A 57671-nucleotide genomic window follows, 5' to 3' on the forward strand; every position below is an offset into this window, starting at 1 on the left:
CAATACCAATTTGACCAAGTCATGAGCGGTGCCTACCTGATAGGTTTTTGCCGATTTGGTATCAAACTGATGCACTTGCTTTTTAATCAAACCGGATGATGTTTCCAGCGAGAGCAACATGCCAAATTCAGACTCTAGCTCTTCTTGAATCTCAGCCAGCTCTTCACGACACACTACGATTTGATGTTCAACTTCTTGTTGGTCAAAAGCATGTTTCAACGCAAAGTCGCGGATAACGCGGCGCACAATATCGCGAGAATCGGGGCTATTCCAAAGACAATCTTGCAGCAGCAGTAAATCAAGCGGGTTGATTGAGTCGCGGCCATTAAAAAACGCACTCGCTTTGAGCAACTTCACCGCTTTTTTCCAACGGCGGTCTGAAACGTACATATCAATACTTGCCGCAGCGGGCTGGTTTTCAACGGCATGCTCTAGCATGTTTTTCAGCTCAAATAACTTTTCAAACACGTCATCTGTCAACAGTAAATCGTCAAGTTGTCGCTGCCATGAGTGATACTCTTCATCGGTAATCGCAAGCCCTTCAGGGATGCGCGCTTCTTGTGGCGTACCGACAGTTAGCATCGATTTGAAATTCTGCTTATTTTGAATACGGTTGACAAACACACGCACTAACATGCGATCGTACAAGGCGTCTAAACCACTCTCTTCATCCGGTAATTCGTTCGATGCCGAAACCAGAAGACGCATTGGTACACGTTCAATATCGCTCCCATTTTTGAAGGTCTTTTCATTCACAACCGTTAATAAGGTGTTCAAAATGGCGGGGCCTGCTTTCCAAATTTCATCAAGAAAAACCACTTGTGCGGTAGGAAGATAACCTTTGGTTAGGCGAACATAGCGCCCATTATCTTTTAATTCTTGAATGCTTAATGGACCAAATACCTCTTCTGGTGTTGAGAAACGCGTCATGAGGTATTCAAAATAACTGCTGTTATCGAAGGCTTGGATCAGACGTTTCGCAATCAAACTTTTTGCAATGCCAGGAGGGCCGAGTAGGAAAACACTTTCCCCCGCTAAAGCAGCCAGTAGACAAAGTTTGATGGTGTCTTCACGCTCATAAACACCATCCGATAAAGCCTTAGCAAGCTTATTTATGCGCTCTGAAAGTAGCGCTTTTTGCGCATGAGATGCAGGAGTAAAATTGATCACTTAAGCGCTCCAAATGGTTTGTATACATAACTTTATACGACTGTTATTGTTTTGTTACAAATAGATTTTAGTATAAGCGCCCACTTATAGCAGATCTCTTTTCTGTGAAATTCTTCGAAATCAATGTTTGCATATATGAGACTGACATCACTGATTGTGCAAGCAATATTGATACTTAGGTTATCGTTTTACTTTGTCTTAGCCACAGATTCTCGGTAAGGTTGAACCCTTATCACCATATCAGTCATTGGCTAGCCACAATTAAAGAAGAGTTTGCATGAGCAAAACCATACATACATGGAAAACCATTTCATTAGTGCAAGAGGATGTCACCCTTCCTACAGGCAAAAGCATTGAGCACACCACCATCGTCCATCCGGGCGCGGCCGTGATTTTGCCGATCACAGAACAAGGCGATATTATTCTGATTAATCAGTTTCGCCCCTCACTCAAAAAGTGGTTGTTAGAGCTCCCAGCAGGCACTTTAGAAAAGGAGGAGCTTCCAGCCGAATGCGCGCACCGTGAGCTTGAAGAAGAGACAGGGTACAGCGCAAGTGAGCTGATCACTTTAGGGCAAGTCACACCATTAGCTGGATTTTGTGACGAAATACAGCACCTGTTTGTCGCTAAACAGTTGAGCAAAACTGCACGATTATCATGCGACGATGATGAAGTCATTGAGGTGGTGACGCTTTCGATCCAGGAATTGGAGCAAAAAATCATCACTGGGCAAATCACAGATTCAAAAACCATTGCCTGCCTAAGTAAGGCGAAGCTGTGTGGTTATCTATAAAATACTTAGCCATCAATAAAGAGCTTATTTATCAATAAAGTACAGGCACAGATAAGCATTGAAGTGAAAAAGCTTCTAGCAAAAATAGAAAAACGCATGAGGAGATTATATGGATTTTCGATCAGATACCGTTACTAAACCCACCGCCGCGATGCGTGAAGCAATGGCTAATGCCGACGTGGGTGATGATGTGTATGGCGATGACCCAACCGTCAACGCCTTAGAAGAGTGGGCCGCGCAGCGACACGGTTTTGAAGCGGCGCTATTTACCACGTCAGGCACACAAGCCAACCTGCTGGGTTTAATGTCACATTGTGAGCGTGGCGATGAGTACCTGTGTGGCCAACAAGCGCACAACTACAAATATGAAGCGGGTGGCGCCGCGGTTCTTGGCTCTATTCAGCCGCAGCCAATCGAAAATAACCCTGATGGCACGTTAGACTTCGATAAACTGCGCGCGGCCATTAAACCTGATGATGCCCACTTTGCTCGCACTCGATTACTTAGCCTTGAAAACACCATCAATGGCAAAGTTCTACCACTCGCCTATTTAGCGCAAGCGCGAACGTTTGTTGATCAACACCATTTGGCACTGCATTTAGATGGCGCGCGCGTATACAACGCCGCTGTAGCGCTGGATGTGGATGTTAAAGAGATTGCGCAATACTTTGACTCAATGACGGTCTGTTTATCTAAAGGGCTTTCAGCTCCTATCGGCTCGCTGCTGTTGGGTTCAAAAACCTACATTGCCAAGGCTCGACGTTTAAGAAAAATGCTCGGTGGCGGCATGCGTCAAGCAGGCATTTTGGCCGCAGCAGGCCATCTTGCATTGACTGAACAAGTCACTCAGCTGAAGACTGATCACGACAATGCCCAATATTTAGCGCGCAAATTAGCGGACTTAAACGGGTTTTCCGTCAATCCAGATTTAGTGCAAACTAACATCGTATTTGCCAAATTAGCTGATTCTATCGATATCCATACAATTACCAATCAGTTGGCGCAAGATGGAATAAAAGTTTCGCCAGGCAATCCGGTACGTTTTGTGACCCATAAAGACGTCTCACGCGATGATATTGATTTTCTAATCAGCAAACTCTCCCTTTATCTCTGATCCAATTAACATTGTGCAGTCATAACCTTATCATCGGTTATGACTGCCAACGCGTTTTTTCCGTGAAACTGCCTCTCAAATCTGGTACAACTGCGCTCGTTAAAAAATGAGACGAGTTAAAAAATGACCAAAAGACAAGGCCGCCGAAGTGCCACTGATGCCCAAAAAACCAAAAGAGACATTCTAGTGGTCGCTGCGGATCTGTTTTGCGAGCTAGGTTATGCACGAGTGTCATTACGAACGATCAGCGAAAAAGCTGGGGTTTCGCACAGTTTGCTGCGTCATCATTTCGGTAGTAAAGAGCAAATATGGCGCAGTATCAGCGATGGTCTCCATCTTTATATGGAGAATTATTTACGTCATATATTAAAAGAGATCCCAGCCAACACCCCCGCCAACGTGCAGTTGTATTTGTTCATTGTACGGCTGCTCGCGCATATGCTGACCGTCAAACAGCCGATTCAACTGATCGCCGATGCGGTAAGGCAAGAAGATGCTCTGTTTGATTATTTTATCGACAGTGCAGGTGAAATTGAGCAGCTCGTCGAACAACTTGCCGAGCAATACAACCGTGAATTTTCAGCCACACCAATAAAGGTGTGGGAGATAAAATGGCAGATGATCATGTACGCGCACGGCGCGGCGAGCCTCACGCCATTTTTAAAAGAAACATGGTCAGATGAAACTCAAGATGTGAACCAATGCTTACTAAAACATTGGCAACTCTTTAATGACTTGATGATCGCCAAGTTCCATATCGACGAAGCTCAGACGCTCTGTCCGAACTCCATCAATGAGTTGCTGTATGATATTGAATGTGACTGGGCCAGATAAAGCGGGCGCTTTATCGCTTACCTCTACCTGCATGGATGTTTAGTTTTGCTTTCATCTTTCTTTTTTCCGCTGAACGGCTAGGTTTACGACTGCTACGCTCAGTCGGTAAGGCTTCCAACAAACTCGGCTCAAACCCTTTTAACCACTCTTGTGGCAGGCGTTGATTGAGTAAGACCTCTATCGCTTCAAGCAGATACTCTTCATCTCGGCTCATCAAAGAGACCGCGAAACCCGTTAGCCCGGCCCGGCCTGTGCGACCAATACGGTGCACGTAATCTTCCGCTTTATAGGGCATGTCGTAGTTAACCACTTGCTCAAGTTGCTGAATGTCAATTCCACGAGCCGCAACATCAGTAGCGATCAACGCTCTAACTTTACCTGATTTAAAATCATCCAATGCTTTTTGGCGCGCCCCTTGGCTTTTATCGCCATTGATCGAGGCCGCTTTGATGCCGTCCAATTTCAGTTCTTTGGCTAGCTCATCGCTACCTTGTTTAGTTTTGGTAAATACCAAGACTTGCTGCCAATTACGTGAACCAATTAGATAAGCTAATAACTCGCTTTTACGTTTTTTATCCACTGGATAAACGATCTGTTTTACAGTATCAGCGGTCGCATTGGCTGGTGAAATTTGCACGCCGACAGGGTCACGCATCATTTTGTGTGCTAATGCTTTGATTTTGTCATCAAAGGTGGCCGAGAAAAACAGCGTTTGGCGTTCATCATTCATGCGTTTCAAAATACGTTGGATATCAGGCAAAAAACCCATATCGAGCATGCGATCGGCTTCATCCAGCACCAACACTTCGGTTTGCGTCAGGATAATGTTGCGCACAAACAGATGGTCAATTAACCGCCCAGGCGTCGCAATTAAAATATCCGCACCGCCACGCAAATTACGTGTTTGCACTTGCATGCTGGTTCCACCATACGCGGTGACAATCTTCAATGTAGTACTTTGTGCATAAGCACTTAAGCTATCAAACACTTGTTGAGCCAGCTCACGAGTCGGAACCAAAACAAGCGCGCGCACAACTTTACTATTGGCTTCTCGCTCGGCTTGGTTATCAAGAAAACGTTGCAAAATAGGTAAACCGAAAGCTGCCGTTTTGCCGGTACCCGTTTGCGCCCCAGCCATGACATCTTTACCAGCCAAAACATGCGGGATAGCTTGAGATTGAACATCCGTCGGTTGTTCAAAACCTAAAGATTGCAGAGCGCTAACTAATGTGGTTGAAAGTCCTAAACGTTGGAATGGGTGCACAGTATCAGACATTGCAGCTTACCTATTGGAAATCAGGGCGCGGATTGTAACAAAGCGCAAGGTAATCGCCTATTCAAAATCAGCGGAAATCAATAGTGTTAGGGAATTGATACACGAAGGGGGAATGTAAGGAGCATAGCCAGCATAGGCTGCTGGCTGGTACTATTCTGCGCTCTGTTCAGAGCATTCATGAGATACAGAGTCATAATCGGATAAATCAAATCCGATCTCCATGGCGTCGAGCCACTCTAAGCACTCATCGTTTTTATATTGGTCACTCATTAATCGACCTCCTTTGATATTGACTGAGACGGGATTATCACGTCGCAAGATCCTTTTTAAATGATTTATATGACAGTTTTTTGAAAGCGAATGGTCAAATTAATCATCACCACAATATCTATCACAGCGAAACGATTTCGACCACTCTTATTTAGCCGCCACCTCGCCATGTAAACAAAAAAATACACTCATGGATTTTTATTTTTACAAAGCTGTTGAAAATGAACTCGAAGTTCTACAATATAGCCCAAAATAAGTGGATTAATGGTCAACACCCCGTTGTATTCATATATATCACTCCCTGAAACACAACATAACGTATAAAGAACTTTACACCATGACTCAATCAAAGATTTTCGGCAGTACTTTGATCATCGCAGGGACCACTATCGGTGCAGGCATGCTAGCTCTACCGCTCGCTTCTGCAGGTATCGGCTTTGGCACATCATTACTGATTATGATCGCCCTCTGGGCATTAATGGCTTTCACTGCATTGTTAATGGTTGAAATCCATCAATATGCAGACAAAGACGCCACCTTACATACATTGGCTAAACAGATCTTAGGGCAAAAAGGAAAGTGGGTAGCGAGCTTTGCTATGCTATTTTTGTTCTATTCGCTTTGTGCAGCTTACATTGCCGGTGGCGGCGCACAATTCACTCATCGCCTGACAGAGTTTGCTGGCATTGAGATCAGCAATCCGCTAGGCACCTTGCTTTTTACTTTACTGGTTGCACTTGTGGTGACGATCGGCACCAGCACGGTTGATAAAGTGAACCGCCTGCTGTTTGCCGGTAAAATGGTCGCGATGATTATAGTGCTCTCATTTCTTGCACCTAATGTTTCTCAGTCATACTTGCTTAGTATGCCACTTGAGCAAGGCTTAATCGTTGCTGCAATTCCCGTCATTTTCACCTCATTCGGTTTCCATGGCAGTATTCCGGCCATTGTGAATTACTTAGATGGCGACACCCCTTCGCTGCGCAAAGCCATCTTAATTGGTTCTGCTATCCCGTTGATTATTTACATTTTTTGGCAGATCGTCACGTTAGGTGTCGTTAGCCAACCTCAGCTGGTTGAGAATTCCGGCCTGAGTGCGCTAATTGTGACATTAGGGCAAACCGTTCATCAATCCAATTTAAGCAGCATTATTGGCGTGTTTGCCGACCTTGCACTTTTGACGTCATTCTTAGGCGTAAGCTTGGGCTTGTTTGAATTCATGGGCGATACGATTAAGAAAAAGAACATTCCATTGCACCGTATGGCTGCCTCCGTCATCACCTATCTGCCACCATTAGTCTTTGCGCTATTTTACCCTCAAGGCTTTATTATGGCGCTCGGTTACGCGGCTATTGCGTTGACTATTTTGGCCATATTCTTACCGATTGTGATGGTGATTAAAGTGCGTTCAAACCAAGTATTCCAACCGCAGGGTGGAACACAATATCAAGTCAGAGGCGGCAAACTGGCTCTGACCATGACAGCAACCATTGGTTTGATGATCGTCACTTCGCAAATCTTTATTAGCCTTGGTGTACTACCCGCTCTGGGTTAACCAATTAAAGTTAAAAGTGGGGAGAGTAATATTACTCTCCCCACTTTTTTTAACTTAAAATAAGATCAAAGTCTCAATCTTGATATTTAAGTCAACATTCATTTCATAAAATTCTGCACGAACACACACATTTAGCCTTAGTATATTTATAAAATTTACTATTACTTTTTTGCATATCGGAGCAGCAATGAAAGAAGTTCAGTTCAGGACGATTGACCGCGTGTTCATTAAAATGTCAATTAATGACAAGATGTGGGTGATCTTCGCTTTATTCCTCACCGCTTTAAGCTTTGTCGCAGGAAATCGCTATGTTGATTCACTGGCCCAGATAGAAGCGCAATCGAAGTTGGCCGTTGAGTACAAACTGCAAGGTCTGCTTGCCAGCGGCGCAGATCCACAAACCCTTTCAGCGGTTGAAACTCGCCATTCTTTAGCCGCAACTAGTTATCAAAAAGGGGTGATTACCGCCACAGCAAAACACAGCGATGGCAAAGTTTACGCACTGACAGAGAATCTCTCTTATCTTGAAAAAGACGCTCAGCGATCGGCACTCTCGACTTTTCTGTTGAGCTATTTGTGGGCAATCCCTTTTGCTATTTTCCTCTATTGGGTCGCTACTTTTATTGGCGGTGCATTGTGGGTGCTATACACAACAACCTTGAAAATTTCAAAAGGTGATTTAACTTCACGATTAGGTTTTCATCCCGGTCGAGATGAGTTTGGTACCATCGGCTGCGCGCTCGATAACGCCATGGACACCTTGACCGAACTGGTAGTTTCAGTAAAACAAAACGCCACCACTCTCGGTGAGACATCCAGCTCTTTTGCCCATGAGATGAAAGAGAGCGAGCAACAAATCAGTAGCCAATACGCTTCCTTGGATTCCGTCGCCACGGCCATGGAAGAGATGACGGCCTCGGCGCAAGAAGTCTCCACCATTTCCCAACAAGCCAATCAGCAAGCCGATCAAGATTCAAAACAAGCGGAAGAGAGCTCACAGCTAGTTCAGCAAGCGATTAATGAAATTTCCCAGTTGTCAAAGTTCATTGAACAAGCCTCTCATTCGGTGTCTACATTGAATGAAAATACGGCGCAGATTAATGATGTGATCACCACCATCAATGCCATTTCGCAACAGACGAACTTATTGGCACTGAACGCTGCAATAGAAGCGGCACGTGCTGGTGAGCAAGGGCGCGGTTTTGCCGTGGTAGCTGATGAAGTTCGCACCTTAGCTAGCCGCACGCAAGCGGCTACTGTTGAAATTCAATCCATGATTGAGAAGCTGCAAACCGAAAGTCAAGATATCGCACGCACTACTGAGCAAACGGTTAGTCAAGCTCAAACCAGTAGTGATTTAGTCGCTAACATCGGCAATAACGTCAATCAAATTGCTGAATCAGCAAAAATGATCAATGACATGAGTATTCAAATTTCAACTTCAGCCGAAGAGCAAAGCGCCGTTGCTAATGATATTGCTGCTGAGCTGAGTGATATTCGTACACAATCCAATGCGATTCGCAGTGTTGCGCAAACCTCATCGCAAGGTGTCGCTAGCCTTGCAAACGCTTCGCGCAACCTTGGTGAAATTTTAAGCCGTTATCGGACTAACTGATCATTGGATTGCTTGAGTAACCAAGTCAGATCAAAATAGCCAGTCATTTGACTGGCTATTTATTTCATTCATCGCAGAGAAGTTGAAGCAAGAGCTTAAGACTCAGGATAACCTTGTGGATTATTTGACTGCCAACGCCACGTATCTTGTGTCATCGCTTCTAGGCTGCGAGTCGCTTTCCAACCTAGATCCGCCATCGCTTTGCTTGGATCTGCCCAACACTCCGCAATATCACCAGCGCGGCGTTCGACCAATTGGTACGGCACGCTTTTACCTGACGCTTGTTCAAACGCTTTCACCATCTCTAGTACACTGTAGCCATTTCCTGTGCCTAGGTTATAAATGTGCAAGCCTGCTTGTTGGCCTACTTTTTCCAGCGCAGCAATATGACCATCGGCTAGGTCCATTACGTGAATATAATCGCGAACCCCTGTGCCGTCTTTAGTTGGGTAATCACTGCCAAAAACAGAGAGAAATGCTCTTCGACCCACGGCCACTTGAGAGACAAAAGGCATTAGGTTGTTCGGAATGCCTTGTGGATCTTCACCTAACTCGCCTGATGGATGTGAACCTACAGGGTTAAAATAGCGCAGCAGTGTAATGCTCCAATCTGGGTTGGCTTTATGGAAATCGGCCAAGCACTCTTCAACCATTAACTTACTACGGCCATAAGGGTTGGTCGCGCTGGTTGGGAAATCTTCGGTAATAGGCACTGAGGCTGGGTCACCGTATACGGTTGCAGATGAACTAAAAACAAGTGCCTTCACGCCAGCTTCACGCATGGCCGCCACCAGTACCAATGTGCCATTAACATTGTTATCGTAATATTCCAATGGTTTTTCTACTGACTCACCGACTGCTTTTAAGCCTGCGAAATGGATCACCGCTTGAATATTTTGCGCTTTCATCACTTCAACCAGTTGTGCTTGGTTGCGTACATCACCATGGACGAACAGCGGCTTCACACCAGACACTTTTTCGATGCGCTCTAAAACCGATGCTTTACTATTGTATAAGTTATCAAAAATTACGGGTGTCATACCGGCGTGGATCATTTGAATGCAGGTATGGCTGCCGATATACCCCATCCCGCCTGTCACTAATACTTTCATTGTTTTTACCTTCTGACATTGGTTGTGCAAGTTTAACGACTTTCAACCTAAACTTCACTTATAAATCAATCTGCTTTAATGTTTGTCTATCAGGCCAATTCGCTCTCTTTCGGCCCGTACTTATCGCCAAACAATGAATCGGATCACTGTATATTGCTTTTGATTACGGCAAGTTACTCAACATGGACACTCAAGGATGATGCAACCTGTGACAAAAAGAACAATCACTCTCAATTGTGACATGGGCGAGAGCTTCGGTGCATGGCAAATGGGTGCTGATGAGTTGGTGATGCCTTGGATTGACATGACCAATATTGCGTGTGGCTTTCATGCCTCTGACCCACACGTGATGAGCCGAACGATTGAGCTGGCGATTCAATTTGATGTAATGATTGGCGCTCACCCGGGTTACCCCGATTTGCAAGGTTTTGGTCGCCGTTCAATGAGTTTTAGCGAAGAAGAGATATGCGAGTTACTGATTTACCAGATTGGCGCACTCAAGGCATTATGTGAGAGCAAAAATGCCGAGATAAGCTACGTCAAACCTCATGGGGCTTTATATAACGATATGATGCGTGACAAATCTGTCTTTCGCGCAGTGGTCGATGCAGTTTCTTGCTTCAATGTGCCCTTGATGATCTTAGCTTCAGGCAATAACCAAGATTACCTTGATATCGCCGATGCTTATGACGTGCCATTGCTGTTTGAAGCCTTTGCCGACCGAACTTATCTCGCTAATGGTATGCTCACTCCAAGAGGCCAAGCCAATGCAGTGCTGACTAATGAAGAGGCGATCATCAATCAAATTAAACAACTGGTTGATTACGGAAAAGTGACCAGTTCGGATGGCTTTGTGATCCCTATCGAAGCCGATACAATTTGCGTGCATGGCGATAACCCGGCGGCGATTGAATTGATAGAGAAAATCCGAATTTGTCTACGAGAGCGTTGAACCATTACTCGTGTATCTCCTAGCAGCCACAACGTCATCACAAGGAGTGTTAAGTGCCATTGAACTACAGCATTGAACCCGTTGCGGAATGCAGTCTCTTACTGCGTTTTAACCATTCGCCATCGGCCGATCTCTCACTCGATATCGGACAAATTGCGCAACAGATCATGGTGCAGTTTTCTGCTTACCTGATGAATGTCACCCCTTCTTACACTACCATTTTGATCGATTACCTTCCTTATCGTATAAGTCAAAGGGAGCTAGAGCAGCAATTGATCACAGCGATCGCGGCCTTATCTTTACCTATGGAAGCCACCCACAATTTGGTTGAGCTTAGCGCTTACTACGATGAAAGTGTCGGCCCAGATTTGAAGCGCTACCATGCGCTTGGTTTATCCACGCAACAAGTTATCGCGCTGCACACTCAAACGGTCTACACCGTTTGTGCCGTCGGTTTTGCACCAGGCTTTGCCTTTATGGCTGAAGTAGATGAACAATTACGCTTACCGCGCCATGCCACCCCACGCCTTAGTGTGGCCAAAGGCAGCGTCGCGATTGCAGAACAGCAAACGGCCGTCTATCCGAACAACTCTCCCGGAGGATGGAATATCATCGCCAATTGCCCCCATGCGCTCTTTTCTCCTCATCAAACAGCGATGACGCCTTTTTCAATTGGAACTAAAGTGAAGTTTACAGCGATGACTCGCGAGGAATTTTTATCATTGGGAGGTGAAATACCTCAATTAGCCGCGCAGTGGGAGCACCATTCATGAGCCCCCTACTACAGGTGATAAAACCCGGTCAACTGAGCTTAATTCAAGATTTTGGCCGCTTTGGTCTCAGTCATATCGGTGTTACTCAATCAGGACCAGTCGATGATTACGCCTACAGTTGGGCCAACCATTTACTGGGTAACCGAGTCAATTTAGCAACGCTTGAAATCACACTTGGTCAGGCGGAATTTCATGTTAAACATCCATGTATGCTGGCAATTGCAGGTGGTGATTTATCGGCCACGTTAGATGGCAAAGTTATTGGTAATTGGCGAAGCTTTAGCGTGCAAGCCGGGCAAACACTGAAATTTGGCCTAGCCAAAAATGGCTTAAGAGCTTATTTGGCCGTGCGCGGAGGGTTCATTGTGCCTCACCATTTAGGTAGTGTTGCCACCGTACCCAAAGAACAGCTTGGTGGGTTAACGCAAAACGGTGTACCACTGCAAGCGGGCGATTCACTGCACTTTAATCCCCACGCTATCGATAACAAACCCGTACACATCACTTTTCGTTATAAGCCTGATTATAATCTGCCACTTAAATTACGCGTCATTGAAGGCTACCAAGCCCTGCAATTTTCATCGCAGCAACTCGATCGCTTTTATCAAACCAGCTTCACTGTCAGTCAGCATGCCGATCGCATGGGCTATCGTCTTAATGGCGATACGGTTACCCCACCCGCGACACCTATTTTATCGGAAGGAATTGCTTTGGGGGCGATTCAAATCCCGCCAGATGGCCAACCGATCATTTTACTCAACGATCGTCAAACCATCGGCGGTTACCCTAAATTAGGGTGTGTGGCTCGCATTGATCTGCCCCGTTTGGCACAAGCAAAACCGGGGCAGAAAATACGTTTTGTCAAAGGTGATATACAAGGCCTGCAAGAGGTTTGGTGCCAATGGGCGCGTTATTTCGGCTACTAACGACTATCACCTTGCTCCTTTAGAAAACCGCAAGGTGTCACCAATCAAACCATACCGACAATTTTTGCCAATGCTTCAGGATAAGCGCGTGCCTTAGCTAACGCGATGGCTTTCTCTTCCACCTGTTCAAGAGCCAAACTCATGCTGATTGGGTGACGAGCTTCTATCGATTGTAGCAAGTCTTCATCGTTAACTAACTGCCAATGCTGAACAATTTTAGTTGCCGCTTCCAACGCGGATGAACCTTTGACCACTTCGATTCGCGCATAATTATGAGCTTCAAACGTAACATCAGCGGCTCGTAATGTGGCATCTTGGCCAGGAATTTGCTGCGCACCAAACAGTGGCTTACCAGCCACTTGTGCTTGAATATACTGTGGGATGAACTGACTCATGTGGTGTATGGCTCGTTCACTGCGCTCTTGTAGTGCGTCCTGTTGCCAGCCGTTCTTAATTTTGCGTTCGAGATAATCAGGCAATACGGGCTGTGATGATCCAGCTTGCGAGGCCACTAACCCATCTTTAAATAACGTGATTCCCTCGGTCATACCATGCAACTGAAATAGACCATCAGCATACGGTGTTAGCTGAGCCATTCCTTGTGGGGTGCCTCTTGGCCCGTGAAAAATCACTTCTGGCCATTGCTGGTCGCATTCTGCCCAACGGGTAACGTAGGCCGCTTTAAATTCCACCAAGCGTTGACGCGGAGCCTTAGCCAAATCATCGACTATTCCCGTTTCATAACCACATGCATTGACTAAATAATCGACATGAATAACGTGTTCATGCTTTTGAGCATCCAGATAAACGAGCTGCCATTGCTCATCAATAAAATCAGATTTGATTAATTGAGCGTGCGTTAAAACTTGGCAATGAGGCATCGCCGCTAACGCAAGCTCAGTACTGGCCGCCAGCCGAAAAACACTCCAACCGTATTCTTGCACCGCAATGACTGGGTACTTCAACTGATTTAAATCTGCATGTTGAGCAAAAGGGATCACCCAATCATCGAATGATGTCGGTTGATCACTCTGTTGCTGAGTTGCTAATACCTGCAGTGCTTCACGGCTGTAGAGTTTGAAATACTCTTGGGGTTGACCAAGCTGCTGATTACGTGGGTCTTCATCAACCAATTGTTGATAGCTGCGCTGAATAAGCTCTAGCCTTGGTAATAAGGCTTGCGGCTCACCGCCATCACTATGCGGAACAGCAATCACAGTAGGTCGCTTATTCAGCGTGTGGGGGTAGAGCCTGACGGTTTCAATCGACTGCTTAAGTAACTCAAGACACTGCTGCTGCGAAATTTCGCGATAGAGGTTACCGCCCGCGTGCAGATGGCAAATCGGCGGCCCATTAACGAGACCGGCGCTTTTTTCCAAAAGCAGCACATTGAGCCCCAGTTCTCCCATATGAACGGCGGCAGTGGCACCAGCCACACCCCCACCAATAATTGCGACATATGGAGAATCTGTATTGAACTTTTTATATGACATAAGATACGAGTACTCTGGAAAACCCGGATGCATTCTAAAGCTTGTAAAGCGTTATTAAAATCACATTTTTCACGTGGTCTTATCTGTTTTACGACTAACAAGCAATACGCATAATCGACAAATAACTTAAAAAATTGCTTGACTCAATAAAGCCAAAACGACGTTTTTTCAACCTTGTGAATAACAAAACTGCGCAACCCAAGGTAACTACGGGGCTAAGCGCAAATAGGCCGTTATCAAGCCGTCGAGTTATCCCAAACTTTATCCACTGTTTTTGTGGATAACTCAGTCTGGGATTATGGATATCGCTAGTTAAACTCTTTATTTATAGGGGTTAGCAGCCGCTTAATTAAACTACTCACGACCAGCGATAATGTGCAAAACGTCGCCAAGGGTAGCACCAACCACATGCTGTAATGCGCCATAGGTTCTAGTTCAAAACCGAACTTCATGACGCTGGCCACCACCGCGTCAGAGCCAAGGCTTGCGACAACTCCGGCAATGAGCGCCATCAAACCGTATTCTGCCCAAATAGTTTGCTCGACGCGGCGCTTGCTGGCCCCTAAAGTGCGGTATAAGCGAATTTCTTGTTGCCTCTGGCTTAAACTTAAACGCAACAGGGTAAAAATCAGTAAAATACCAGCAATCACGCCCATTGCAGCCAGCACTGTCACTGACCAGATAATTTGCGTCAGCAAAGTTTGAATCTTATCGCCCATTGCCCGGATATCCATCAAACTGACCGTAGGGTAAGTGCGAGCAAGGGTGGCAAGCAAGGCGTTATCTTGATCTTGCGCTCTGAAACTCACCAGCCACGTGGCAGGGATCTCCTGCAATAGGTCTGGGGTAAAAATGAAATAGAAGTTAGGCTTCATTTCTCGCCACTCGACTTGGCGAATGGAATTTACTTTCGCTTCCACGGTTTGGCTATTGATCACAAACCCCAAACTATCACCCAGTTTCAGCCCCAAATCACGAGCAACGTCCGATTCAACCGAAACGCCACCTTGCTCTGTCCACGCTCCTGCCGTCAGTTGGTTGTTGCTGGGTAGCGATTCTCCCCAAGTGAAATTGAGCTCTCGCCTCAACGCATCGCTCCCCTCTTCACCTTGAGCTTGTTGCTTGGCTTCTATGCCATTAATGGTCGATAAACGCCCTCGGATGATCGGATAGGCTTGCGAACGCACAATGTTGGCGCTATCTAACCTGTTAAGGTAATCATTAACTTCATTTGGTGAAATGTTGAGTGCAAATGCGTTGTGAGCATCGCTGGGTAAGGTTCGCTGCCAATCAGAGAGTAAATCGGTACGCACTAACCAGATGATCGCCAATAACATTAACGATAGTCCTAACGCGCCGAACTGGACTCCGGTCGTGATTGCCGAACGATTGATTCGGCTGAGCGCTAATTTAAGCGCGGTAGAGAGCGGAAGACGTCCTAAACTACGAGCAACCAAAACACTGACCACAGCAAGCACTGCAAAAAGCGTCACTATCCCAGCCAACACAATCCACACTAAGAGATTATTCCAATAAGCCCACAGCATCGGTACTAACGGAATCAAGATGAGCAACCCATTACGGCGATGATTCGGTTTCGCTCGCTCTGTTTGCATGACATTGAGCGCACTGGTATCTAGCAAATGCAGTAAAGGAATGCCGAGTGCAGGAAAAGCGATCAATATACTCGCCATCAGCGCAATAAAAGCGGGTTTAGCGCCATAACTCGGTAAAGGCGTAGGCAATAAATCCACCAGCGGCACGCGTAATAAAGACTCTAGGCCAATGCCGATCAATACCCCAAGCACCGCAGCAGAAACAAACAAAATCACCACTTGTACGATCAACCATTGGCGGATCCAACGTTTGCTCGCTCCAAGGCTTTTTAACATGGCGATGGTTTTTTGCCGCGTAGAAACATAGTGCTGACAAGTCAGGACTAATGTGGTTGCCGCCATGATGATCACAATCGCTACGGTTAACGACAAATATTGCTCTGTACGTTCAAAAACCTCATTCGTTCGGCTGGCGCTATTTCGGTCGCGCCAACGATCGCTAGGCGTTAAAGTAACGGGCTGTTTTACTGCTTCAATCTGTCCATCATCACCATTAATGAACACGCTAAATTGCACTCGGCTCCCCAATTGAAGTGCACCAGTACGAGCCACATCGTCTTGGTGGATCAACACCGCGGGCATCTGTTGAAACGGATTAAAGCTGAGTCCCGGCTCCTCGAGGATGCGTCCCGATACCGTAAAGTCGGCATCGCCCAGCGTGACCTGATCACCAATTTGAACGTCTAATTGCGCAAACACTCGTTCATCTAACCACAGTTGATTCGGCGCAAGATGCTGAAATGTCGTCACATCATCAGAAAGACGCATTTCACCGCGTAGCGGATAAACACTATCCACCGCTTTGACAGTGACTAACTGCATACCGCGCTCACTGAATGCCATTGTCGCGTAACGCGTAAGTTGTGAAGACGGCAGTTGCAAGCGCTCGATCTGATCGAGCAATGACGCTGGGGGTGGGTTTGCGGAAACAAACACACTATCGGCAGTGAGTGCGTCTTTACCTTGTTTAACAATCACTTGCTCCATACGCTCAGCTAAGGCAGTCAGCGCAAAAATACAAGCAATGATCAAGGTTAGCGCCACTGAAATAGGCCACAACTGTCCGTGGCGGATTTCACCTAAGCTCCAGCGAATTAATCGTTTATTGAGTGAACGGCTCGACATCTCGCTCATTACCGCTCCTCCAACATACCAGCTTGCATGTGGAAAATACGATCACATTGAGCCGCAAGAGCGGGATCATGGGTAACCAGCACTAAGGTCGTTCCGTGCTGCTTATTTAATTCAAACAATAATGAAACCACTTTTGCCGCGGTTTCTTGATCAAGGTTGCCAGTAGGCTCATCGGCAAACAGCACTTTCGGATTGATCATAAAGGCTCTTGCTAGCGCGACTCGTTGCTGCTCGCCCCCTGAAAGTTGTGCAGGAGAGTGATGCATTCGATGCGATAAACCAACGGCCGTCAACAAGGATTTAGCACGATCTACATCCTCTTTTTCACCTTTTAACAAACAAGGTAGCGTCACGTTCTCTAACGCAGACAAGCTTGGGATCAGCAAAAAGCTTTGAAACACAAAGCCAACCGATTGACTGCGGATCGCCGCGCGTCCTTCATCGTCCAGTTGAGATAATGGCTGGCCCAATAGCTCTACTTCTCCGCGTGTCGGCGTATCAAGCCCAGCCAACAGCGTCATCAGGGTTGATTTCCCCGCACCAGACGTTCCGACTATCGCCACGCTTTCACCACTTTTGATCTCTAGGTTTACCTCTTTTAGGATTGTTAAATGCTCTTGATTGGTAGAGACTGTTTTAGATAATGAATGTGCTCTAATAACGGATGTTTGCATGACTCGACTTCTTTCCTTGATTTGTATTTTATTATTCTCGGCTAGCGCTAGTAGTACCACACTCTTGATATTGGGTGATAGTTTAAGCGCTGGTTACCAAATGCCGATTGAAAACGCTTGGCCTAGCTTGCTACCTAATGCGTTGCAAGCTGAAGGTAAATCAGACATTGATGTCATTAATGCCAGTATTTCTGGCGATACAACGGGCAATGGCCTAGCCCGCTTACCGTCACTACTCACCCTACATACCCCTGATGCGGTGCTTATTGAGCTTGGTGCGAACGACGGATTGCGTGGCTTTCCATCTCAATTGATCAGCAGCAATTTAACCGCCATCATTGGCCAAATAAAAAAAGCAGGCTCAACCCCTCTTTTGATGCAGATTCGCATTCCACCAAACTATGGCAAACGCTACAGCGATGCCTTTTATAGCCTCTATTCTGAGCTTAGCCTCCAACACACTGTGCCGTTACTGCCCTTTTTCTTAGAGCAAGTGATCATTAAACCAGAGTGGATGATGGCTGATGGCTTACATCCGACGGTCGACGCTCAGCCGTGGATCGCCAATTTTGTTGCGCAACATTTAGCAGAGCATCTCTGATTTTAATGCCTCAGCTCAATGAACTTTACCTAGTTTTACGATATTTTTTAGACCATTCCCCTAACCGCAAAGGTACAAACTATGCACATTGAACCTGTGATCAAAGGTGTGGTCGCTCGCTCTGCTCATCCACTCGGATGCGAACAAGCTGTGTTACAACAGATTAATTACGTAAAATCTTGCAGACCGATCACTCACGGGCCAAAACGAGTTCTCATTTTAGGCGCATCGTCAGGCTTTGGGCTCGCCGCCCGCATTGCCCTAACCTTTGGTGGTTCAGAAGCCGATACGATTGGCGTTTCCTTTGAAAAAACGCCATCAGAAAAAGGGGTTGGTAGTGCTGGTTGGTACAACAATCTCTTTTTTAAACAACAGGCCGAGCAAACGGGTCGAGTCGCCGTCAATATCGATGGGGATGTTTTTTCATCATCAGTACGCGAGCAAGTGATTGAAGCGATAGAGACCTATTTTGAAGGGGAAGTCGATTTAGTCATTTACAGTATCGCCAGCGGCATGAGACCAAAACCCAATTCAGATCAGTATTGGCGCTCCGCCATCAAACCGATTGGTGAGGCCGTTTCTGGTGCGACGATATTACTAGAAAACGATACGTGGGTAGAAACCACCATTGCTCCTGCAAATGACGAAGAGATCGAAAGTACACTGAAAGTGATGGGTGGCGAGGATTGGGAAAACTGGATAGATACGCTGATCAACACTGAATCGATTGCACAAGGGTGTAAAACCATTGCTTTTTCATACATCGGCCCTCAGATTACTCACCCCATTTATCTTGACGGTACACTGGGACGCGCCAAAATTGATTTGCACCAAACCAGCCACTCTCTCAACCTAAAATTGTCTAACTATGGCGGCGGGGCTTACGCAACTGTTTGCAAAGCTTTAGTCACGAAGGCGAGCGTGTTCATTCCCAATTTAAGCCCTTACATTGTCGCATTGTATAAGGTGATGAAAGAAAAAGAGACGCACGAAGGATGTATCGAGCAAATGCAGCGTCTGTTTAGCGAAAAACTCTCTAGCAAAGGCAAAGTACCCGTTGATGGCGAACGACTGATCCGTATGGACGACTGGGAGCTCAACCCAGATACTCAGCAAAAAGTGGCCGATTTACTGGAGAAAATGGATCAGCACAACTTTAAGCAACTAGGTGACTACAAGGGCTTTAAGCAAGAATTCATGCAGCTCAATGGCTTCGACTTTGATTGTGTTGATTATGCTCAAGAAATTAATATCGACCATTATATCAAGCAAGCCGATTAACTCCTTCCGTATCATTTACGAGACACAGCTAACTATCTCAATGCCCCAATATTTTATTGGGGCTTTTTTTTGTTACATTGGCGGCGCGTTCTTATTCTTAATACCATACTATGGTCATAGGAGCGGATCTTGTCATCGTCAGTCTAGAGCAATGAATGCTCGGCTTTTTTAAGCTTTGTCGTCCAAAGGAATTTGATAATATGTCGAAAATAAAGACACATGAGATGCTCATCCCCTCTTCAATGATGGATGGATGGCAGCGCATTGTGAATTTACTCGCTGAAATTTTAAACGTCCCGAGCGCATTAATCATGCGTGCTAGCCAGCAAAAACTCGAAATATTCTGTAAAAATACCAACGTCGACAACCCCTATCAAACCGGACATAAAGAACCCTTAGGACAAGGTCTGTACTGTGAAACTGTGATGCAAACACAGCAGGAACTATTGGTCCCGAATGCTTTAGCCGATAAAAAATGGATGCATAATCCAGATGTACCACTGGGCATGATTGCCTATTGTGGCATCCCATTAAAGTGGCCGAATGGTGATATGTTTGGCACCATTTGCGTACTCGATAGCAAGGAGAACCATTTTAGCCCCACCTATCGGCAGTTACTGGAAAGTTTTCGCGATACCATTGAATCCCAGCTCACCACCTTATACCAACAAGTAAGACTTCAGCAGCTCAATGATGAGCTTCAGCTTCGCGTCGATAACCGAACACAAGATCTTGCTGATCTCAACTACTCGCTCACGCAAGAAATCGATAAACGCCGCGCCGCAGAACAACAGATTCAATATCAAAAGTGGCATGACATCAGCACAGGTTTTTTAAATCGCAACGCACTTGAACTGGAGCTCAAAAATAGCCTTTTACAAGCAACAAAGCAGCACAGCGAAGTTGCCGCCATTCATATTGGTTTCACTAATGCTCGTCATATTCAATCTCACTTTGGCTACCGAGCATGGGATCAAGTCATCGCTCGATATCGTGAGCGACTAGGCCGCTGCGATAAAATTGAAATATTGACCGCTCGACCCACATCGACAGATTTAGTCTTGATCGTCAAAACAAAACTATTAGCGCGTCACTTGGAAAAGTTGTGCCATAAATTGGTCGAAATCGGGCATTCTGAATTTAAGCTCGATGACCATAATGTTCATCTTCATTCCTATATTGGTATTGCAACGAGTTTAGACACTGACAATGCTATAGAACTGCTCAAACAAGCTTCTGCTGCCATGGTCTCTTGCAAAGATTCCGGTCATAAATTTTGCTATCACTCGCAAGTATTCAGTGACTCACTCCGGCAAATCAACCAATTAGAAAGCTACTTATTACGAGCAGTGCGCAACGATGAGCTCATGCTCTATTTTCAACCTAAGGTCTCTCCAACCACTCATCGCTGGACGGGGGCAGAAGCGCTACTACGTTGGCGGCACCCCGTATTGGGCGATATATCCAATGAAACCTTAATTCACATGGCCGAACAAAATGGACTGATTTTTGAAGTGGGTAACTTTGTCCTGCGATCGGCCATCGAAAAAACGAGCCAATGGGCAAAACAGGTCGATAATTTCAAAATGGCCATTAACGTTTCAGCCGTCCAATTGAAGAATGCCCAATTCGCAGACCAAGTTCGTGAGCTACTGAACACCTACCAACTTCCAGCTCGGTACTTAGAGTTGGAAGTAACAGAAAGCTGTTTGATTGCGGATGAAGTGGTGGCTCGCAACACACTGCGAATTCTACACCAACTAGGTGTGACGTTGTCACTTGATGATTTCGGCACGGGCTACGCCTCTTTCAGCTATTTGAAAAAATTTCCCTTCGATTGCATAAAAATAGATAAAAGCTTTGTACATCAATTGGATCAAAGTGAGGAAGATAAAGAAATTGTTCGCTCAATCATTCACGTTGCCAAAAAATTAAAGCTGAAAGTGATCCTCGAAGGGATTGAAAATCAAAGCCAAGAAGACTTTATCATCAGTGAAGGGTGTGAGTTTGGCCAAGGCTATTTCTATGGTAAACCGATGCCTTGTGACGAGTTTGAGGCTGGGCTACTGAACCAAAATTATGCACACCCTATCGAGACAAAGGTTTTGTAGGATAAAGGAATCCCTTATCATGTCTTTACTCTCAGTGTGGCGGTTCCTATAATCGCCGCCTTTCCTTTCCAAACGAGCGATATCGAGATGGATTTATTAACATCAATTCTCAAAAAGCTAGAAAAACAGAACTACCGCGCCTATCAGCAGATCAAAGGTCAATACGAATTTGGTGATTTCACCTTGCATATCGATCATATCCAAGCGGACCCTTACGCTTCTGCATCTCGCTTTCGCGCTACTCGAGCATGGTCTCTGACCGGTCTGGAATGGTTAAAAGAGAAATCACCGGCTTATCAAATGGCTGCAAGAGATTTTATCGCTCGTAGTTTTGCGGAGTTTGCTAAGCAAGAGAACCATATTGCCATCGCACTGACGGGCCAAACGGTGCTTGATAGTACAGCTGTTCTCTTTACGGAGCATGGTATTGAGCTTCGTTTTCGCATCAATTTACCCGCTGAAGGTCGTGACATTCTGGCCAAGAAAGCGCTCAACATCATCACCTTCTACCTGCCAAAATTCATTCGCCGGGCCACCATTGAACGTGAACTGGATAAAGATGCCCTACTTGAGCATTGCGCTGTGATCGAAGATCAAGAAGCAATGCGTGCACAACTGGCACAGCATAATCTGGTTGCTTTTGTGGCTAATGGCAGTGTATTACCTCGCTTGGCAGGTAACTGTGATCTGCCGATGAAAGACGCTGTTACTTTCCAAGCCCCCACATCGCTAGAAGTCGAGCTTGAGACACCAAACCAAGGCAAAATTAAAGGACTCGGCATCCCCAAAGGTATAACCCTTATCGTCGGCGGTGGTTTTCACGGTAAATCGACTTTGTTAACGGCGATTGAGCGTTCAATTTACAACCATATTCCCGGCGATGGCCGTGAGCGAATTGTTACGGATCATCAAGCCATGAAAATTCGTGCTGAAGATGGCCGTTGCGTACATAATTTAAATTTGTCCAACTACATCAATCACCTACCTATGGGTAAAGAAACCTCCGATTTCAGCACTCAAGATGCGTCCGGTTCAACATCGCAAGCAGCGTGGTTACAAGAATCCATTGAATCTGGCGCTAGTACATTACTGATTGATGAAGATACTTCCGCCACCAACTTCATGATCCGTGATGAGCGTATGCAAGCGCTGGTTAGTAAAGGTGATGAGCCCATTACACCATTGGTTGATCGTATCGGGCAACTTCGCGATGATTTGGATATCTCGACACTGATCGTCATGGGGGGATCCGGTGATTACTTAGATGTCGCCGATACTGTCATCCAGATGCATGACTACCACGCCGTTGATGTGACTAACAAAGCTAAAGAAGTCATCAAGCAGCACCCAACTGCTCGTCACAACGAGTGTGAAACGCCACTGGCTATTTTCCCAGAACGCGCTGTGAATCGCACTGCGCTACAAAAATTACTGGTTGATGGTAAATTCCGAGTCTCTGCCAAAGGCGTTGATTCGCTTCGCTTTGGCAAAGAATTTACCGATTTAAATGCGTTAGAACAATTGGAGTCACCTTCTGAAGTCAATGCGATTGGCTGGACTTGGTTCCAGTTTGCGCAGACTCCGGGGTGGTCAGCGCAACCAAGCAAAGAGATGATGGCTTTATTAGCAGGAACATGGCACCAAAATATGCCAAACCACGGTGACTTGGCGAAACCACGTGTCATCGATGTGATGGCGGCGTTGAACCGTATGCGCAAGTCGCAATTTAAAAACCACCAGTAAAGATTAACTCCCCTACAACAAAAGCCAAAAGAAGCGAGAGATCGCTTCTTTTTTACTTCAGTACCCTATTGCTTCAGTACATTACAGGTAGTTAGCTTAGGTATGCCTTACAGTGCCAGTTGACCTTATTCGACGAATATCTTGTCTAGAGTTTAAGGTTTGGGCTTTAACTATTTTGCCGCAAAATATTCCATGCTTCACACAACACTCGAAACGTTTCAGCATTGCCATTGTCTCGATCTGGATGCCACTTTAGTGCCAACTTGCGCCATGTTTTCCGGATTTCAATTTGCGTCGCTTCCGCTGGTAATTTAAACAGCCTCAATGCTTGAAGACGATTCATATTAAGGTTACTCGTTCCACCCATTGCTTTACGGTAACGAGTCCAGAATTCGTTCAACAAGCGGCGCACTTCTCCTTCATCAGCCTCATAATTTTTCCACTGAGTGTAATAATCACGCAATGGATCATCTGGGTCGATTTCGCAACTAACGGCACGATGCGCAGGCATTAGTACAATGTCCATTGCTGATACTTGTAACCACTTTTCAGGGTAAAGCGTCTCTTGAAGCTGATAGAGCGCGTTCATGATCAAAAAATTACGCTTAAAGAGGTCTTTTTCAGGTGCGCTATCAAGTACAGGCATGAATCCCTGTTCACTTAAATGTGCCGCTAACGTATGGACTTTCCAACCGGAAGGCTGTTTACGCAACACCTCCAACATTGGCCAAAGCAGCGGATTTTCCATGTAAGATTGAAACTGAGCGGTAAGTTCTAAGCTTTCAGACATACTTTCGGGCCTACTTTGGGACATAGTCTCGACGTTCATATTAAGGTTCTCTTTTCATTCAAATCCAATATCGCTTTTTTGTCGAGTTTCTTACCGCATATTATCTTGGCTTTTTGAACTAGAGTCCGTTTATCACACGCACTATCTATCAATAGATAAAAAGAGAAAGATCGAGTTGTTGCATGCTCTTCTCCACTTTACGGATCTCTTTGCCAAGACAATGCGAAAATCAATCACAAAACGAAGCTAGATACACACATCTCAAACACAAATTTCTACGTCTATAAGATACAGAATTCAACAAAATTGAACATCGTGCAAAATAGTGGCACTATCCATCGGTATTTTGTGATAGGAAAAAACATGTCTCTCAACTTCTCACGCACGCTTTTATTTTTGACGGCGATCTACGGTGTACTCTTTCTATTTTCAGCGATCGCGCCAGTTTCTCGTGCTGTCTGGTTAGCAGAAATCATCCCTGCGCTAGGGATCTTAGCACTCGTCTATTGGGCTTCAACAAAACTACGCTTTAGCTCAACGGCTTATATTCTGATGTTTGTGTGGCTCAGTTTGCATACCATTGGGGCTAAATATACATTTGCAGATGTTCCGTTTGCTTGGTTCAACGAACTGATCGGATCATCTCGTAATAATTTTGATCGCGTCGCTCATTTCTCAATTGGCTTTTATGCCTACCCTATCGCTGAATATTTAATTAGAAAGCAGCTCTGTAAACCGCTAATTGCCTCATTGTTCGGGCTTTTCTCTATCATGAGTATCGCAGCAGGTTACGAAATTATTGAATGGTGGTATGCCTCAATCGCGGGTGGTGATGAGGGAATCGCTTTTCTGGGTTCACAAGGCGACATTTGGGACGCACAAAAAGACATGTTATGCGATACCCTTGGGGCAATGACGGCACTTTGCCTATTATGGTTTAGGTCAAAATCAAACATTCCTTACAGTGAAGTATGAAATGCCTCTAATTTTTGGAACTAAGGTAAATATTACCGAGAGCAAGTTTTGATTAGTGTTTATTCTGTGAGTACGGAGAACATGACTCTCCCTTTTTGCTGCTGAGAATTGATTATGAAAAATATAAATAAAACACTTGAAAAAATAGACTGCTGTCCACTTTGTCAACATGACGAATACTTTATTTCCACAAACAATGAAAAGTTTATCTGCGCACAGTGTGGTTTTAAAACCGACCACTTACAAAGCGTCCAGCAAATGATTGGTGTACACACAGCGCTAATCAGTCATAAACACATTCATTGCTTGGCCAACAATGTGCATTGAGCCATGGTTTAAGCTCGAGTAATGTGTCGATAACAACGACATTAGGCGCTTGAGAAAAACCCTGTGGGTTAAGAGGTGCTAGCTGAACGGTTGGTACCTCTGCATTGATACCCGCTTCAACCCCTTTTGCTGAATCATCCACATAAATACATTCTTGCAAAAGAAATCCCATATTCATCGCACAATAACGAATCAAATCAGGTTCAGGCTTCCAGCTATTCGCATCAAAGGCTGAAAAAATGCGTCCTTCAAACAAAGGGAGCAAACCGCTCCGTTGTAAAATTGATGATATTTTTTCTTTAGGTGCATTAGAGGTAACACAGTATTCAATACCCTGCTGGCGTAAATACTCAAGTAGTTCTATCGCACCATCCATGGGTGAAAGATATTGCTGGAAGAGCTCATTAACTTTATCCCGATAAAGGTTCTCTAAAAGATCAAGATCGGCGTTAATGTTCGTATGTTCAAGCGCCTGAAACAGTATGTCCGCAATCTTCCCACCTTCAAAATGGTTACTCACTTGTGCAAAAGTAAGGTGGGCTCCTAGTTGGTTCAATACATTGACTAGCGCTTCGCAGCACAAACGCTCACTATCAACTAAAGTACCTTCACAGTCGAAAATAATACATTTTATTTTTTTCTCAGTCATAAACACTTCCTTCATCCAATGCTTAATTTTAACCGCTGGGTGAATGTATAAAATGATTGAGTTAACAGAATGAAGCGAAGATAAGAGTTGATATGCATAACTTATATCCGCATCACTCTTTTACGCTCAATACGATGTTGCAGCTGACGTTATCACCACCTGTCGTATCGAAATGCAAATTCAGAATAAATATGATTCTAGACTCTCTGAATGAGGCGCTTTAACAGGACAATCTACTGTTCTATAAAAACATTACCATTGCACTCATGATTAGCACGCCATTTTGCGAGCAACAACCGCGTGAATACATCTTCACCTCCAAATGCATTTTTATCCAGAGTCACGATGTCAGAGATGAGTATCTCATGTGAAGTGGAGGTGACGATACCAGCAGCCACAGGCTCCCCATTTTGAAAACCTAAGTAAAGCTCGCAAGGTGCTGAATAAATGATTTGGGTAAAGAATTCGATAACTTTTGATTGATCGTTTTTATCGCTCCATAAGCTTGCTTGCAACAGAGCAAACCATATTGTCATCCGATGAAAATCAACCAAATAAACCTCTTCGAGCAACGATAGGTTAGGCTCCTCAGTGAGCTCAATAAAAGGGCGAAAACTGCGTTGAACAACCGCTTTTTGGTAGAGATCTCGACCTTGTAAGCTCTCTTCTGTTGGAAATTCGACATTCACTTGGTCAAATAGCCATTGGTTTTTAATGGCGGCAACGTCAGGTTGGTTAATCATTGTTATTTACTTCTTCTTCTAATTGTTGCAAGCAGGATACTGACCAGATCGATATGCGACAAGCCATTACTCACATTATCCTCATCTAAACTGCAGATATGCTGGCCAAAACATCAACATAACAGCCTATATCATTCTCCTTTGATGCTGCTATCATGTGCAGAAAGATGGATAAATGGATTATAGACATGAACAAGAAACTCATCACCACCGCATTCATACTTAGCTTTGGTTTAGTTGGCTGCGATAGCAATGAAGTTGGCGATGTATCGCTCGGATTTTTCACGCTTAAAGACGTAAAAATCGAAAATCTAAGTGATGATATTGTGACTGGTGTTACGTGCCATATTGCTTCAATTGAGGCTAATTTGAGTCTTTCTGATCCAAGTGATAGCTCAATCTCGTGTCGTCAGACTGGTGACATTACGCCAGAGATGATTGCAAAAATTGATAAGAGCAAATCAGGCGAAATCGTGTTTAAGAAGTCAAAAAGCATTTTCTTCAAGTCAATGAAAGTCAGACGTATCTACGATACAGAAAATCAAACCCTGATCTACTTGTCTTATACTACCAAAGAAACAGATGGTAGCTTCAAGCACAGCCTATCGACCGTACCGCTTTGGGGGACTAAGGCTTATAGTACGGACATAACGCTCACTAAATAGCCGCTAACGCCTCGGCGATCTGGATTTAGCTCACTTTTTTATGTAATAAAAATGAAAGGAACCTTTCACATCCGTGATATGATACGGGAAATTTTCAATTCTCATTTTTCAACATGAAGTTTCCTGGACAGCGTAAATCTAAGCACTATTTTCCGACTCATGCTCGTGACCCTCTCGTCAATCAAATTCAACAAACGGCTATGCTCCACCGCCCAACAGTGGTCGGTGTTGGGCAAACCATTGTTGATATTGAAGCTCGTGTAGACAATGAGTTCTTAGAGAAACATCAATTGAGTAAAGGTCACTCACTGGTGCTCGAAGAGAGCAAAGCCGATGCGCTCTATGAAGAGTTAGTCGAACGAGGTTTAATTACTCACCAATACCCGGGAGATACGATTGGCAACACACTGCACAACTACTCTGTGTTGGCCGATAGCAAATCCGTTTTGCTCGGCGTGATGTCCAAAAATATTGAAGTCGGCTCATATAGCTATCGTTATTTGTGTAGAACCTCATCGCGCATGAACCTAAACCATCTTCAAACTGTCGATGGTCCTATCGGGCGTTGCTACACCCTAATTTCTGATGATGGAGAGCGCACCTTCGCCATTAATGAAGGGCATATGAATAAACTTCGCCCTGATAGTATTCCTGAAGAGGTTTTTGAAAAAGCTTCCGCTTTAGTTGTTTCTTCTTACTTAATGCGTGGAAAACCCGAAGATCCAATGCCACTTGCGGTCAAACGCGCTATTGAGATCGCTAAATCCAAGCACATTCCAGTGGTGTTAACCCTAGGCACTAAGTATGTAATTGAAGGTAATGCGAAGTGGTGGCAAGACTACATCAAAGAAAACATCACAGTCGTCGCCATGAATGAAGAAGAAGGTGAAGCGTTAACTGGTGAGAAAGATCCACTGCTTGCAGCTAACAAAGCACTCGAATGGGTAGATTTAATCCTCTGCACCGCGGGGCCCGTGGGTCTTTATATGGCTAGCTACACCGATGAAAGCGCAAAGCGCGAAACTGAATTACCTCTCCTACCGGGTAATATTGCTGAATTTAACAAGTACGAATTTAGCCGTGCGATGCGAAAACAAGACTGCCTCAACCCAATAAAAGTGTATTCACACATTGGCCCTTACTTGGGTGGCCCATTGGAAATCAAAAACACTAACGGAGCGGGAGACGGAGCGCTATCGGCTTTATTGCACGATATGGCCGCGAATAGTTATCATCAACGCAATGTTCCAAACTCTGCCAAACATGATGTGCCGTACCTCACTTACTCTTCGTTATCTCAGATCTGCAAATATGCAAACCGTGTCAGCTACGAAGTACTCACACAGCACTCTCCTCGTTTATCGCGAGCATTACCAGAACGTGAAGATAGCCTAGAAGAAGCGTATTGGGATCGTTGAATCGTATGACTTCTACATGAATAAAAGCGACAATTTGTCGCTTTTATTATTTCCACAACGAATAAACCGCACGATGCGATCCTACGTTATTTAAGTCTCACCATTTCGTTTCAGAAATAACAACTTCCGTGAAATAAACTGATAACTTGTGCCTAATTGATGAATCAATAGTTTTATAATTGAGACATCTTAGTACAAGCGTTATAGTACTCTTTAAAGATGAGTCATAAAGCAATGTTTTGGATCAAGACTCACAATTATCATCCATTGCTGCTTTCGCTTGAATTAGGATTAACATGACCATGTCATTTCCGCAGGAAGAGTATTCAATTTCAGACCTAGACAGTGCCGTTGCAAAGCAGCGTCTGGTTCATATTCTCGATTTTTTTAGTCAAGGTCTGTTTTATATGAGCAGCGATGGAAACATGGTGCTCTATAATCCAACATTTTATGTACAATTTGGTGTAAACAGCGAAACTATTTCCTATGCTGATTGGCTGAGTTTGGTTCACCCTATGGATCGTGCACTGCTCAATAGCCGCGTCGACGAGCATATCAGCACCACTGAATCAAGGGAAACGATTCAATACCGAGTCAAAAAAGCAAATGGTCAATATATCTGGTTAGAGGGGAATGCGGTCACAAAAAGTGTGAACGGTGAACATTTTATGGTGGGTAGCCATAAAGATATCTCCGATCAAAAATTGATGGAAGATTACATTCATCAAGCTGCATTTTTTGACAGCTCATCAGGCCTCTATAATCGAAGTAAATTACTGCTCGATATTGATGAGAAAGCACTCAAAATTGGAGAGCCTTATTCACTTATCTACATCCAACTTGAAGATATTAAGTCTTATCTCAATCAATACGGCTCAGATATTGTTAAAGATTTACTGAATCACGTCGTCAGTGCACTGCGTGAACTGCCCGATGAATTTGCTGATTTTTACCGTATTCGTTCTGACGATTTTGCCATATTACTTAGAGGAGAACGCTCATACGATGAGCTCAAGCATATCTGCTCTCAAATAATGAAGCACTATTCGAAATCAGCCACGGAGCATGGGCACCTCTATGGTAATGATATTAGCATTGGTGTCTATCCTGAGATAAACCGTGCTATATCTGCCGATGAGTTGTTAAATATTGCATCACGAACTTGCCAATTTGCTAGTGCCAAAAATCATTCTCGTATCGAAATTTACAGTGGCCGAATTCAAAAAAACGTTGATCGTTATTTCTTCATCGAAAGAGGCTTAAAGGAAGCATTAGATCAACGTTCATTGTCCGTGAAATTCCAACCCATTATTCATGCACAATCAGGACAGGTATCCAGCTTTGAAGCCTTAGTCCGCTGGCGCTCAAAAGAGTTTGGTGAGATTTTCCCGGACGAATTTATTCCCGTTGCAGAAAAAAAGGGGCTGATTGTTGATTTAGGCTATTTTGTCTTCAAAAAAGCCTGTGAGTTTATTGGCCGTTACAATAAACAAAATGGGGTCAATATTCGGGTTAATATTAATGTTTCAGTCCTTCAACTTCTGAAAAGTGACTTCCCACAACAGATACTAACGACGGCTAAGGCTTCCGGTGTATTGCCCTCTTCTATTGTGTTAGAACTGACGGAAACTGTCATACTCGATGGCGATAAAAATGCGATTAACCAGCTTCACTCCTTAAATGAAATGGGGTTTCAACTGTCGCTGGATGATTTTGGCGCTGGTTTTAGCTCACTCAATAGCTTCTTTGATTTGCCCCTCAATCAAATTAAAATAGACAAAAGCATTGTATGGAAAACACTGACTAACCCAGCATCAGAACAATATTTAGCCTTTCTCATCCAGTTTTGTCACACCAATGGCGTCGACATTGTTATTGAGGGGGTTGAAAATGGCGACATGTACCAAAAATTTAAAGAGATGGGGGCAACTTATTTACAAGGTTATTGGTTTTCAAAACCACTATCTTTAGCCAGTGCAAGCCGCTATACATTAAATGCTGTTAATGAATAAGCACAAAAAATAGCTTAGCTAAATTAAGCACTTACACCTAAAATTTGAAGAAGCAGAGCGGAAAGGAAATAGTAAACCCTGTGAGCCCGACTGCGACTTCAAATCGCTTAAAGAACGTTGTTATTCTTTTTCTAGCACTAAGCGAGCATTGTGAGCTTGTATGGGCCGATTGTTATTTCCCATCACACTATGTAGTGCTGCACTTTGTTGCTGTGACAAACTTTTCGGCTGCTTGACCACCAACCATCTCACGCCTTCACTGCAAGGCGGCGTTGTGAGTGACCCATTAAAACGGTAATACTCATCTAGCTTAGGTAACAGTGACTGTACTGCTAACCCTTTTGCTAACTGCACACTCGTCCCAACTTTAGGCAACTCTGCAGTAAGCTGGGCTAATGGTTCATTCTGTGCGCCCGTTTCAAACATCACCGCCAAAACTGCCAGATTGCCAGCCGCATCAGCATGCACAAAATGCGCTTCTAAAGGATATTGATGTCCTTTAATTAAGTTTTCAGAAGGGGTATGGAAGTGAAATTGTTTGAGTTCAAATTCTGTACCATCCACTACCAGTGTATTTTTCCCTGAAACTGAGGCTTGCAGCGTGTGTCCATTGTTGGTCAATGTACCCACAACGCCTGAATAGTGGATATCTAAAGATTTTAAATCAGCTTCAACGAGGCCATTGATATCAATTGGGCTTTGATTTTTGCCCATTTCACAAATTTTAGAAACATGTCCCCAATGTTCAGGGCCACGTTCACCTTCATATCCCCATTCATTTGCTTGCGCCACATAGGTAAAGCAAACGCTAATTGCTAGAGTCAACAGTTGTTTTTTCATTATCGTTCCTTGAGACAGCTTGTTATCTAAAATGTAACATTCAGGTTAATATCACGCGCACATGGTAATACATTCTTCATACCGCATCCGTGGTGAAAAATAACATTACATTGACGTGACTAGTCATTCATTTCAGTTCGCGCTCACCCTTTCCATGGCTAGCGCCGAACAATGTTTTGGCAAAACTGTTCGATATGTTTTCGGGTGGTATTGGGGTTCATTAAAACCGCTTTTTCTCCCGGAATATGTAAACAATGTCCAGTGTCATCATAATGAGTGCGCGCAATCGAATCGACCCAATTGGTGTTGAGATGCTGGCCTTTATGAGATAAGAACTGATGACGATGGTAGAGCGTATTCTCTACTATCGAATCAACCATAGAACCCTGACGTGCGACGTTCATTTCTTGATCAAACATCGATTCAGCACACGTCACTTTCTGTGGGTCATAGAGACGAAAAGTAACACTTGGCCCTTGGTTTTCTACTGCTGCCACCTTGCAGTGTGGTAGAGCGGCTAATTGGCAGCGTAAATAATTAGCATTTTGCAATGTATGACCAATCACGGTTTGGTAGCCTTCGATACCTAAATGTTGCAGTGCTGAATAGGCAGAAAAAACACCCACGGCACTGCGTGAACATTCAATGGTCGATTGCAAATGGCTCTCTTCTCTTTGAGCATGTTCAAAGTAGGAGTAATAACCGGGATCTGTTTTTAATACCGCGAGATCGTGTTTGTTTTTGAGCATCACCAAGCTGGAAGTATAAGGGACATAACCCCATTTTTGAAAATCGACCGTAAATGAATCCGCTAATTGTAAACTTTTAATCCTCGGCAATAAGGATTCAATACCCGTCAGTGTTGCCCGATTAAGCGATAAAGGGTTGCGTTCAAAATCATACTCTTGAAAAAACAACATACTCCACCCAACAGCAGCATCAACATGAATATGTGGTTTTATCGAAATCGCATATTCTTGGCATCTTCTTTCTCTTATCGCATAAACCTGTTCAATATCATCAGTTGCGAAGGTATCGGTACTGCCAAATGTCAGCATTATGCTAGGAACAGCAATGCCATTTTTAAAACAGAAAATCAATTGTTGGTCTAATTCAGCCAAATCCATTTCATTGTTATCTTTAACTTTGATCCGAATCGCTTTACCTTGAACATCAACCCCCAACAACGACAAATTTGTCATGTTTGAATAGTGACCTGCTTCTGAATTGAATATCCTGTAATCTTCTCCCGCCAAACCATTCAGAGCTGACTTTGGCAACACTTTTCGAATACCTAATAGATAGCCGTACAAATTACAAAATGTACCTCCTTGTGTGAATACTCCAGTCGCTTGATCACTATCATAACCAGCTAAATGCGCGATTTGCCGCACGACTAATTTTTCCAGTTCAATGGCATCTCCCGCATATTCGCTATAAACCAAGTTAGGGTTGGCGATAGTCGCAAGTAGCGCACCGTGAATGGCCGGATCACAAGGTGTCGAGATCACATTTTCCACTGAGCGAGGGTCATCCCAGTTTTTTGAACGTTTGGCTGCATAAAGCGCTAAGTCGTTAAAAGGGTGAATGGCGTGGCTCGAGTGTCGAGGAATGGTGTTTGAATGCCGTAATTGTTGCTGCAATGCAGTATTTACCACGGTTGGCGCATCAATTTTTCTCTCTTCAAGCCAACGGGCGATCTCGTGAATACGATACAAAGGCCAACGATTGGGATCGCGAGCAAAAAAATGCGCTTTCACTGTCTGGAAAATTTGCTCAAACGCAGGGTTCAGTTGGTTGGCGTGCTCATCTAGCCACACGCTATAATACGCTGTTTTCATGATGCTCTCTCCATGCTTAATCCCAAATAAAACGCCGCGTTAGCGGCGTTTTATTACTTTAATTTAAAGTTGGAGACCAAGCGGTCAAGCTCATGGTTTGAGTAAGAGAGTGACTCTGTAGCACTAACGGTTTGTCTGCCACTCACCACCAATGATTCAACGATGTCTCTTATCGCTAGCATATTGCGACTGAGCTCTTCTGCGACTGTACTTTGCTGTTCGGTCGCAGCTGCGATCTGCGTACTCAAATCATCAATTTCGGAAACGGAAGTGCTCATGATGTTTAAACTGCCAGAAACTTCAGACGTTTTATCTGCTGTGGTTTGACATTGGTTTTTAGTTTTGTCCATTGCGGCTACAACGCTATCCGTCCCTTCAAGTAGCTTGGCCAGCATATCTGATATTTCAGTAGTGCTGTTTTGCGTTCTCGCCGCTAAAGCACGAACTTCATCTGCAACCACCGCAAACCCACGGCCTTGCTCACCCGCACGCGCCGCTTCGATCGCCGCATTCAACGCAAGCAAGTTCGTTTGCTCTGAAATAGCGCCAATCACGGTCAATACTTCGCTGATCTTGATCGCATCTTTGTTCATATTGGCAATGCGCTCAGACATCTGTTCAACATCACTCACCAATGAGCTGACCGTTTCAACCGCATTATTCACAATAATAATCGATTGTTTGGCCTCTTTGCTCGCCGAGTCAGTAATGTGATTCGATTGCGTGACGCTCTCTGCCACAGTACGTGCACTTTCACTCATTTCAGTAATGGCCGTCACCACTTGCTCTGTTTCAGATGAGTGCGAAAGCAGCATCCGCTCATTTTCCTTTGCCGTTTGACCTAACTGCTCAATATTAGAGGAGATGTTTTGACTGGCATCAGATATTTGCAACATCATTTTTTGTAGATTTTCTGAGAATAAATTGAAGCCTTGGCTTATCTGCGCTAAGTCATCATCACCATTCACCTCCAAGCGGCGTGTCAAATCACCAGAGCCTTTCGAAAGATCAAGTACCGCTTTTTTCAGGCGTAGCAAAGGCTTGTAGATATAATTAAGAATGACGAAGATTGCCGCGACGCTGATAATGAGCAAAATCACCCCAGTGTAAATAGCGCTACTTTGCGCTTCATACACATTAGCTAACGCCGTACCTTTGTCGACGAACACCATCATGGTCCAGTACATATTATCGGTTAGGTTAACGCGCTTGAAATAACCATCAAACTCAATGCCTAAATAAGGAAATGACAAATGACCAGCATCTTGCTGGCTAAAAAGTTTCTCCATTTCGAGGAAATTAGGGCTGACTTGCGAGGGCGTTCGTCCAATATCACTAGGATCATCACTAGCAAAAAAGACAGCATGCTTGTCGGTTAGTGTCGCTGCACCGCCGGCAAAGCGCATATTACTGACTTGGACAATAACCTCATCCAGTTGGATATCTCCCAGCAAAACACCAATGAAACGGCTTTGTTGGTAGACAGGCATAACTACACTAATAACCTGTTTACCGGTGATTTTATCTTCATAAATTTCAGTTACCTGAGCAGTTCGAGAGGTTTTTGCTTGCTGATACCAATCCCTACTGGTGAAATTTTGTTGACCTGTAACAACTCCGTTGTCTTTGTCAAACGACATATAGGCACGGCCATCGTCATACGCCATAATGACATTTGAAATTTGCGCACTCTCAGCTAACAATCGAACTAAGTTGACATTCTCTTGATCAGAAAGAGCAGATCGGAAATGTTGTGAACCTTTAACTACGGCTTGATAACGTGTTTTCACCCAAGATTCGAGTTCAGAAACGTGATAGTTGAGCTTGTTTTGAGTTTCTGTGGTTAAAGAGGTAATCATCTTCTCTTTTAACGACAGCATGTTGATGGTGCCCAAAACGATTAAAGAAATCGCAACGAGCAGTGCTACGCTCACATATATTCTGCTTTTAAAACCTAAAGTCATAGATTCACCCTCACCGTGTAACAGCTAGAAAGATTAAGGTGAAACTTGATCATATTATTAATATGAATGGTAGACCAATGAGACACCTAGCCAACCTAATAAAATTGGTACACGGCGAACACTTATGCAAGTTATGTCATTAATATTTATTATTGAGTGCGCAAAGTGAATTTTACATTGAAAGACAAGATGATGATTTTTAATGGAAATACGTTGAGATGATGGTTAAGAAAAACGCGCAGTGGTGCTGCGCGCTGACTTATTTTTTATGACGCCACGTTTGGCTTAGAAGCCCAAACGTAAAGCAGCTCTAGAGCAATTGTCGCACCAGCCAAAGCCGTTAGCTCACTTTGATCGTACGGAGGAGAAACTTCAACAACATCCATTCCCACCAAATTAATACCGGCCAATGCACGAATGATTTTCAGCACTTTATCGGAATTCAATCCACCACATACTGGCGTACCCGTTCCAGGAGCAAAAGCGGGATCTAAGCAGTCAATATCAAACGTTAGGTATACGGGTTTATCACCAATAGTTTGACGAATATTAGCGACGATCTCTTCCACTGACATATCATTCGCTTGCATCGCATTGATGACATTAAAACCGTGCCCTTCCTGTTTGTATTCGGTACGAATACCCACTTGCACAGAATGCTTGGCTGAGATTAACCCTTCCTTCGGCGCATGATAGAACATAGTGCCGTGATCATAAGCGCTGCCATTGGCATAGGTGTCTGTATGAGCATCAAAGTGAATCAATGCCATTTCGCCATAATATTTGGCATAAGCGCGCAATATAGGCAGCGTGATAAAGTGGTCACCACCTAAAGCAAGCATGGTTTTGCCACTTTTTAGAATTTCGCTAGTCGCCGCTTCTAAGCGATAAGTGAAATCTTCAGCGTCACCACAATCAAACACCAAATCACCCGCGTCGATCACTTTGGTATCTTGGAACAAGTTAAAGTTCCAAGGAAACTTTTTACCTTCCCATGCAAGGTTCACTGAAGCGCGACGAATCGCATCTGGACCCATTCTCGCCCCTGGGCGACCTGATGTAGCCATATCCAAAGGTACGCCCAGTACCACGACATCGGCATCTGCACTTACTGGGTCTTTAACATAAGGACGACGTACAAACGTCATCGCATTGGAATACAGGGAATAATCAGTTTTAGTAAACAAATCATTCATTTAGAAATCCTCTAGATAGGTATAACCGCTCAAGCCTTGCTCAAGCTCTTGCAATACATTTTCTTGTTCTTCAACCGCCACACGCTGGCTAACTAATTCGCGGTAGTTTTTACGGATGGCATCCACATCAATATGGACATAGCGCATCATATCTTCAACCGTGTCTCCTTCGTTGATCGATACGATTTCGGTTTCGCCATTCTCTGCCATGTTCACCACCACGCTGTGTGTGTCGCCAAATAGGTTATGCATATCGCCTAAGATCTCTTGATAGGCCCCTACAAGGAAGAATCCCATCAAATACGGTTCATCGGCATTCCATGCTGGCACTGGCAGCGTCGTTTCAATACCTTGCCCCTCGACGTACTGCTCGATGGCACCATCAGAATCACAGGTGATATCCAGCATCACGGCGCGGCGATCTTCCACTTTTTCAAGGCCAGACAATGGCAACACAGGGAAAACTTGGTCGATTCCCCACGCATCTGGCAATGATTGAAACAATGAAAAGTTAACAAAAAACTTATCCGCCAAACGCTCATTCAGTTCATCCAAAATAGGACGATGGAAGCGGTTTTTGGTGCTCATTTGCAGTGTCAGTTCGTGATAAATGCGCAGAGATAGCTGTTCAGCCCAAGCACGATGCTGAAGGTTAATAACGCCAGTCGAAAACTGGTTGTGCGCTTCCGACAGATCGCTTTGCGTATCGTTGTAAATTTCAATCAGTGCACGCGCATCAGAGCCTTCACTTAAGCTTTGCCAGTTACGCCACATGTTTTGTAGCAATACCGGAGCTTCTTCACCGACTTCTGGAATCTCTTCTGGGTAATACGCTTCTGTACCAATAACATTAGTAATAAGTACGGCGTGGTGCGCGGTAATCGAGCGACCTGATTCAGAAATAATGACTGGCCTTGGCTGACTATATAACTGGCACACATCGCTCACCGTGCTTACGATATTGCGTGCATATTCAGCTAAACCATAGTTCATCGAGTTGGATGATTGACTGCGTGTACCGTCGTAGTCCACCGCCAAACCGCCACCCACATCGAAAAAGTCAATCTCCGCACCAATATCACGCAGCTCGCAGTAAAAACGCGCCGCTTCGTTCACGCCATTACGCACATCACGAATATTCGCCATTTGCGAACCTAAGTGGAAATGCACCAGTTGCAACGCTTCTAGTTGCTGCTCTTTTTTAAGGCGTTCGATAACGGTCAACACTTGAGATGCAGAGAGCCCAAACTTCGATTTTTCACCGCCACTCGCCTGCCATTTCCCCGCGCCTTGAGAAGCTAAACGAATACGGAGCCCTAAACGTGGTTTCACGCCTAGGCTTTTCGCTTCTTTCAGCACGAGATCCAGCTCAGACAATTTTTCCAAAACGATGAATACTTTATGGCCAAGCTTTTCACCAATCAGGGCCAGACGAATGTACTCTCTGTCTTTGTAGCCGTTACATACAATCACTGAACTTGCTTGTTGGGCTAAAGCCAATACCGCCAATAATTCTGGCTTACTGCCCGCTTCCAATCCAAGCTGTTTAGTCTCTAGCTGCGCTTGGCTGGCTAAAATCTCATCCACCACTTCTTTTTGTTGGTTCACTTTGATTGGGTAGACCAACAGGTAGTTGTTTGGATATTGGTATTCTTCAATCGCCTGATTAAAGGCGTCACAGATGTTATGTACGCGTTGATGCAGGATCTGCGGAAAACGTACAAGCACAGGCAAATTTAAATCACGCGCTTCAAGCTGCTTTACGATCGAACTCAAGGGGGTTTGGTGCGCCTTATCATGGCGCGGCGAAACATAAACTTCGCCTTGATTGTCAATACCGAAGAAGCCTTGGCTCCAATAATGAACATTGTAGTCAGCGCGAACGCGATCTAATTTGGATGGTTGTTCCACATCTAATCTCACAAAAACAGAGAGTAAAAAGTGAATCAGAAAGTCTGATATCACGACTTGACGCCTGTAACGTCAGGCGCATTAACGGTTAAAAGCGTATGTGTGTCTAATGATAATAATTTGTCGTTAAGATTACGTTTGATTATCACCAGTTCGCTATAAAAAGTGGATGAAATTTAATACAAAATCAAATGTTGCTACTGATAAGCTCGTCAAACTTCTTATTGCCGTGTAGCCCTTCTAAATCAGCTTCTTCTGCAATTAAATCTCGCAATGAAGCGCTAATTTCCGTGGCTCTTTGTAAATCCTCAATCGCTTGTTCTTCGGCTCCGATACGCGCATACGCACATGCTCGTTGGTACAAGGCTGGCGCATTAGCATCATCTAACTCTAGCACGCGATTACAGAGACTCAGTGCCCAGTAGTATTCCCGAATTTCCATCGCAGCATCTGCTTTGTATGTCAACGCTTCCAAATCTCCGGGACGGATTTTTAAAATTTCGTCATACACTTCAATACGCTGCTCTGGTGTTTGGACACTTTGCGCTCTCAACCATAAGTTATGGATTTCATTAATAATTTCAATTTCACGGTTGTTTTCGGTAATGATGCGTGTTTTGCGCTTAAGATCTCGCTCCAAGGCGAGGAATTTTTTCTCATATTCCTGCGCAATTTGATTTAGCCGTTTATCGGCCAGCTCACGCGTGTTGTGCTTCACTTCTTTAAGTGACTGCCAACCAATTAATGCAACTAATGAGGCAACACCAGCGATGACATAGAAAAAATAGGTCACCGTCACATTCGAGTAATTCAGTGACTTGTCTGCAACGGACAGTTCTCTGTCGGTAATTTGAATCGTGAGTCGCCGTTCAAGATCTTGTTGATCTTGTCTTAACGCTTTCAACTCATCCAATATGTAGCGCTCAACCAAAGGACGATCCAGTATTGGTGATTCAGAATAGGGCTCTTCCTGTGCCAGCGTTGGGAAAGACGTTAGCACTATCAGGAACAAGAATAGCGGCAATAATTGCAGCACAATCGGTTGCTCATTTATTTTTCTCACTCTCTACCTCTTTCATCAGACACGTTGTCGATTTATTCGTCGCCATTTTCAAATCTGCACACCTATGGACCCAAATTTCTCTGGCCTGTCATCCACATATAACCATTTTAACTCAAACTATTTTTTGTTTTTTTAAATTTATTTTTGATATAAAAAATCAGTAAGTTAATGGCAAAATAGCTAATGACAACTGGGTTAAAACTTGAAAACCGTCAAATTAATGTTTAGTGTACTATACATATTTACGGCTAAACATTAAATAGCCATGAAGAACAAAGGATGTAAATCATGTCACCCGTGTTAGAAGTTAAGAACCTCTACAAGGTATTTGGAGAGACTCCGCAACAAGCTTTCCCGCTGTTAGAAAAAGGGTTGGATAAGGACCAAATTTTCGAGCAAACCGGGCTCACTGTTGGGGTCAAGGATGTGTCTCTTTCAATCAATGAAGGGGAGATTTTTGTCATTATGGGTTTGTCCGGTTCGGGCAAGTCCACTTTAGTTCGATTGTTGAACCGCCTGATTGAGCCAACCCAAGGAAGTGTTTTACTGAAGGGTAAGGATATTGCTCATATTTCAGAGCAAGAGCTGCGCGATGTAAGACGTAAAAATATCTCAATGGTATTTCAGAACTTCGCACTCATGCCACATATGACCGTTCTTGAAAACGCTGCCTTTGGCTTAGAATTATCAGGAGTGGTGGCTCATGAACGTAATAAAAGTGCAAAAGAAGCGCTCGCTCGGGTTGGCTTAGACGCCTACTGTGAGTCATTCCCTGATGAGTTATCGGGTGGGATGAAACAACGCGTTGGTTTGGCTCGTGCACTCGCCAACGACCCTGACATTTTGTTAATGGACGAAGCATTTTCCGCACTCGACCCGTTAATCCGCACCGAAATGCAAGATGAACTAATCCGCCTGCAAAATGATGATAAGCGAACCATCGTTTTTATTTCTCATGACCTTGATGAAGCAATGAGAATTGGTGACCGTATCGCCATCATGCAAGATGGCATCGTCGTACAAACGGGCACGCCCGATGAAATATTGCATCATCCTGCTAACGATTACGTCAGTTCATTCTTTCGTGGCGTTAATGTTGCCAGTGTTTTTTCAGCTAAAGACATTGCCCGTAAAAAACCCGCGGCCGTTTTTAAAAAACACGACAATGATGGCCCGGCTGCAGCAATGCAGTTACTGATGGATCATGACCGAGACTACGGAATTGTAGTTGACCGTACGAATAAATACTCTGGCATTGTGTCGCTCGACTCTCTGAAACAAGCTCTCAAGCAACAAACATCGCTTAGCGCGGCACTACTGCCTGACATTGTGACGGTTGATCCGGAGCTGTCTGTTAGTGAATTAATCAGCCAAGTGGCTGAAGTCCCCTACGCCGTGCCTGTTGTCGATCAGCAGGGAAATTATTACGGCGTGATCACCAAATCACGCTTATTGCAGACTTTGGATAGGGAATAATTATGACAACGGAAACCAACATTCAATCCACAGAGGCGCTTGACCCATGGGCGTCTACCGCGCAAACGCCTGTCAGCAGCGATCCTTGGTCAGCGACTACTGCATCCCCAACTACAGCAAGTGATTGGTTAAATGGCGCAACCGACGCTCCCGCGCCTTTCGATTGGCTGCACCCATTTCAAGATGCAATTATCCCCTTTGATCACTGGGTTGAAACCGGGCTGGGTTGGTTAGTGGAACACGGTAGGCCATTATTTCAAGCTGTCAGAGTACCTGTTGATTTTATTTTAAGTTCATTTGAAACCACGTTAGTTTCAACGCCAGCGCCTGTGATGTTGTTGATTTTATTTTTGATCACATGGCAACTTGCTGGACCTAAAATGGGTATCGCTTCATTAGCCTCGCTGATTACGATTGGATTAATCGGAGCGTGGTCACAAGCAATGGTCACCCTCGCCTTGGTCATGACCTCGGTATTCTTTTGCCTATTGATTGGCTTGCCACTTGGGATTTGGCTGGCCAGAAATCAAACGGCTGCAAAATTCATCCGCCCCGTTTTGGATGCGATGCAAACCACGCCCGCATTCGTGTATTTAGTCCCGATCGTGATGCTGTTCGGAATTGGCAACGTACCTGGCGTGGTGGTAACCATTATTTTCGCCCTGCCACCGATTGTTCGTTTAACCATCTTAGGTATTCAACAAGTTCCCGAAGAGCTTATCGAAGCAGGCCATGCATTCGGCGCAAGCCCAAAACAGATGCTCTACCGTATTCAGTTACCACTAGCCATGCCGACCATTATGGCCGGTGTCAACCAAACACTGATGCTATCGCTGTCGATGGTTGTAATTGCCTCCATGATTGCTGTCGGTGGCTTAGGGCAAATGGTTTTGCGTGGTATTGGCCGACTTGATATGGGACTCGCTGCCGTGGGGGGACTTGGCATTGTCATTCTCGCCATCTTACTTGATCGCCTAACTCAGCATATCGGTACAGAAAATCGCGATCAAAAAGTACGCTGGTATCAAACCGGCCCTATCTCACCCTTTTATTTACTGAAGCAAAAACTGACTCATCAGAGTGCCAACAATCTAGGAGAACAGAAATGAATTACGCATGGAAGACGTTAATCTCAACCAGTTTAATCGCATCGGCGGCATTACCCATCAGCGCTTGGGCTGATAAACTTCCTGGCAAAGGTATTAGTGTACAACCCGTACAATCGACAGTGGCTGAAGAAACATTTCAAACTCTCATCGTGAACAAAGCGATGGAAGCGCTGGGGTACGATGTCAAACCGACCAAAGAAGTCGACTACAACGTGGCTTATACTTCGATTGCCGAAGGCGATGCAACCTATCTCGCCGTTGGGTGGTTTCCTTTACACGCCGACAAATACTCGATGGCGGGCGGCGACGCCAAGTTCTATCGAAAAGGTCAATATATATCAGGAGCAGCACAAGGCTACTTGATTGATAAAAAAACGGCAGATAAATACGGTATTACCAATATTGCTCAGTTAAAAGACCCTAAAATCGCCAAGCTGTTTGATGCAAATGGCGATGGTAAAGCAGACTTAACTGGCTGCACACCCGGCTGGGGTTGTGAGATGGTGATTGAGGAGCACTTAACCGCCTACGGTTTACGACCGACCGTTACTCACAACCAGGGTAACTATGCCGCTATCATTGCCGATACAATTTCACGCTACAAAAAAGGCGACCCTATCCTTTATTACACTTGGACACCTTATTGGGTGAGTGGGGTTTTGGTCCCTGGTAAAGATGTCACCTGGCTTGAAGTCCCTTTCTCTGCCCTACCTGGTGAGCGCAAAAATATCGATACAACCCTACCCAACGGAAAGAACTTCGGCTTTGAGATGAACAGTATGCTGATTGTCGCCAATAAAAAATTCGCTCTAGAAAACCCAGCCGCAGCAAAACTTTTTGAAATCATGAAGTTGAATATTAATGATATCAGTGCGCAAAACATGATCATGAGTAAAGGTAAAAACTCTGCCAAAGATATTGAAGCTCATGCCAATGGTTGGATAAAAGCTCACCAATCTGAATTCGATTCGTGGATAAAAACCGCCAAAGAAGCAGCGAAGTAAGAATATGGAGCCACCCATATCAAAAGGGTGGCTCTGCTTATTTTCAAGGAGGAAAGTATTGGATATTCATGAAGAAGTACTGGTCGCTATACGCCAAATTATTCGTGCGACAGATCTCCATTCCAAAAAAATAAACAAAGATTTTGGCCTCACTAGCCCCCAACTATTGTTAATGCGTGCGATCCAAAACTCGGCCGATATGACCATAAAGCAACTCTCCGATCATACTAATATGAGCCAAGCTACAGCGACCAGCATTTTGGATCGCTTAGAAAAGCGCGCACTGATCATTCGAGAGCGAGATCAACAAGATAAACGTAAAGTTCATGCATTGTTGACCCCAACAGGAGATGAATTATTACTCAAAGCACCCACACTGCTAAAAGATAGCTTTATTGAACAATTTCAGGCGTTAAACGCATGGGAACAAACTCTCATTCTCTCCACTTTACAGCGGTTATCGATGATGATGAAAACACCAGAAATAGAAGCATCGACGCTATTGTCTAGTCTAGAACCCGATGACCCTCTCTAGTTTTTATTCGACCGACTAAAGCAAATTGGTTACTTTTTTCTCAACCCAATTCCAATTATCAATCTCAGCCAGATTAGAGGTTGTAATTGACTGAATTTCGGTTATTTTGAACCAAATCTCCTTTTTCTGATTCGTCATGGAATACTTAGACTTATTTCAAAAAAATTATCAATGGATCATCACGATCATGGCGTTGCTTATTTATCCTAAAACAGCCAGCTACACCGTGCGATGGTTTGAGAATATGGTCATAGGCAAAGTCGATATTCATCGGCTTAAACGAGCACGTTGGCTGGTGAAGACCTTACTTTTCTTGGTGTTAGTGTTGACTCTGCTAATGATGTGGGGCGTGGAACTGCGTGGGTTATTGGTTGTTGGCTCATCACTTTTTGCATTGCTTGGCGTCGGTTTGTTTGCAGGTTGGTCTTTGCTGAGCAACGTCACCTCATTTCTGGTTTTATTTGTACAAAACCACTGTCGCATCGGTTTATGGGTGCGAGTGGTGGATGGCGCAAATTTTGTTGAAGGTAAAATCGTCGACATGAATCTACTCAATGTCGTATTAGAGAATGTTGATGGCAATACAGTGCTCTATCCAAACAACCTCTTTATTGTTCGCCCTGTAATTGTATTAAACAAAACTCCAGAAAAAGCCGTGAAAAAAATCGAGAAGAAACAACTTCCTATCGGAGTAAAACGTTGAACGAATATCAAGACCTTTCACTGCATATTGAAACGATTTCAAAAGCCGATGAGCAGCAACAAATCGACTTACTCGGCGAGTACGTGGAAAGTGGGCTTGATGAAAGCTCGATCGCAATCATCTTAGAAGCTTTTCCTGTCGAGCAGCGGGTACGTCTGTGGCGTAGCCTACCCTTAGAGCTACACATTGATGTACTGACAGAGATGCGTGCTGAAGTACGTTTTTCTATCATCAACGCACTGTCAGAAATAGAACTAAAACTGACTCTCGCCAAACTCGATAACTTATCTCTACTCGAATGGGCCGATTCTCTGCCTGATGAAATCATCAGTGAAGCGCTGCGCTTAATTAGTCGCGACGAGCTTGAATTGTATGATCAAGCCAATGCCTATGAAGATACTGAAGTTGGCCACTGGGCAAACCGTAAAGTGTATACCTTGCCTTTCAGCATCAGTGTCGACAAAGCCAAGATACTATTGGAGAAATATCATTATGACTCTCCACAACATATCTATTTGATCAACAAAGCAAAAAAATTCCAAGGTATCGTGAGTTATACAGAAATTTTGCTTGCTGAAAGCAAAACTTTACTGAAAAACATCAAGCAAGATGATCTCTTTACGCTGAATGCTCACCAGTCACTTTCTGAAGCAGTAGAAGCGTTAGAACATTCCGAATTGCCGACTGTCGCCATCATTGATAACCATGAAATCTTAGTGGGTGAAATTGACTGGCAATTTGCCCTGAGTACACAACGAGAGATTTACGAATCGCGCTTAATGGCAGGTACAGGTATGGATGAAGGAGATGACTTATTTGCACCCATCATTAAAAGTTCCAAAAAACGAGGCCTTTGGCTCGGGATCAACCTGCTGACCGCCATCCTCGCTTCGGTCACTATAGGTATGTTTGAAACTGTCATCTCGCAAGTTGTCGCGTTAGCGGTGTTGATGCCAATTGTTGCCTCGATGGGCGGTATTGCGGGAAGTCAAACCTTAACCTTGATGGTACGTGCCATGGCATTGAACCAAATTACACCGGGTAACCGTTTTGCGTTGCTCAAAAATGAAATTGGTATTGGTTCCATTAACGGTTTGTTATGGGCGTTGATCATTGGTGCCTTGGCAGGGCTCTGGTTCCAGTCAGCGATGATTGGCGCCACCATTTCACTAGCCATTGTCGTAAATATCATTACCGCCGCGCTGTTTGGGGTACTCATCCCGATCACGCTTGATAAGTTTAAGCTTGACCCAGCATTAGCGGGCTCTGTCATCTTAACCACAGTAACGGATGTGGTTGGCTTCTTTGCCTTCTTGGGCACAGCAAGTTTAGTGATGTTGTAGCTTTCCAAACCGCTTGAAGCGGCTTACATCAAAAACGGCAACTTTAAACAGGAAAGGCATGTCATTTCAGACAATTGAATAAACTAACTTACTAGAAAATTAAAATATTCTAGTAAGTTAGAGTGGAATTAAACATTCGGTCTGTTATAAAATCCACAATAAAATTATAATTTCCATTCTTAAAATTGGAGATTACTATTATGATTAGAAGTGTTTTTTATATCTTAATTTTTATTTTATCTACAGCATACGTAAATGCAGCAATACCCAATGATGGTATTGACGATTCTAAATCCATTGAAAATATGATTATGAATTCCCCACCTGGTTCTACCGTTAGTCTCAAAACTGGAACTTATGATATATGTTCAAAAATAAACATTAAAAACATTAAAAACATTAAAATAATAGGAAGTGGTTTGGTAGAATTTAAAAAATGTCCATCTTTCAATGATGAATACATTATTTATATAATAGACTCAGAAAGAGTCACCATAGAGAATATATCATTCTGGGGCTTAACAACTCAACCTTACATTGATAGTGACAATACTAACGTTGTGTGGGGAGAACAAGGCGTATTATTTTCAGGGACCCAAAACTCTGCAATATTAAATAGCAGATTCTATAATTTTGGTGATGCAGCATTACGCGTAACCTCATCTAGGAGTCACCCCTCAGGAGAAAAAATAAATTCCAGACACTTTTTAGCTCAAGGAAATATCTTTCATAATGTAACACAAGTTACTACTACACACGTTTGGAGTAACGACTTTGGTGGGACGGAGGATATCACTTTTAAACATAATCTTTTTTCTAACATGAAAGGTGGCCTAAAACTATCATCACGTAAGCCAGTATCTCAAGCCGTGATAGAAAGTAATATTTTTAGTGAAATTCATGGCTCAGCTATAGAAATGAACTACTACTCAAAATTCATAGTTAAAAATAATGTATTTAATAACATAGGGAAGTTTGTTTTAAATGCTTATCCAAACTCAATTCATAATATCAATGAAGCAATAAACTGGAATAATTTAACATTCAGTAAAAATCAAATAATCAATGCTAAAGGTGGAATTAGAATTGTTTCAGACATTCCAGGGGAATTAGTTGATAGTAAATATGTATCTGGTATATTAATAGCACTAAACACTTTTGTAAATGTAGATATGTCAGTCTATGGTTCAAATAATAAATATTATAATATAATAAATATGCTAACTAATGGTGAGAAGAAATTTATATTTTCCGTCATAAAAAACAATATATATCAGCTACCAAAAAATGTTGGATTTTTTAACTCACTCGCAGCACCAGAGGTCATTCTAACTGACAACATTGAGTTATCTTCACCTATTCAATAATTCAGATGAAGTAAGGTTACTAAAGTAACCTTACTTCATCTTTGTTAGGCTGCCTTTCTTGAAGATAGCGGTTTCGCAATCAACACATCATGTAAAACACAAATCGCGCGATTGTAATCGTTGTCTTCTACTACGAATTGTACATTGACATTACGCATCGACGAGTGAGCGGCAATAGGGCTAATTTTTGCGTTAACTAACGCTTGCATACCTTGCGTTAATGCGTTGTTGGTGTTCATTGATGCACCGATTGCGGAAATGAGGGCGACCATTTTTCCTGATACGGATGCATTCGGGTAGCGCTTCTCTATTTTGTACAACACGTGGTTTAAGTTATCGCTGCTGCCACTGAGGTAATACGTCATCGAGTTTGCATTCATCTCTTTACCAACGAGATGTACCTTAGCTTCGGCGATCACTTCCATCAATTCATAACTGGCATTATCAATTTTCCCGACCATGCTTTGGTCAAAAATATGCAAGGCGAACACTTTGTCCTTGCCCGCAATAATCTCTACCTTATTGTTCTGAGGCTTATGAACATTGGAAATGAGAGTACCTTTATGCTCTGGTTCGAACGTATTTTTGATTCTGAGTTCAATCCCCTGCTGACGCAGCCCAGCTGCCGCATTCGGATGAATCGCTTCCATACCTAAATTAGCCAGTTGGTCTGCTACGTCAAAGTTCGTCAATCCCATCGGGCTAACCTTATCCGCGCCTACAATTCTCGGGTCTGCGGAGCTTAAGTGATACTCTTTATGGATGATCGCTTGCGTTGCGTTGGTTAATGCAGCAATGCGGCTAAAGGTCATTTCACTATAGCCACGATCATAGGTTTTCATTAATCCTTCATTACAGTAGGCGTAGCCAGTCACGATTGGCAATTGCGTTGCTACATCAATGTCTTCGAAGGCAGTCAAAATCACCTCATCTAAGCTTCCTGCTTGCCCATTATTCCACCCGGAGAGATCAATGAAGCATGCATTAATCCCAAGAGTTTTTAGCTTCAAACTGGTGTTATAGGCACTATGAGCCTCGCCTATTGAAGATAAAAATTCTCGCACCTGAGGCAAATACTGACGCAATGAAAACTGCCCGTATTGACACGTTTCTAGAATATTATTAATGCAGTTGACTGCTTCTGAGATCCGAGAACGAATAAATTTATCCGCGCGAATACGACTCATCGGATCGGCGAACAAATGCTCATTAATCAGCAACATGCGCTGTTCAAGTTGGTACATGGCTTCTTGCCATTGCGTATCATGTTTCGCGATCATCTGGTAAATGCCGGGCTTGCCAGTGCGTTTGCATTCCAGTAGAGCATCGGTAATGGTTGCATACGCTGATACCACAAACACTCGATCATAAGGGTGATGAGGCCTTAGTAAAATATTGTCGAGCACAGCATCAAAAGCGCTCATTGATGTTCCACCGATTTTTTCTACGGTGTAAGACATGGGATCTCCTTTTCTTTTAAATTGAATGCAGTGAATCGTCGCGAGTGATTACTCAATGATTGGGTAAACACCTTTTTCATCATGCGTTTCAGCTCCGGTCAGCGGTGGGTTGAAAACACATGCCATAACCATATCTGCACCAGAATGAGCTCTTAAATAGTGCTCATCATGTTGATCAAGGATGTACAAAGTGCCAGGTTTTATCGGGTAAGTTTCCCCTCCTATCACTTCGATTTCCCCTTCACCTGACATGCAATACACTGATTCCAAATGGTTTTGATAGTGAATATGGGTCTCGCCGCCTTTAAAGATAGTCGTGATATGAAATGAAAAACCCATATTGTCATCTTTCAGCAGCATACGAACGCTTTCCCAAGTTTGAGCAACAACCCGGCGCTCACTTTGGCGACACTCTTCTAATGTTCTAACAATCATTTTTTATTCCTAAGATGCTTTTTTAATTAACTGAGAGGCTAGCTCTTCTACCGCTTGTGCAAAAATATCTAAACCTTGGTCAAGTTCGGTTTCTGTGATAGTAAGTGGGCAGAAAAACTTAATTACTTCGTCATTTGGGCCTGCGGTTTCAATCACCATCCCTAGTTGAAAACAACGACGAGCAATTTTATGGGCGATCTCACCACTGCTGCATTCAATGCCTTGCATTAGTCCACGCCCTTTGTGGCGGTTAAACAGTGTGGGGAAACGACGCAGTGTGGTTTGAATGACATGCGTCACTTGCTTGGCTCGATGTGCGATATGAGTGGTAAAATCATCATTTGACCAATAGGTTTCCAGCGCTTTTGTAGCGGTTACAAAGGCGTGATTATTACCGCGAAAGGTTCCGTTGTGCTCTCCCGGTTTCCACACATCTAACTCAGGTTTCAGCAACACAATCGCCATAGGTAACCCATAACCACTGAGCGATTTCGATAGCGTCACTATATCTGGTTTTATTGCTGATGGCTCAAAACTGAAAAAGGTTCCCGTACGTCCACAACCAGCTTGAATATCGTCAACGATAAACAAAATGTCGTTTTTCTTACAGAGACGACTTAAGCGTTGCAACCACTCGTTGGACGCGCAATTTAAGCCACCTTCGCCTTGAACAACCTCCAATAATACCGCAGCCGGTTTGTCTAAACCCGATGAGTTGTCATTCAGCATATTTTCAAATAGCGACAGGCCATCAATATTGGCATAGCCATCATAAGGGAGCCGCGTCACGCAACCTAAGCTAAGCCCAGCGCCGCCTCGATGATGTTGATTTCCAGTTGCGGCAAGTGCGCCATAAGAGCAACCATGAAAGCCGTTAGTGAAAGCCACAATATTACTTCTACCCGTGGCTTTTCTGGCCAGCTTCATTGCCGCCTCTACAGCATTAGTCCCAGTTGGACCAGTAAACTGCACTTTGTAGTCGAGGTTTCTTGGTTCAAGAATGAGACTTTCAAATACCGCGAGGAACTCAGCCTTGGCAGAGGAGTGCATATCCAAGCCGTGAGTAATGCCGTCTTTATCAATGTACTCCAATAGCGCCTGCTTAAAGAGGGCGTTATTGTGACCATAATTTAACGAACCAGCTCCAGCCAAAAAATCTAAGTAGCGATCACCAGAATCGGTAAATAGCCAGCTCCCTTTTGCCGTAGAGAAAACCACGGGAAAGTGATTGGCATAAGATTGCACGTTTGATTCTTTCTTTTTAAAAATGTCCATAACGATGATAGTTATCCTGTTAAGTTAGAACGAGGTTTGAGCGGAATACGGTACAAATACTCGGTATCATGCTCTCCTTCAAAGTGACGAGTTTGATCGAGAAAGGTCGATACCTCTCCTTGCTCGCCATGTGCTCGATCAAACTTCTTAAAGAGGCTCCATGAACCTTGATTGTTTTTCGTGATAGTCGTTTCCAATACACGAACATCAGCCATAACGTCACGAGCGAGCAATTCATGTAACAAATGTGAGGCAAGCCCTAGCCCACGAGCATTTGGATGCACGGCCACTTGCCAAATAAACAATTCATCAGAATTGTCAGGCTTTAAATAGGCAGAAATAAACCCCACGGTTTCGCCATTTCTTTCCGCTAAGATGCAAGTCTCTTGAAAGTGAATCGCTTGTAGGAAATTACAGTATGAGGAGTTTTCATCTAAGGGAGGGCATAGCCCAATCAAATCATGTACACGCTGCCCGTCGGCTTGATTAGGGGTACGAAACGTCCATTGTTCTGTCTTTGTTTGCATAATTTCCGGGTATGCAACCCAAGGTGCTGCTGTAATCATTGCCTGCCACATAAATAGTTAGAGCTCTAATTAAAAATCTCTATATAAACTAACAGTACAAATGGAAAATTCAACCAAAAAATTCAAAAAAATAGCAACAATAGATATAGAGTGCTGATTTAAAACGAATAAATAAGTTTGGACATTTAACTAAAAAAGAACCAATTAGTTAGATGTGTAATCAAATAAAAGTAAGGTAACAGAGCGAATGTGATTGAACCTAGCGGCATTAGCAATCTGAGTCGTTTTTGCAGTTTGCATTTGCAGCCTGCAAAAATTTTCTTGGTGAAGTTTGAAAAAACAAGGAAACAATAGCAACTAAGCGCTATAAAACTTGGCACGTATGCTGCAATAACTATATCGACCCTTCTTAAGCCGAGGGTCACCTAGCCAACTGACGTTGTTAGTGAATACTCTTTGTTCACAATTTACATAGGCCAATCGCGAATATTGCGGTTGGCTTTTTTGTTTTCTGAGAGAATTTGTTTACTGAGGGAAAACGTTAGAAGGGAACTTCAATTTGCATCATGACAACGCTGTCGAAATCTTCATGCCAACGATAGTCAAAACGCATGCGCGGCTCACCCGCTTTTTTCTCGCCAAAACCGATACTTAGCTGTAAGCCGTGACTCATTAACCACTCTTCGGTTGACATATCACTTTGCTCGTCAAGCAATTCAGAGGGTATCCAGACTCCAAAGCCAATGTAGCTTGTGGCCAATTTCTGAGTAAACAGGGGATCCGAATCGGCTTTTAAAAACCAATCGGCCCAGTAAGAAGAGTCGGCTGGAGATTCTTCAAATAAACCTAAAGCCAACAGTTGTTTCGATGCGTAACCCATACTATCTAATATAGAAAAGCAGACGCCCGATGCGGGTAACATTGCTGGGCTACTATCTGAACCTAGTGTTAATTCTAACTCTGGCGTTAATAATGAACCGGAATAGAGATCGCAAGCTTCCGTCAGCGACGAAAACATGATTAACGCACAAACAGCCACATTTAACTTCATGAATGCAAACAGCTCCGACCACGAAAAGGGCGTGGATTGTCTAGTAAAGTTTTCTTTGCTGCAAGATTTTCCTAACAGAGATAGTCGTTAAATCGGTAATGTCTAAATTTTCAGCTAACCGCTGACGAATATCAGTACTACGAATCGCGACTTTTTCAGGACAGGCCATGACTGACCAGCGTTGCAAGATATCTTGAGCTTTATAGAATTTCGCAAAATTGAACAGATTATCCGGGCCCATTACAAAAGTAATGTCAGCATCAGGTGATTGTTTTTGCAGTAATGACAAAACAGCGTGAGTTGTGACGCTCTGCCCGGGCTGTTGCAGTTCCTCTTCGACTATTGAGCGTTGTATCTTATCTGACTGCAAATCACGAATAAAAGCATCAATAAGTTCACAACGGATCTCATAACTGAGCATCTGCTTACCCCAAGCGTGTGAAATGCTCGGTACCAACAGAATTAAATCGAAATGGCTTAGCGATTCAATCACACTTTTATGTCCTAAGCTCGGAGGGTTAAAAGCACTCCCAAAGACGGCAATTTTAGTCATAGCAATCCTATTCAAGTCTGAAAACCATTTTCTCGGTTTTCTAATCTGATGATTTCGGTATGATACACCAAAGATTTATATTGCTTGCAGGAAAAGGAACCCTAATGGAACAAATGATCCGTGATGAGATGCGTGTTCTCTCATCCATTGACCCTGTTTATGAAATTGAACGGCGCGTTGAGTTTATTAAACGCAAATTGGTTGAATCTGGTTGTAAGTCTTTAGTGCTTGGCATCAGTGGTGGCGTCGACTCAACAACGTGCGGCCGTCTAGCCCAGCTCGCCGTGGCACAACTCAACCAAGAATACGCTGTTAACGACTATCAGTTTATCGCCGTTCGTTTGCCCTATGGCGAACAAAAAGATGAGGATGAAGCGCAGCTTGCTCTCTCCTTCATTCAACCTACACACTCAATTTCGGTCAATATTAAAGCGGGTGTAGATGGCCTGCACTCAGCCTCTCTTGATGCGCTACAAGGCACAAGCTTAACTCCAACTGACAGTGCCAAAATTGATTTCGTGAAGGGAAATGTAAAGGCGCGCGCTCGCATGGTCGCGCAGTACGAAATTGCAGGTTTTGTTGGTGCGTTAGTACTCGGCACGGATCATTCCGCAGAAAACATCACCGGTTTTTATACTAAATTTGGTGATGGCGCGTGTGATTTAGCACCACTTTTTGGCTTGAGTAAACGTCAAGTGCGCGCGGTAGCGGCTCAATTAGGCGCACCACAGCAATTGGTTCAAAAAACACCCACCGCGGATTTAGAAGAGCTCGCACCACAAAAAGCAGATGAAGATGCGTTAAACTTAAGTTATGACCAAATCGATGATTTTTTAGAAGGGAAGCCTGTTTCACAGCACGTGATTGACCGTCTTGTCGCGATTTACACAGCAACTCAGCATAAACGTCAACCGATCCCAACGTTGTACGACTGATCGACACAATCTCTCTATAAAAAGCACTAAAGCCAACTTCTCAGTTGGCTTTAGTGTTAAAGTCGACAATACAAGCTTGCACAAAGTGCCAAATTATTGACTCATTTTAATCAGTGATTTACCAATCAGCCACTCAAGCTCCCTTGCGCTCTCTTTGCCAAACTGTACAGCCACCGTTTTGTATAACCGATCAACACCGTTTGCTGCAAATTCATCCGCATTTTCAGTCGTCACAACATGATGAAATAATAAACGCAAAATAGCCAAAAATTGTGCATTTTCCAGCGCATTTATCCAGCTATCTGAAAAGCTTGAAAGGTCATTTTCAAAATCTAAATGCTCAACAAACAGCTTAAAAATCCGCCCATCTAAAGCGGCCGTAAAATCGGTTTTCTTTGGAAAATGGTGGCTAATCCCCGTTCGTGAAACCCCTGTTTGCTGACTCAACGTGGTATACGACATTTTGTCGTAACCCAGTCTCAATAACTGATCGACAACAGCATCCATTATTCTCTGAATGGTGATTTCAGTATCTTCTTTACTACGCTTTGGCATGGTCCAGACTCTTCTCTTTTTTATTAATCCATCTAACTCAATTGCGATGATAGTGCCGTTTCGCGAATCACCCCTCGTGGTATGGCATTTTCTGTCTAAAAAACCATCCCTTAAAACAGTAAATTCAAACCAGAATTATCTTGTTAAAAGCGTTATCTACTGGCTTGTTACTGTCACTCCTTTAGCTATCACTAATGAAACTTAAATTTCCAGTTTATTAGTCATCACCACTAATGGATGAAGCGCAATTTATAATATTAATAATTGTTTCAACCGAATAATCGTACAATCGTCAACAATTCGCAACGAACTGAACACTGTTCTGACAAATTTATGACACAAAAACTAGTGATTATTTGAGCAGTATCACACTCATTAATTCATAACGATGGCTAAAAACTTTCGAACAACCAAAATAAGACGCGATTTACCGCAAACCTGATTGGCTTTTTGTGGCTGATAAACGATTTGCCCGTTAGAATGTCCATACATTTACTAGAGGATTCACAATGAGTATCGAAAAAGACGTTGATATCCAAGTCTGCGAAGCATGTGGCTGCGCTGGCGAAATTGGCTTTATTATCAAAGAAGGTGATGAAGTTGCCGAAGTGATGGTCATGGCTCCCAACAAAGCTCAGCTAGAAGCTGAATTTGAGAAGTACCTCGCTCTTGCCAAACAGGTTTCAGATAATGTTGAGTTTGAAGTTTCACCGTTAGACGATAACTCTACTGAATTGCATGCACGTTTCAAATTTGAAGTCAGTGCCGAAAAACTTATTTTTGAACTGAAGTCGCGCTCTTTGGCTCGTTAATCTAATTGCTCTTAGCGGGCCTAATCATGGCTCGCTTTTTTATCGCCCAAGCACTTTGCTTTCTCATCCTAGGCAATGCATTATTGAAGCTTAACCGTAATCTGCCGATACTCTAGGTATCGTGTCTTCATCTGCAGGCTTTATGAATAAGTTTTCGCTTTTACTAACATTATGCAACCTTCTCTATGCCTCTTGTGCATGGTCACAGCCGCTCGATCAATATCAAATCCTTAACCACCTTGATAATTATGGCAATCTCTATTTGCGTAATAAACCCTACACAACACTACCCGAAAATCTCACGCTCAAAGGCAACCTAAATATTGCTAAGACATCGATAAAATCCCTGCCTAAGGGCTTGAATGTGCAGGGTAGTTTAGAAGCATCTAATAGCTTGCTAGAGAATATTCCAAAAGGTACCACCATTCGTGGTTATGCGAACTTACTGGGTAGTAAAATCAAATCGTGGCCAATGAGAATCAAGGTCGGTGGTTACCTGAATTTCACGGATACACCGCTTGAAACGCTGCCTGCGAATCTCTTAGTCAAGGGGGATTTGAGCGTAATTCGAACGCCATTAACCCAATTGCCCGAAGGTTTAGTCGTGGAAGGGAGTTTGTTTATTGGCGGTTCCAAAATCACCGAATTTCCTGACACGATGACCGTCAATGGTAATATTTATTTGGGAGGTAATGTCATCAGTAAATGGCCAAGCAAACTGACCCTTGGCGGCGCGGTCGCAAGATAGGCTAGAGAAGAGAAGAGAAGAGAAGAGAAGAGAAGAGAAGAGAAGAAGCCGTGAGCTCCTCTCTTCATCGTTTAATGATTATTGCTGATTCTTTACTGGGTTGGCGTAGCTATCGAGTAAATAGCGCTGTGCCCCTTCAGGGATTTGGGTCAGCTTGCTTTCTAAGTGAGCGCGGATATCTGGCGTGATATCACTACTTTCTATCCCAGCCGCTAACTTATTGATCGGGAATAATTTGTAGTTTGCGTGAATTTGGCGATCGATCTCTTGCGCCAATGCTTCTGGCGTTTCAAATGCTTGAGTAATCACTTCACCAAAGCCAACATGCACTCGGCCTTTCTCACCGACAATACCTTGGACAATGCTTTCAATATCTTCAAATTCCCCTTTTTCATAACGCCCATGCGTCGCTTTTTCATATAACTCACACGCTTTGGCCATATCACACGGATCGTTTTCATATGAAATCGCGACCGGGACAATTTTGAGCGATTGAATATACTGAGCAAACTCTATTTTCTGCTTGCGCCCTTCCACATGGAACATTTTCAAAATGGCCGGATCGGTAAAATCGTTACCATCTTTTGCTCGTCCCTCTTTTTGCGCTATCCAGATAGAATTTCCAGTTTCAAGTGAGTGTTTAATGTAAGCAGATAAGGTACTGAGCGCTTTCATCATCTCGCGCGGGCCTTTAGCCGAGCGTTTCACAATAAAGCTCTTATTAAGACGCATCAGCTCTGTAGCACAAGGCTTTTTCAATAAGTTATCACCAATCGCAATACGCACAGTTTTATGCCCAGACATATACAGACCATAATTGACCAATGCTGGGTCCATCGCGATATCACGGTGGTTCGAAATAAATAAATAAGCCGTCTGTTTATCCAATTTATCGAGACCACTGAAGGTGACACCTTGTGTCGTTGATTCTAGTGTTTTTGTGAGGTATTTCTTCACTTCAAGTTGGATTGCTTCCACGGACGTGAGTTTGGCCCATTTAAACTTTAAGTATGCTTTTACAAAAGGGCTCAGTATCGATTTTAGCCAAGCAGATCGTTTGTCAAAACGATGTTGCAAAATAGCTGAGATAAATTCTTCATCATTGATTAAACGGTCAATAGCCGCTGGAATCTCATCGTCGTTGTAAGGACGGATATCTACATAAGGATCAGTTGTGGTGGTCATATATTCATACATCAAATAAAAAGCTGGCTCATTCTACGCATAGTTGACGTAGCTCGCAGCTACAGTCGTAACAGATTCACTAAGGTCAGACCAGAATAAGGTGATTTTAGTTCGCATATTTGGCATTTTCTGTGAGACAAGGTACTCTTAGCGCCCCAAAATCAGTGAGAAGTACCATGAACTACGCGATTCAATTTGAAGCCTTACTGTCTGCTAACTTAGTTGTCACCCCTCGCAAGAAAGTCATCAAACACAGTTTGATTCGAGTAATGAGCGGATTAGTACTGTGTAAACTTGGCAAACATGAATATTCAGTTGAAGCAAAGCAGAGTTTTTGGATCCCTTTTGACTGTTTATGCTCGCTGACTATTTTTCCTAATACGCAGTGGCAGCGTGTCGATTTTTCAGTACGTTTAACCGCCGATTTTTCCCATCAAGCGGGTTACGTCACCTTATCTGAACTGAGCCAAGCCGCTTGTGATCACCTGAGTCAATGTCAACCTAACGATGAAATCTATTCGCACCTTCTTCATGTACTAAAAAGTGAAGCCACGCATTTTAAACCCAAATTATCGTTAAACAACTTCAGCGAAAAGCTATCAGCGTGGCAACCACATCAAGTAAGTGAGCTACCAATTGAATGTCAAATAGCACTACGTGTTCGTGAGGCACAAAAGCGCAAACTGTCTGGCATCAAGCTGAACCAAATCGTCGATGAGCTTTTCCAAGGAAATGAACAAGAGTGCCAACAACTTGCGCTTTTAGTTCTCGGGCGAAATTTGTAATTTTTCGCTTAAAAATGGATTGTTTACTGGCTGAATGATTAATCCCTAACTATACATTTATTAATAATATTAATATTTATTGATGGAAGGGATTGCCATGAAATTCAGCCATAAGATCGTCGCGGCGTCATCTTTGCTGCTGTTGGTCACCGTTACTCTGCTGACGATACAACAATACTTCACCGTCCAAAAAGAAGTGAAGTCACAAGTTGAAGCGAGTGTAACTGAAATAGTGGATGGGGTTAGCAATACAGCTGGTGCAGAGATCAATAGCCGCAAGGCCATTGCCGCTTACGCCACCAGCATGTTGGAAGTCGACATTAACCGAGAAAGTATGTCTAAGGTCATCACAAGGCCGATTGTCAAACAAACTTTT

The 57671-nt window shown here is 43.8% G+C and carries 52 protein-coding genes (2 of these 52 only partly in view); 29 read left to right on the plus strand and 23 right to left on the minus strand.

Going from position 1 to position 57671, the window contains the following annotated elements; genetic code table 11:
- Positions 1-1170: the 5' portion of an ATPase RavA domain-containing protein gene (locus tag AACQ79_RS13860; protein WP_013867938.1), read on the minus strand. It extends 489 nt beyond the left edge of the window; 1170 of the gene's 1659 nt are visible here — the first part of the coding sequence; the start codon lies at positions 1168-1170; its stop codon lies beyond the left edge, outside the window.
- Positions 1171-1447: 277 nt separating this feature from the next.
- Here AACQ79_RS13860 and AACQ79_RS13865 point away from each other — a divergent pair, with 277 nt between their 5' ends.
- The 3 genes from AACQ79_RS13865 to AACQ79_RS13875 all read left to right on the plus strand — a co-directional run bounded on the left by AACQ79_RS13865 (position 1448) and on the right by AACQ79_RS13875 (position 3911).
- Complete coding sequence (locus AACQ79_RS13865) at positions 1448-1963, plus strand: NUDIX hydrolase (protein ID WP_170899250.1); 516 nt, start codon at positions 1448-1450, stop codon at positions 1961-1963.
- Positions 1964-2072: 109 nt separating this feature from the next.
- Complete coding sequence (gene ltaE / locus AACQ79_RS13870; protein ID WP_013867940.1) at positions 2073-3077, plus strand: low-specificity L-threonine aldolase; 1005 nt, start codon at positions 2073-2075, stop codon at positions 3075-3077.
- A 123-nt stretch (positions 3078-3200) separates the two neighbouring features.
- Entirely contained in the window at positions 3201-3911 is a 711-nt protein-coding gene (locus tag AACQ79_RS13875) for a TetR/AcrR family transcriptional regulator (RefSeq protein ID WP_013867941.1), read from the plus strand.
- A gap of 10 nt (positions 3912-3921) precedes the next feature.
- Here the strand turns inward: AACQ79_RS13875 and AACQ79_RS13880 are convergent, their stop codons facing one another.
- Positions 3922-5187, minus strand: a complete 1266-nt coding sequence (locus AACQ79_RS13880) for a DEAD/DEAH box helicase (RefSeq protein WP_170899251.1) — start codon at positions 5185-5187, stop codon at positions 3922-3924.
- A 607-nt stretch (positions 5188-5794) separates the two neighbouring features.
- Here AACQ79_RS13880 and AACQ79_RS13885 point away from each other — a divergent pair.
- Positions 5795-7012 (plus strand): aromatic amino acid transport family protein, encoded by a 1218-nt coding sequence (locus AACQ79_RS13885; RefSeq protein WP_017047351.1) that lies wholly within the window; start codon positions 5795-5797, stop codon positions 7010-7012.
- Positions 7013-7199: 187 nt separating this feature from the next.
- A complete protein-coding gene (locus AACQ79_RS13890; protein ID WP_170899252.1) occupies positions 7200-8627 on the plus strand; it encodes a methyl-accepting chemotaxis protein in 1428 nt (475 codons plus the stop codon).
- Positions 8628-8722: 95 nt separating this feature from the next.
- Here the strand turns inward: AACQ79_RS13890 and galE are convergent, their stop codons facing one another.
- Complete coding sequence (gene galE, locus AACQ79_RS13895) at positions 8723-9739, minus strand: UDP-glucose 4-epimerase GalE (protein ID WP_029189705.1); 1017 nt, start codon at positions 9737-9739, stop codon at positions 8723-8725.
- Between the two features lie 208 nt (positions 9740-9947).
- On the opposite strand from galE, the gene AACQ79_RS13900 reads away from it, so the two are divergent.
- Genes AACQ79_RS13900 through AACQ79_RS13910 form a run of 3 tightly spaced genes read left to right on the plus strand, consistent with a single transcriptional unit; the run spans position 9948 to position 12390 of the window.
- On the plus strand, positions 9948-10691 hold the full coding sequence (locus AACQ79_RS13900) for a 5-oxoprolinase subunit PxpA (RefSeq protein WP_170899253.1): 744 nt from the start codon (positions 9948-9950) through the stop codon (positions 10689-10691).
- Positions 10692-10744: 53 nt separating this feature from the next.
- On the plus strand, positions 10745-11464 hold the full coding sequence (locus AACQ79_RS13905) for a carboxyltransferase domain-containing protein (protein ID WP_170899254.1): 720 nt from the start codon (positions 10745-10747) through the stop codon (positions 11462-11464).
- The gene (locus tag AACQ79_RS13910; protein ID WP_170899255.1) at positions 11461-12390 is read left to right on the plus strand and encodes a 5-oxoprolinase subunit C family protein; all 930 of its coding nucleotides are present in this window, start codon (positions 11461-11463) and stop codon (positions 12388-12390) included. Before AACQ79_RS13905 ends, AACQ79_RS13910 begins: the two co-directional genes overlap by 4 nt.
- 44 nt (positions 12391-12434) lie before the next feature.
- Here AACQ79_RS13910 and AACQ79_RS13915 read toward each other — a convergent pair whose 3' ends face one another.
- The 3 genes from AACQ79_RS13915 to AACQ79_RS13925 all read right to left on the minus strand — a co-directional run bounded on the left by AACQ79_RS13915 (position 12435) and on the right by AACQ79_RS13925 (position 17307).
- Complete coding sequence (locus AACQ79_RS13915) at positions 12435-13916, minus strand: FAD-dependent oxidoreductase (RefSeq protein WP_445285856.1); 1482 nt, start codon at positions 13914-13916, stop codon at positions 12435-12437.
- 275 nt (positions 13917-14191) lie between these two features.
- A complete protein-coding gene (locus tag AACQ79_RS13920; RefSeq protein WP_170899257.1) occupies positions 14192-16633 on the minus strand; it encodes an ABC transporter permease in 2442 nt (813 codons plus the stop codon).
- On the minus strand, positions 16633-17307 hold the full coding sequence (locus AACQ79_RS13925) for an ABC transporter ATP-binding protein (protein ID WP_013867953.1): 675 nt from the start codon (positions 17305-17307) through the stop codon (positions 16633-16635). The genes AACQ79_RS13920 and AACQ79_RS13925 overlap by 1 nt, the downstream gene beginning before the upstream one ends.
- Between AACQ79_RS13925 and tesA the strand changes: the two genes are divergently transcribed.
- The 4 genes from tesA (at position 17306) to AACQ79_RS13945 (ending at position 23043) form a co-directional block, all read left to right on the plus strand.
- Positions 17306-17908, plus strand: coding sequence for a multifunctional acyl-CoA thioesterase I/protease I/lysophospholipase L1 (gene tesA, locus AACQ79_RS13930; protein ID WP_064626273.1), 603 nt, complete (start codon positions 17306-17308; stop codon positions 17906-17908). The two genes, AACQ79_RS13925 and tesA, sit on opposite strands and share 2 nt — an antisense overlap.
- Before the next feature lie 81 nt (positions 17909-17989).
- The gene (gene fabV, locus AACQ79_RS13935; protein WP_170899258.1) at positions 17990-19189 is read left to right on the plus strand and encodes an enoyl-ACP reductase FabV; all 1200 of its coding nucleotides are present in this window, start codon (positions 17990-17992) and stop codon (positions 19187-19189) included.
- A 200-nt stretch (positions 19190-19389) separates the two neighbouring features.
- Positions 19390-21300: a sensor domain-containing phosphodiesterase gene (locus AACQ79_RS13940; protein ID WP_170899259.1), complete on the plus strand. Its 1911-nt coding sequence runs from the start codon at positions 19390-19392 to the stop codon at positions 21298-21300.
- 87 nt (positions 21301-21387) lie between these two features.
- The gene (locus AACQ79_RS13945; RefSeq protein ID WP_026028209.1) at positions 21388-23043 is read left to right on the plus strand and encodes an ABC-ATPase domain-containing protein; all 1656 of its coding nucleotides are present in this window, start codon (positions 21388-21390) and stop codon (positions 23041-23043) included.
- Between the two features lie 166 nt (positions 23044-23209).
- Here the strand turns inward: AACQ79_RS13945 and AACQ79_RS13950 are convergent, their stop codons facing one another.
- Entirely contained in the window at positions 23210-23872 is a 663-nt protein-coding gene (locus AACQ79_RS13950; RefSeq protein WP_017048307.1) for a DNA-J related domain-containing protein, read from the minus strand.
- A gap of 267 nt (positions 23873-24139) precedes the next feature.
- Between AACQ79_RS13950 and AACQ79_RS13955 the strand changes: the two genes are divergently transcribed.
- Together AACQ79_RS13955 and AACQ79_RS13960 are read left to right on the plus strand one after the other, a co-directional pair.
- Positions 24140-24808: a DUF2238 domain-containing protein gene (locus tag AACQ79_RS13955; RefSeq protein ID WP_170899260.1), complete on the plus strand. Its 669-nt coding sequence runs from the start codon at positions 24140-24142 to the stop codon at positions 24806-24808.
- Between the two features lie 114 nt (positions 24809-24922).
- Positions 24923-25135 (plus strand): hypothetical protein, encoded by a 213-nt coding sequence (locus AACQ79_RS13960; protein WP_010318303.1) that lies wholly within the window; start codon positions 24923-24925, stop codon positions 25133-25135.
- On the opposite strand, the gene AACQ79_RS13965 is transcribed toward AACQ79_RS13960, so the two are convergent.
- Together AACQ79_RS13965 and AACQ79_RS13970 are read right to left on the minus strand one after the other, a co-directional pair.
- On the minus strand, positions 25092-25784 hold the full coding sequence (locus tag AACQ79_RS13965; protein WP_029189709.1) for an HAD family hydrolase: 693 nt from the start codon (positions 25782-25784) through the stop codon (positions 25092-25094). The two genes, AACQ79_RS13960 and AACQ79_RS13965, sit on opposite strands and share 44 nt — an antisense overlap.
- 233 nt (positions 25785-26017) lie before the next feature.
- Positions 26018-26527, minus strand: a complete 510-nt coding sequence (locus AACQ79_RS13970) for a hypothetical protein (protein ID WP_170899261.1) — start codon at positions 26525-26527, stop codon at positions 26018-26020.
- A 188-nt stretch (positions 26528-26715) separates the two neighbouring features.
- Here AACQ79_RS13970 and AACQ79_RS13975 point away from each other — a divergent pair, with 188 nt between their 5' ends.
- From AACQ79_RS13975 to AACQ79_RS13985, 3 genes are all read left to right on the plus strand, one after another.
- The gene (locus AACQ79_RS13975) at positions 26716-27192 is read left to right on the plus strand and encodes a CreA family protein (RefSeq protein WP_170899262.1); all 477 of its coding nucleotides are present in this window, start codon (positions 26716-26718) and stop codon (positions 27190-27192) included.
- A gap of 113 nt (positions 27193-27305) precedes the next feature.
- The gene (locus tag AACQ79_RS13980; protein WP_019283210.1) at positions 27306-28610 is read left to right on the plus strand and encodes an inosine/guanosine kinase; all 1305 of its coding nucleotides are present in this window, start codon (positions 27306-27308) and stop codon (positions 28608-28610) included.
- A gap of 296 nt (positions 28611-28906) precedes the next feature.
- Entirely contained in the window at positions 28907-30622 is a 1716-nt protein-coding gene (locus tag AACQ79_RS13985) for a putative bifunctional diguanylate cyclase/phosphodiesterase (RefSeq protein WP_088733452.1), read from the plus strand.
- Positions 30623-30742: 120 nt separating this feature from the next.
- Here the strand turns inward: AACQ79_RS13985 and AACQ79_RS13990 are convergent, their stop codons facing one another.
- The 6 genes from AACQ79_RS13990 to AACQ79_RS14015 all read right to left on the minus strand — a co-directional run bounded on the left by AACQ79_RS13990 (position 30743) and on the right by AACQ79_RS14015 (position 39386).
- Positions 30743-31462, minus strand: a complete 720-nt coding sequence (locus AACQ79_RS13990) for a carbonic anhydrase (protein WP_088733453.1) — start codon at positions 31460-31462, stop codon at positions 30743-30745.
- 158 nt (positions 31463-31620) lie between these two features.
- Entirely contained in the window at positions 31621-33303 is a 1683-nt protein-coding gene (locus AACQ79_RS13995; RefSeq protein ID WP_094133300.1) for a pyridoxal phosphate-dependent decarboxylase family protein, read from the minus strand.
- Positions 33304-33356: 53 nt separating this feature from the next.
- Positions 33357-35267 carry a methyl-accepting chemotaxis protein gene (locus AACQ79_RS14000; RefSeq protein ID WP_017043354.1) on the minus strand — a complete coding sequence of 637 codons (1911 nt, stop codon included), beginning with the start codon at positions 35265-35267 and terminating at the stop codon, positions 33357-33359.
- A gap of 266 nt (positions 35268-35533) precedes the next feature.
- Positions 35534-36463: an agmatinase gene (speB, locus tag AACQ79_RS14005; protein WP_013867969.1), complete on the minus strand. Its 930-nt coding sequence runs from the start codon at positions 36461-36463 to the stop codon at positions 35534-35536.
- Positions 36464-38374, minus strand: coding sequence for an arginine decarboxylase (gene speA / locus AACQ79_RS14010; protein ID WP_026027469.1), 1911 nt, complete (start codon positions 38372-38374; stop codon positions 36464-36466).
- A gap of 187 nt (positions 38375-38561) precedes the next feature.
- The gene (locus tag AACQ79_RS14015) at positions 38562-39386 is read right to left on the minus strand and encodes a tetratricopeptide repeat protein (RefSeq protein WP_235800204.1); all 825 of its coding nucleotides are present in this window, start codon (positions 39384-39386) and stop codon (positions 38562-38564) included.
- Positions 39387-39725: 339 nt separating this feature from the next.
- Here AACQ79_RS14015 and proV point away from each other — a divergent pair, with 339 nt between their 5' ends.
- The 7 genes from proV to AACQ79_RS14050 all read left to right on the plus strand — a co-directional run bounded on the left by proV (position 39726) and on the right by AACQ79_RS14050 (position 46974).
- Positions 39726-40913, plus strand: a complete 1188-nt coding sequence (proV, locus tag AACQ79_RS14020) for a glycine betaine/L-proline ABC transporter ATP-binding protein ProV (protein ID WP_013867972.1) — start codon at positions 39726-39728, stop codon at positions 40911-40913.
- A gap of 2 nt (positions 40914-40915) precedes the next feature.
- Positions 40916-42022 (plus strand): glycine betaine/L-proline ABC transporter permease ProW, encoded by a 1107-nt coding sequence (gene proW, locus AACQ79_RS14025; protein ID WP_170899264.1) that lies wholly within the window; start codon positions 40916-40918, stop codon positions 42020-42022.
- Positions 42019-43026 (plus strand): glycine betaine/L-proline ABC transporter substrate-binding protein ProX, encoded by a 1008-nt coding sequence (proX, locus tag AACQ79_RS14030; RefSeq protein ID WP_017043349.1) that lies wholly within the window; start codon positions 42019-42021, stop codon positions 43024-43026. The genes proW and proX overlap by 4 nt, the downstream gene beginning before the upstream one ends.
- Positions 43027-43030: 4 nt before the next feature.
- Positions 43031-43561 carry a MarR family winged helix-turn-helix transcriptional regulator gene (locus AACQ79_RS14035; RefSeq protein ID WP_013867975.1) on the plus strand — a complete coding sequence of 177 codons (531 nt, stop codon included), beginning with the start codon at positions 43031-43033 and terminating at the stop codon, positions 43559-43561.
- 136 nt (positions 43562-43697) lie between these two features.
- On the plus strand, positions 43698-44264 hold the full coding sequence (locus AACQ79_RS14040) for a mechanosensitive ion channel domain-containing protein (RefSeq protein WP_013867977.1): 567 nt from the start codon (positions 43698-43700) through the stop codon (positions 44262-44264).
- Complete coding sequence (locus AACQ79_RS14045) at positions 44261-45607, plus strand: magnesium transporter (protein WP_170899265.1); 1347 nt, start codon at positions 44261-44263, stop codon at positions 45605-45607. The genes AACQ79_RS14040 and AACQ79_RS14045 overlap by 4 nt, the downstream gene beginning before the upstream one ends.
- Positions 45608-45807: 200 nt before the next feature.
- Positions 45808-46974 (plus strand): right-handed parallel beta-helix repeat-containing protein, encoded by a 1167-nt coding sequence (locus AACQ79_RS14050; protein ID WP_017048321.1) that lies wholly within the window; start codon positions 45808-45810, stop codon positions 46972-46974.
- A 44-nt stretch (positions 46975-47018) separates the two neighbouring features.
- Here the strand turns inward: AACQ79_RS14050 and AACQ79_RS14055 are convergent, their stop codons facing one another.
- The 6 genes from AACQ79_RS14055 to AACQ79_RS14080 form a co-directional block, all read right to left on the minus strand.
- Positions 47019-48434 (minus strand): aspartate kinase, encoded by a 1416-nt coding sequence (locus AACQ79_RS14055; protein ID WP_094163265.1) that lies wholly within the window; start codon positions 48432-48434, stop codon positions 47019-47021.
- A 48-nt stretch (positions 48435-48482) separates the two neighbouring features.
- Positions 48483-48869, minus strand: a complete 387-nt coding sequence (locus AACQ79_RS14060; protein ID WP_170899266.1) for an ectoine synthase — start codon at positions 48867-48869, stop codon at positions 48483-48485.
- Between the two features lie 9 nt (positions 48870-48878).
- On the minus strand, positions 48879-50144 hold the full coding sequence (gene ectB, locus AACQ79_RS14065) for a diaminobutyrate--2-oxoglutarate transaminase (RefSeq protein ID WP_170899267.1): 1266 nt from the start codon (positions 50142-50144) through the stop codon (positions 48879-48881).
- Between the two features lie 11 nt (positions 50145-50155).
- Entirely contained in the window at positions 50156-50722 is a 567-nt protein-coding gene (gene ectA, locus AACQ79_RS14070; RefSeq protein ID WP_013867982.1) for a diaminobutyrate acetyltransferase, read from the minus strand.
- 490 nt (positions 50723-51212) lie between these two features.
- The gene (locus tag AACQ79_RS14075) at positions 51213-51722 is read right to left on the minus strand and encodes a hypothetical protein (RefSeq protein ID WP_170899268.1); all 510 of its coding nucleotides are present in this window, start codon (positions 51720-51722) and stop codon (positions 51213-51215) included.
- A 40-nt stretch (positions 51723-51762) separates the two neighbouring features.
- Positions 51763-52275 (minus strand): nicotinate-nicotinamide nucleotide adenylyltransferase, encoded by a 513-nt coding sequence (locus AACQ79_RS14080; RefSeq protein WP_026027468.1) that lies wholly within the window; start codon positions 52273-52275, stop codon positions 51763-51765.
- Between the two features lie 104 nt (positions 52276-52379).
- Here AACQ79_RS14080 and nadE point away from each other — a divergent pair, with 104 nt between their 5' ends.
- Entirely contained in the window at positions 52380-53210 is an 831-nt protein-coding gene (gene nadE, locus AACQ79_RS14085; protein ID WP_170899269.1) for an ammonia-dependent NAD(+) synthetase, read from the plus strand.
- 93 nt (positions 53211-53303) lie between these two features.
- On the opposite strand, the gene AACQ79_RS14090 is transcribed toward nadE, so the two are convergent.
- Positions 53304-53765, minus strand: a complete 462-nt coding sequence (locus AACQ79_RS14090; RefSeq protein WP_170899270.1) for a TetR/AcrR family transcriptional regulator — start codon at positions 53763-53765, stop codon at positions 53304-53306.
- 509 nt (positions 53766-54274) lie between these two features.
- Between AACQ79_RS14090 and AACQ79_RS14095 the strand changes: the two genes are divergently transcribed.
- Together AACQ79_RS14095 and AACQ79_RS14100 are read left to right on the plus strand one after the other, a co-directional pair.
- Complete coding sequence (locus AACQ79_RS14095) at positions 54275-54577, plus strand: YfcZ/YiiS family protein (RefSeq protein WP_010318562.1); 303 nt, start codon at positions 54275-54277, stop codon at positions 54575-54577.
- Positions 54578-54698: 121 nt separating this feature from the next.
- On the plus strand, positions 54699-55325 hold the full coding sequence (locus AACQ79_RS14100) for a hypothetical protein (RefSeq protein WP_013867989.1): 627 nt from the start codon (positions 54699-54701) through the stop codon (positions 55323-55325).
- 78 nt (positions 55326-55403) lie between these two features.
- Here AACQ79_RS14100 and AACQ79_RS14105 read toward each other — a convergent pair whose 3' ends face one another.
- Positions 55404-56510 carry a 1-acyl-sn-glycerol-3-phosphate acyltransferase gene (locus tag AACQ79_RS14105; protein ID WP_026028217.1) on the minus strand — a complete coding sequence of 369 codons (1107 nt, stop codon included), beginning with the start codon at positions 56508-56510 and terminating at the stop codon, positions 55404-55406.
- Positions 56511-56686: 176 nt separating this feature from the next.
- Here AACQ79_RS14105 and AACQ79_RS14110 point away from each other — a divergent pair, with 176 nt between their 5' ends.
- Both AACQ79_RS14110 and AACQ79_RS14115 read left to right on the plus strand, forming a co-directional pair.
- Positions 56687-57295 (plus strand): hypothetical protein, encoded by a 609-nt coding sequence (locus AACQ79_RS14110; protein ID WP_017043337.1) that lies wholly within the window; start codon positions 56687-56689, stop codon positions 57293-57295.
- Positions 57296-57392: 97 nt separating this feature from the next.
- A protein-coding gene (locus AACQ79_RS14115; protein WP_026028379.1) for a methyl-accepting chemotaxis protein crosses the window boundary here: on the plus strand, positions 57393-57671 show its beginning. It continues 1590 nt past the right edge of the window; 279 of the gene's 1869 nt are visible here — the first part of the coding sequence; it begins with the start codon at positions 57393-57395; its stop codon lies off the right edge, out of view.

This window comes from Vibrio sp. 3-2(1), from assembly GCF_963887575.1.
Taxonomy (GTDB): domain Bacteria; phylum Pseudomonadota; class Gammaproteobacteria; order Enterobacterales; family Vibrionaceae; genus Vibrio; species Vibrio anguillarum.

Bases quoted from the DNA above. Each gene is read 5' to 3' on its own strand.
- AACQ79_RS13985 (WP_088733452.1), top strand. From the start codon at position 28,907: ATGACCATGTCATTTCCGCAGGAAGAGTATTCAATTTCAGACCTAGAC.
- AACQ79_RS13945 (WP_026028209.1), top strand. From the start codon at position 21,388: ATGGATTTATTAACATCAATTCTCAAAAAGCTAGAAAAACAGAACTAC.
- AACQ79_RS13875 (WP_013867941.1), top strand. From the start codon at position 3,201: ATGACCAAAAGACAAGGCCGCCGAAGTGCCACTGATGCCCAAAAAACC.
- AACQ79_RS14080 (WP_026027468.1), bottom strand. From the start codon at position 52,275: ATGACTAAAATTGCCGTCTTTGGGAGTGCTTTTAACCCTCCGAGCTTA.
- proX (WP_017043349.1), top strand. From the start codon at position 42,019: ATGAATTACGCATGGAAGACGTTAATCTCAACCAGTTTAATCGCATCG.
- AACQ79_RS14060 (WP_170899266.1), bottom strand. From the start codon at position 48,869: ATGATTGTTAGAACATTAGAAGAGTGTCGCCAAAGTGAGCGCCGGGTT.
- AACQ79_RS13920 (WP_170899257.1), bottom strand. From the start codon at position 16,633: ATGAGCGAGATGTCGAGCCGTTCACTCAATAAACGATTAATTCGCTGG.
- AACQ79_RS13950 (WP_017048307.1), bottom strand. From the start codon at position 23,872: ATGAACGTCGAGACTATGTCCCAAAGTAGGCCCGAAAGTATGTCTGAA.
- AACQ79_RS13890 (WP_170899252.1), top strand. From the start codon at position 7,200: ATGAAAGAAGTTCAGTTCAGGACGATTGACCGCGTGTTCATTAAAATG.
- AACQ79_RS14110 (WP_017043337.1), top strand. From the start codon at position 56,687: ATGAACTACGCGATTCAATTTGAAGCCTTACTGTCTGCTAACTTAGTT.
- AACQ79_RS14095 (WP_010318562.1), top strand. From the start codon at position 54,275: ATGAGTATCGAAAAAGACGTTGATATCCAAGTCTGCGAAGCATGTGGC.
- speB (WP_013867969.1), bottom strand. From the start codon at position 36,463: ATGAATGATTTGTTTACTAAAACTGATTATTCCCTGTATTCCAATGCG.
- AACQ79_RS13915 (WP_445285856.1), bottom strand. From the start codon at position 13,916: ATGCATCCGGGTTTTCCAGAGTACTCGTATCTTATGTCATATAAAAAG.
- AACQ79_RS13910 (WP_170899255.1), top strand. From the start codon at position 11,461: ATGAGCCCCCTACTACAGGTGATAAAACCCGGTCAACTGAGCTTAATT.
- AACQ79_RS13990 (WP_088733453.1), bottom strand. From the start codon at position 31,462: ATGAAAAAACAACTGTTGACTCTAGCAATTAGCGTTTGCTTTACCTAT.
- ectA (WP_013867982.1), bottom strand. From the start codon at position 50,722: ATGTGGCAGGCAATGATTACAGCAGCACCTTGGGTTGCATACCCGGAA.
- AACQ79_RS14075 (WP_170899268.1), bottom strand. From the start codon at position 51,722: ATGAAGTTAAATGTGGCTGTTTGTGCGTTAATCATGTTTTCGTCGCTG.
- tesA (WP_064626273.1), top strand. From the start codon at position 17,306: ATGACTCGACTTCTTTCCTTGATTTGTATTTTATTATTCTCGGCTAGC.
- AACQ79_RS14105 (WP_026028217.1), bottom strand. From the start codon at position 56,510: ATGACCACCACAACTGATCCTTATGTAGATATCCGTCCTTACAACGAC.
- AACQ79_RS13940 (WP_170899259.1), top strand. From the start codon at position 19,390: ATGTCGAAAATAAAGACACATGAGATGCTCATCCCCTCTTCAATGATG.
- AACQ79_RS13995 (WP_094133300.1), bottom strand. From the start codon at position 33,303: ATGAAAACAGCGTATTATAGCGTGTGGCTAGATGAGCACGCCAACCAA.
- AACQ79_RS14000 (WP_017043354.1), bottom strand. From the start codon at position 35,267: ATGACTTTAGGTTTTAAAAGCAGAATATATGTGAGCGTAGCACTGCTC.
- AACQ79_RS13925 (WP_013867953.1), bottom strand. From the start codon at position 17,307: ATGCAAACATCCGTTATTAGAGCACATTCATTATCTAAAACAGTCTCT.
- proV (WP_013867972.1), top strand. From the start codon at position 39,726: ATGTCACCCGTGTTAGAAGTTAAGAACCTCTACAAGGTATTTGGAGAG.
- AACQ79_RS14050 (WP_017048321.1), top strand. From the start codon at position 45,808: ATGATTAGAAGTGTTTTTTATATCTTAATTTTTATTTTATCTACAGCA.
- proW (WP_170899264.1), top strand. From the start codon at position 40,916: ATGACAACGGAAACCAACATTCAATCCACAGAGGCGCTTGACCCATGG.
- AACQ79_RS13980 (WP_019283210.1), top strand. From the start codon at position 27,306: ATGAAGTTTCCTGGACAGCGTAAATCTAAGCACTATTTTCCGACTCAT.
- AACQ79_RS13880 (WP_170899251.1), bottom strand. From the start codon at position 5,187: ATGTCTGATACTGTGCACCCATTCCAACGTTTAGGACTTTCAACCACA.
- ltaE (WP_013867940.1), top strand. From the start codon at position 2,073: ATGGATTTTCGATCAGATACCGTTACTAAACCCACCGCCGCGATGCGT.
- ectB (WP_170899267.1), bottom strand. From the start codon at position 50,144: ATGGACATTTTTAAAAAGAAAGAATCAAACGTGCAATCTTATGCCAAT.
- AACQ79_RS13975 (WP_170899262.1), top strand. From the start codon at position 26,716: ATGAACAAGAAACTCATCACCACCGCATTCATACTTAGCTTTGGTTTA.
- nadE (WP_170899269.1), top strand. From the start codon at position 52,380: ATGGAACAAATGATCCGTGATGAGATGCGTGTTCTCTCATCCATTGAC.
- AACQ79_RS14090 (WP_170899270.1), bottom strand. From the start codon at position 53,765: ATGCCAAAGCGTAGTAAAGAAGATACTGAAATCACCATTCAGAGAATA.
- AACQ79_RS13965 (WP_029189709.1), bottom strand. From the start codon at position 25,784: ATGACTGAGAAAAAAATAAAATGTATTATTTTCGACTGTGAAGGTACT.
- AACQ79_RS14055 (WP_094163265.1), bottom strand. From the start codon at position 48,434: ATGTCTTACACCGTAGAAAAAATCGGTGGAACATCAATGAGCGCTTTT.
- fabV (WP_170899258.1), top strand. From the start codon at position 17,990: ATGCACATTGAACCTGTGATCAAAGGTGTGGTCGCTCGCTCTGCTCAT.
- AACQ79_RS14040 (WP_013867977.1), top strand. From the start codon at position 43,698: ATGGAATACTTAGACTTATTTCAAAAAAATTATCAATGGATCATCACG.
- galE (WP_029189705.1), bottom strand. From the start codon at position 9,739: ATGAAAGTATTAGTGACAGGCGGGATGGGGTATATCGGCAGCCATACC.
- AACQ79_RS13865 (WP_170899250.1), top strand. From the start codon at position 1,448: ATGAGCAAAACCATACATACATGGAAAACCATTTCATTAGTGCAAGAG.
- AACQ79_RS13960 (WP_010318303.1), top strand. From the start codon at position 24,923: ATGAAAAATATAAATAAAACACTTGAAAAAATAGACTGCTGTCCACTT.
- AACQ79_RS13885 (WP_017047351.1), top strand. From the start codon at position 5,795: ATGACTCAATCAAAGATTTTCGGCAGTACTTTGATCATCGCAGGGACC.
- AACQ79_RS14035 (WP_013867975.1), top strand. From the start codon at position 43,031: ATGGAGCCACCCATATCAAAAGGGTGGCTCTGCTTATTTTCAAGGAGG.
- AACQ79_RS13970 (WP_170899261.1), bottom strand. From the start codon at position 26,527: ATGATTAACCAACCTGACGTTGCCGCCATTAAAAACCAATGGCTATTT.